The sequence below is a fragment of the Arsenicitalea aurantiaca genome (assembly GCF_003994485.1).
Classification (GTDB): Bacteria; Pseudomonadota; Alphaproteobacteria; order Rhizobiales; family Devosiaceae; genus Arsenicitalea; species Arsenicitalea aurantiaca.
In genome coordinates this window covers 114677-170997 of the sequence record NZ_RZNJ01000004.1, presented here as the reverse complement: position 1 = coordinate 170997, position 56321 = coordinate 114677, and the positions used below count along the sequence as shown (strand labels likewise).

53 protein-coding genes and 1 pseudogene (2 of these 54 running past the window's edge) are annotated in these 56321 nt (G+C 65.0%); 36 read left to right on the top strand and 18 right to left on the bottom strand.

The genetic code is table 11. The features are described from left to right. A protein-coding gene (locus EMQ25_RS12105) for a choline dehydrogenase (protein WP_127188848.1) crosses the window boundary here: on the bottom strand, window positions 1-550 show its beginning. 1073 nt of this gene lie to the left of the window's left edge; 550 of the gene's 1623 nt are visible here — the first part of the coding sequence; the start codon lies at window positions 548-550; its stop codon lies off the left edge, out of view. Between the two features lie 107 nt (window positions 551-657). Then, on the bottom strand, window positions 658-1491 hold the full coding sequence (locus EMQ25_RS12100) for an ABC transporter substrate-binding protein (RefSeq protein ID WP_127188847.1): 834 nt from the start codon (window positions 1489-1491) through the stop codon (window positions 658-660). Window positions 1492-2159: 668 nt separating this feature from the next. Between EMQ25_RS12100 and ilvD the strand changes: the two genes are divergently transcribed. The 8 genes from ilvD (at window position 2160) to EMQ25_RS12060 (ending at window position 9982) form a co-directional block, all read left to right on the top strand. Beyond that, the gene (gene ilvD / locus EMQ25_RS12095; protein WP_127188846.1) at window positions 2160-4004 is read left to right on the top strand and encodes a dihydroxy-acid dehydratase; all 1845 of its coding nucleotides are present in this window, start codon (window positions 2160-2162) and stop codon (window positions 4002-4004) included. A 281-nt stretch (window positions 4005-4285) separates the two neighbouring features. Further along, entirely contained in the window at window positions 4286-5263 is a 978-nt protein-coding gene (locus EMQ25_RS12090; RefSeq protein WP_127188845.1) for a TRAP transporter substrate-binding protein, read from the top strand. A gap of 84 nt (window positions 5264-5347) precedes the next feature. After that, the gene (locus EMQ25_RS12085) at window positions 5348-5902 is read left to right on the top strand and encodes a TRAP transporter small permease (RefSeq protein ID WP_127188844.1); all 555 of its coding nucleotides are present in this window, start codon (window positions 5348-5350) and stop codon (window positions 5900-5902) included. 3 nt (window positions 5903-5905) lie between these two features. Then, window positions 5906-7186 carry a TRAP transporter large permease gene (locus tag EMQ25_RS12080; protein ID WP_127188843.1) on the top strand — a complete coding sequence of 427 codons (1281 nt, stop codon included), beginning with the start codon at window positions 5906-5908 and terminating at the stop codon, window positions 7184-7186. Beyond that, window positions 7183-7947: a FadR/GntR family transcriptional regulator gene (locus EMQ25_RS12075; protein WP_127188842.1), complete on the top strand. Its 765-nt coding sequence runs from the start codon at window positions 7183-7185 to the stop codon at window positions 7945-7947. Before EMQ25_RS12080 ends, EMQ25_RS12075 begins: the two co-directional genes overlap by 4 nt. Before the next feature lie 145 nt (window positions 7948-8092). Beyond that, window positions 8093-8881 (top strand): 5-dehydro-4-deoxy-D-glucuronate isomerase, encoded by a 789-nt coding sequence (kduI, locus tag EMQ25_RS12070; RefSeq protein WP_244606589.1) that lies wholly within the window; start codon window positions 8093-8095, stop codon window positions 8879-8881. Next, window positions 8878-9645 carry a 2-dehydro-3-deoxy-D-gluconate 5-dehydrogenase KduD gene (gene kduD / locus EMQ25_RS12065; protein ID WP_127188840.1) on the top strand — a complete coding sequence of 256 codons (768 nt, stop codon included), beginning with the start codon at window positions 8878-8880 and terminating at the stop codon, window positions 9643-9645. The genes kduI and kduD overlap by 4 nt, the downstream gene beginning before the upstream one ends. Window positions 9646-9655: 10 nt before the next feature. Next, window positions 9656-9982: a cupin domain-containing protein gene (locus EMQ25_RS12060; protein WP_127188839.1), complete on the top strand. Its 327-nt coding sequence runs from the start codon at window positions 9656-9658 to the stop codon at window positions 9980-9982. Between the two features lie 25 nt (window positions 9983-10007). Here the strand turns inward: EMQ25_RS12060 and EMQ25_RS12055 are convergent, their stop codons facing one another. The 5 genes from EMQ25_RS12055 to EMQ25_RS12035 form a co-directional block, all read right to left on the bottom strand. Beyond that, window positions 10008-11237 carry a Gfo/Idh/MocA family oxidoreductase gene (locus EMQ25_RS12055; RefSeq protein WP_127188838.1) on the bottom strand — a complete coding sequence of 410 codons (1230 nt, stop codon included), beginning with the start codon at window positions 11235-11237 and terminating at the stop codon, window positions 10008-10010. Between the two features lie 8 nt (window positions 11238-11245). Beyond that, complete coding sequence (locus tag EMQ25_RS12050) at window positions 11246-12070, bottom strand: sugar phosphate isomerase/epimerase family protein (RefSeq protein ID WP_127188837.1); 825 nt, start codon at window positions 12068-12070, stop codon at window positions 11246-11248. Next, window positions 12067-13236 carry a dihydrodipicolinate synthase family protein gene (locus EMQ25_RS12045; RefSeq protein WP_127188836.1) on the bottom strand — a complete coding sequence of 390 codons (1170 nt, stop codon included), beginning with the start codon at window positions 13234-13236 and terminating at the stop codon, window positions 12067-12069. The genes EMQ25_RS12050 and EMQ25_RS12045 overlap by 4 nt, the downstream gene beginning before the upstream one ends. A 153-nt stretch (window positions 13237-13389) precedes the next feature. Then, a complete protein-coding gene (locus EMQ25_RS12040) occupies window positions 13390-14541 on the bottom strand; it encodes a Gfo/Idh/MocA family protein (RefSeq protein ID WP_127188835.1) in 1152 nt (383 codons plus the stop codon). Between the two features lie 98 nt (window positions 14542-14639). Continuing rightward, window positions 14640-15380 (bottom strand): sulfite exporter TauE/SafE family protein, encoded by a 741-nt coding sequence (locus EMQ25_RS12035; protein WP_127188834.1) that lies wholly within the window; start codon window positions 15378-15380, stop codon window positions 14640-14642. Between the two features lie 187 nt (window positions 15381-15567). Here EMQ25_RS12035 and EMQ25_RS12030 point away from each other — a divergent pair, with 187 nt between their 5' ends. The 11 genes and pseudogenes from EMQ25_RS12030 (at window position 15568) to EMQ25_RS11980 (ending at window position 26491) form a co-directional block, all read left to right on the top strand. Continuing rightward, window positions 15568-16602 carry a Bug family tripartite tricarboxylate transporter substrate binding protein gene (locus EMQ25_RS12030; RefSeq protein WP_127188833.1) on the top strand — a complete coding sequence of 345 codons (1035 nt, stop codon included), beginning with the start codon at window positions 15568-15570 and terminating at the stop codon, window positions 16600-16602. Window positions 16603-16667: 65 nt separating this feature from the next. Further along, window positions 16668-17228, top strand: a complete 561-nt coding sequence (locus EMQ25_RS12025) for a tripartite tricarboxylate transporter TctB family protein (protein WP_127188832.1) — start codon at window positions 16668-16670, stop codon at window positions 17226-17228. Window positions 17229-17240: 12 nt separating this feature from the next. Next, on the top strand, window positions 17241-18764 hold the full coding sequence (locus EMQ25_RS12020; RefSeq protein WP_127188831.1) for a tripartite tricarboxylate transporter permease: 1524 nt from the start codon (window positions 17241-17243) through the stop codon (window positions 18762-18764). Beyond that, window positions 18715-19395: a TetR/AcrR family transcriptional regulator gene (locus EMQ25_RS12015; RefSeq protein WP_127188830.1), complete on the top strand. Its 681-nt coding sequence runs from the start codon at window positions 18715-18717 to the stop codon at window positions 19393-19395. Before EMQ25_RS12020 ends, EMQ25_RS12015 begins: the two co-directional genes overlap by 50 nt. Window positions 19396-19638: 243 nt before the next feature. Beyond that, entirely contained in the window at window positions 19639-20925 is a 1287-nt protein-coding gene (locus EMQ25_RS12010; protein WP_425290236.1) for an ABC transporter substrate-binding protein, read from the top strand. An 83-nt stretch (window positions 20926-21008) separates the two neighbouring features. Continuing rightward, window positions 21009-21872, top strand: a pseudogene (locus tag EMQ25_RS12005) (carbohydrate ABC transporter permease); the annotation flags it as partial. 100 nt (window positions 21873-21972) lie between these two features. After that, window positions 21973-22746, top strand: coding sequence for a carbohydrate ABC transporter permease (locus tag EMQ25_RS12000; protein ID WP_244606588.1), 774 nt, complete (start codon window positions 21973-21975; stop codon window positions 22744-22746). A gap of 17 nt (window positions 22747-22763) precedes the next feature. Further along, entirely contained in the window at window positions 22764-23780 is a 1017-nt protein-coding gene (locus tag EMQ25_RS11995) for a Gfo/Idh/MocA family protein (RefSeq protein ID WP_127188826.1), read from the top strand. Beyond that, on the top strand, window positions 23777-24850 hold the full coding sequence (locus EMQ25_RS11990; protein ID WP_127188825.1) for a Gfo/Idh/MocA family protein: 1074 nt from the start codon (window positions 23777-23779) through the stop codon (window positions 24848-24850). Before EMQ25_RS11995 ends, EMQ25_RS11990 begins: the two co-directional genes overlap by 4 nt. Before the next feature lie 9 nt (window positions 24851-24859). After that, a complete protein-coding gene (locus EMQ25_RS11985) occupies window positions 24860-25939 on the top strand; it encodes an ABC transporter ATP-binding protein (protein WP_127188824.1) in 1080 nt (359 codons plus the stop codon). A 93-nt stretch (window positions 25940-26032) separates the two neighbouring features. After that, window positions 26033-26491, top strand: coding sequence for a Crp/Fnr family transcriptional regulator (locus tag EMQ25_RS11980; protein ID WP_127188823.1), 459 nt, complete (start codon window positions 26033-26035; stop codon window positions 26489-26491). 1 nt (window position 26492) lies between these two features. Here the strand turns inward: EMQ25_RS11980 and EMQ25_RS11975 are convergent, their stop codons facing one another. The 5 genes from EMQ25_RS11975 to dapF all read right to left on the bottom strand — a co-directional run bounded on the left by EMQ25_RS11975 (window position 26493) and on the right by dapF (window position 31188). Further along, on the bottom strand, window positions 26493-26873 hold the full coding sequence (locus tag EMQ25_RS11975) for a DUF3307 domain-containing protein (RefSeq protein ID WP_127188822.1): 381 nt from the start codon (window positions 26871-26873) through the stop codon (window positions 26493-26495). A gap of 111 nt (window positions 26874-26984) precedes the next feature. Then, window positions 26985-27629, bottom strand: a complete 645-nt coding sequence (locus EMQ25_RS11970; RefSeq protein ID WP_127188821.1) for a septation protein A — start codon at window positions 27627-27629, stop codon at window positions 26985-26987. A gap of 111 nt (window positions 27630-27740) precedes the next feature. After that, window positions 27741-29036 (bottom strand): signal recognition particle-docking protein FtsY, encoded by a 1296-nt coding sequence (ftsY, locus tag EMQ25_RS11965; RefSeq protein ID WP_127188820.1) that lies wholly within the window; start codon window positions 29034-29036, stop codon window positions 27741-27743. After that, entirely contained in the window at window positions 29033-30325 is a 1293-nt protein-coding gene (gene mtaB, locus EMQ25_RS11960) for a tRNA (N(6)-L-threonylcarbamoyladenosine(37)-C(2))-methylthiotransferase MtaB (protein WP_280177638.1), read from the bottom strand. The genes ftsY and mtaB overlap by 4 nt, the downstream gene beginning before the upstream one ends. Beyond that, window positions 30322-31188 (bottom strand): diaminopimelate epimerase, encoded by an 867-nt coding sequence (gene dapF / locus EMQ25_RS11955; protein ID WP_425290235.1) that lies wholly within the window; start codon window positions 31186-31188, stop codon window positions 30322-30324. Before dapF ends, mtaB begins: the two co-directional genes overlap by 4 nt. Window positions 31189-31638: 450 nt before the next feature. On the opposite strand from dapF, the gene ffh reads away from it, so the two are divergent. The 9 genes from ffh to EMQ25_RS11905 all read left to right on the top strand — a co-directional run bounded on the left by ffh (window position 31639) and on the right by EMQ25_RS11905 (window position 42234). After that, entirely contained in the window at window positions 31639-33228 is a 1590-nt protein-coding gene (gene ffh, locus EMQ25_RS11945; RefSeq protein WP_127188818.1) for a signal recognition particle protein, read from the top strand. A gap of 32 nt (window positions 33229-33260) precedes the next feature. Next, window positions 33261-33674: a 30S ribosomal protein S16 gene (rpsP, locus tag EMQ25_RS11940; RefSeq protein WP_127188817.1), complete on the top strand. Its 414-nt coding sequence runs from the start codon at window positions 33261-33263 to the stop codon at window positions 33672-33674. A gap of 156 nt (window positions 33675-33830) precedes the next feature. Continuing rightward, a complete protein-coding gene (gene rimM / locus EMQ25_RS11935; protein WP_127188816.1) occupies window positions 33831-34388 on the top strand; it encodes a ribosome maturation factor RimM in 558 nt (185 codons plus the stop codon). Continuing rightward, entirely contained in the window at window positions 34385-35098 is a 714-nt protein-coding gene (gene trmD / locus EMQ25_RS11930) for a tRNA (guanosine(37)-N1)-methyltransferase TrmD (protein WP_127188815.1), read from the top strand. Before rimM ends, trmD begins: the two co-directional genes overlap by 4 nt. A gap of 209 nt (window positions 35099-35307) precedes the next feature. Then, the gene (rplS, locus tag EMQ25_RS11925; RefSeq protein WP_127188814.1) at window positions 35308-35841 is read left to right on the top strand and encodes a 50S ribosomal protein L19; all 534 of its coding nucleotides are present in this window, start codon (window positions 35308-35310) and stop codon (window positions 35839-35841) included. 153 nt (window positions 35842-35994) lie between these two features. Next, window positions 35995-36654: a PadR family transcriptional regulator gene (locus EMQ25_RS11920; RefSeq protein WP_127188813.1), complete on the top strand. Its 660-nt coding sequence runs from the start codon at window positions 35995-35997 to the stop codon at window positions 36652-36654. Between the two features lie 124 nt (window positions 36655-36778). Next, entirely contained in the window at window positions 36779-39625 is a 2847-nt protein-coding gene (locus tag EMQ25_RS11915; protein WP_244606586.1) for an FAD-binding and (Fe-S)-binding domain-containing protein, read from the top strand. Beyond that, window positions 39622-40815: a class I SAM-dependent RNA methyltransferase gene (locus EMQ25_RS11910; protein ID WP_127188811.1), complete on the top strand. Its 1194-nt coding sequence runs from the start codon at window positions 39622-39624 to the stop codon at window positions 40813-40815. The genes EMQ25_RS11915 and EMQ25_RS11910 overlap by 4 nt, the downstream gene beginning before the upstream one ends. 12 nt (window positions 40816-40827) lie before the next feature. Then, complete coding sequence (locus tag EMQ25_RS11905) at window positions 40828-42234, top strand: protein adenylyltransferase SelO (protein ID WP_127188810.1); 1407 nt, start codon at window positions 40828-40830, stop codon at window positions 42232-42234. Between the two features lie 3 nt (window positions 42235-42237). Here the strand turns inward: EMQ25_RS11905 and EMQ25_RS11900 are convergent, their stop codons facing one another. The 5 genes from EMQ25_RS11900 to ccmA are packed head-to-tail and all read right to left on the bottom strand — an operon-like array spanning window position 42238 to window position 45021. After that, entirely contained in the window at window positions 42238-42762 is a 525-nt protein-coding gene (locus EMQ25_RS11900; protein WP_127189191.1) for a DsbE family thiol:disulfide interchange protein, read from the bottom strand. A 14-nt stretch (window positions 42763-42776) separates the two neighbouring features. Continuing rightward, on the bottom strand, window positions 42777-42950 hold the full coding sequence (ccmD, locus tag EMQ25_RS11895) for a heme exporter protein CcmD (RefSeq protein ID WP_127188809.1): 174 nt from the start codon (window positions 42948-42950) through the stop codon (window positions 42777-42779). Continuing rightward, complete coding sequence (locus EMQ25_RS11890; RefSeq protein ID WP_127188808.1) at window positions 42947-43711, bottom strand: heme ABC transporter permease; 765 nt, start codon at window positions 43709-43711, stop codon at window positions 42947-42949. The genes ccmD and EMQ25_RS11890 overlap by 4 nt, the downstream gene beginning before the upstream one ends. Window positions 43712-43741: 30 nt before the next feature. Beyond that, window positions 43742-44389, bottom strand: a complete 648-nt coding sequence (gene ccmB / locus EMQ25_RS11885) for a heme exporter protein CcmB (protein WP_127188807.1) — start codon at window positions 44387-44389, stop codon at window positions 43742-43744. Next, on the bottom strand, window positions 44389-45021 hold the full coding sequence (gene ccmA / locus EMQ25_RS11880; protein WP_127188806.1) for a heme ABC exporter ATP-binding protein CcmA: 633 nt from the start codon (window positions 45019-45021) through the stop codon (window positions 44389-44391). The genes ccmB and ccmA overlap by 1 nt, the downstream gene beginning before the upstream one ends. A gap of 165 nt (window positions 45022-45186) precedes the next feature. Between ccmA and acnA the strand changes: the two genes are divergently transcribed. The 3 genes from acnA (at window position 45187) to EMQ25_RS11865 (ending at window position 49453) form a co-directional block, all read left to right on the top strand. Continuing rightward, window positions 45187-47946, top strand: a complete 2760-nt coding sequence (gene acnA, locus EMQ25_RS11875) for an aconitate hydratase AcnA (protein WP_127188805.1) — start codon at window positions 45187-45189, stop codon at window positions 47944-47946. A 101-nt stretch (window positions 47947-48047) separates the two neighbouring features. Further along, the gene (locus EMQ25_RS11870) at window positions 48048-48779 is read left to right on the top strand and encodes a DUF1223 domain-containing protein (RefSeq protein ID WP_127188804.1); all 732 of its coding nucleotides are present in this window, start codon (window positions 48048-48050) and stop codon (window positions 48777-48779) included. A 287-nt stretch (window positions 48780-49066) separates the two neighbouring features. Continuing rightward, complete coding sequence (locus tag EMQ25_RS11865; protein WP_127188803.1) at window positions 49067-49453, top strand: DUF2794 domain-containing protein; 387 nt, start codon at window positions 49067-49069, stop codon at window positions 49451-49453. Here the strand turns inward: EMQ25_RS11865 and EMQ25_RS11860 are convergent. Further along, a complete protein-coding gene (locus tag EMQ25_RS11860; RefSeq protein ID WP_127188802.1) occupies window positions 49450-50385 on the bottom strand; it encodes a tyrosine recombinase XerC in 936 nt (311 codons plus the stop codon). The genes EMQ25_RS11865 and EMQ25_RS11860 overlap by 4 nt on opposite strands. 112 nt (window positions 50386-50497) lie before the next feature. On the opposite strand from EMQ25_RS11860, the gene EMQ25_RS11855 reads away from it, so the two are divergent. The 5 genes from EMQ25_RS11855 to atpD all read left to right on the top strand — a co-directional run. Further along, the gene (locus EMQ25_RS11855; RefSeq protein ID WP_127188801.1) at window positions 50498-52666 is read left to right on the top strand and encodes a primosomal protein N'; all 2169 of its coding nucleotides are present in this window, start codon (window positions 50498-50500) and stop codon (window positions 52664-52666) included. Between the two features lie 218 nt (window positions 52667-52884). Next, window positions 52885-53445, top strand: coding sequence for a F0F1 ATP synthase subunit delta (locus EMQ25_RS11850; RefSeq protein ID WP_127188800.1), 561 nt, complete (start codon window positions 52885-52887; stop codon window positions 53443-53445). Then, window positions 53445-54980, top strand: coding sequence for a F0F1 ATP synthase subunit alpha (atpA, locus tag EMQ25_RS11845; protein WP_127188799.1), 1536 nt, complete (start codon window positions 53445-53447; stop codon window positions 54978-54980). Before EMQ25_RS11850 ends, atpA begins: the two co-directional genes overlap by 1 nt. A 100-nt stretch (window positions 54981-55080) precedes the next feature. Then, window positions 55081-55968, top strand: a complete 888-nt coding sequence (locus tag EMQ25_RS11840) for a F0F1 ATP synthase subunit gamma (protein WP_127188798.1) — start codon at window positions 55081-55083, stop codon at window positions 55966-55968. A gap of 18 nt (window positions 55969-55986) precedes the next feature. Then, window positions 55987-56321, top strand: partial view of a F0F1 ATP synthase subunit beta gene (gene atpD / locus EMQ25_RS11835; RefSeq protein WP_127188797.1) — the 5' end (the start) only. It continues 1132 nt past the right edge of the window; 335 of the gene's 1467 nt are visible here — the first part of the coding sequence; the start codon lies at window positions 55987-55989; its stop codon lies beyond the right edge, outside the window.

Here is a 56321-nt window from a genome sequence, read left to right as displayed (position 1 = left end):
GGCGGTGGACGCCCTCCTGGCGGAAGCCGTTATAGTCCTCATTATAGGGGAGGCCCCACGCCTCGGCCGCCACGATCATGGCCTCGAAAAGAGGATTGTCGGCAGTCATGCGGATGACCGAAAGCGGGCCGTCGTCCCCGCGATAGGGGCCGGCTCCGTCTTCGAAGCGCTCCATCCTGCGGAAATAGGGGAGGCAGTCCGCATGGCTCCAGCCTGTCAGCCCCTCTGCGGCCCAGCCGTCGAAATCCCGCGGGTTGCCGCGCACGAAGACCATGCCGTTGATCGAGGACGATCCTCCGAGCACCCGGCCGCGCGGATGAGCGATCATCCTGCCTTCGAGCCCCGGCTCGGGGCCGGTTTGCAACTGCCAGGTCCATTTGGGATTGCGCAGGGGGTAGGGCACCGCCGCCGGCATGCGGATGAGGACCGAGCCGTCTCCGGGACCCGATTCAAGAAGGAGAACGCTGACGCCTCGATCCTCGGAAAGCCGCGCGGCGAGGACGGAACCTGCGGAGCCTGCGCCGACGATAATGTAGTCGTAGGCTTTCATCGGACGAAGTCACGAGGCTCGAGGGGCAGGCAATGGCCGCGCGGGGCCGATGGCGCACCGCGCGGCTTTTTGATGATCGGGTACGCCCGACCCGAATGACCAGCGTCTTACTCGATGGGCTCGCCATTGATGGTGGGCTCGGGATAGGCGCTGAGTTCGAGCTGGTACTTTGCGATCAGCTCGTCATAGGTGCCGTTCGAGATCGTCTCGCGCAGGGCGTAGACGAAGGCGTCGCGCAGCACGGTGTCGTCCTTGTTGAAGGCCATGCCCATGAGCGCGCTGCCGATCGGTTCGCCAACCGGCTTGTAGGTGCCCGGCTCGTTGGCCATGAGGGCAGGCACGGATTCAAGGCCTTGGACGGCACCGGCAACGCGTCCGGTCCGGAGGTTGATCAACATCTGCGGCACGTCGCTGTCGGGCGAAACGGTGATCGGCTCGAGGCCGGCGGCCACGCAGAACTCGTTGGAGAAGGTCTCGATGGTTTCGGGATAGCTCGTGGCGCGGATCGTCGAAACCGATTCCCCACAAAGGTCGGTGGGTTCTGTCAGTTCGGTGTTGCTCTCGAGCCCGAAGAACTGGGCGCCCGCGACTAGGTAGTTGATGAAGTCGAAATATTCGCGCCGCGCGGGCCGGTCGTAAAAGCCGCTCATGATCATGTCGGCGCGGCCCGACTGCAGGGCCGGAGTGAGAGACTCGAACGTGCCTTCCTGGTACTCGATCTCTACCCCGAGGATTTCCGCCATTGCGCGGGCGAGCTCGACGTCGAAGCCGGTCAGTTCGCCGGTCTCGGGATCGAAATATTCCATCGGCACATAGGCCGGCTCGAGCGCGATGCGCACGACGCCGGATGCAGCGATGTCCTCTGGCAGTTCCTGCGCCCAGGCGGTGGGCGCGCTCATGAGTGCGACAACGGCGAACGCGCCGATCAGATGGTGTTTCATCGTCTTCCCCTGCTTCCCTTCTCGATTGCATCCGGGAAGGTCGATGCCTGAAATCCGGGACAGCGAGGGGTCAGGAACCGGTGCGCGGCGGCGAAGACTTGCGCCTCTCGATGGTCCTGCTGCGTGCCCGCTCTGCTGGCTCAGCTCTGGGATCGGCCTCCGGTGACGGGTAAATACTCACGCCCGCGCACAAACAAAGTCAACTCTAATTTTGGGGTAGACGCAAATATTGGTGGCAGGTCGATGGTGTTGCCGCATTTTGAGGCGGTCTGGTGTTTCCGAGGGCAGGAAACGCCCCAGCAAGCGGGAGTGATGCCGGCCTCAGGCCCGGCCCGCCCAAGAGGACCGGCAGACCGAAAGTGCGCGGTTCGGCATCGGCGGCCAGGCTTGCCGCGAGCCAGTTCAACAGCCGACGCATGAGCTCTCCCCCATCTGGCGGTTCGGACCTGGTGCACGAACAGATCCGGTGGATAAGAGATCTGGTGCATGAACCATGCCACGTCATCGCTCCACCAGCAGACTTCACATCCGCGTGCGTACCGTACGGTACGGTACGCAATTCGTTTGCGCCCGTCGCGGCGAGCTTGTATGAGAAAGCAGGAGAGGCCCGAGAAGGGCCGCGATCCGTTGCCGGCCCCGGGGGCTGCAGAGAAGTTGTGAGGAGAGACATGCCCGCTTATCGTTCACGCACCACCACCCATGGCCGCAACATGGCCGGCGCACGCGGTCTCTGGCGCGCGACGGGCATGAAGGATGGCGATTTCGGCAAGCCGATCATCGCAGTGGTCAATTCGTTCACCCAGTTCGTGCCGGGGCATGTCCACCTCAAGGATCTCGGCCAGCTCGTGGCGCGCGAGATCGAGGCGGCGGGCGGCGTCGCCAAGGAATTCAACACCATCGCTGTCGATGACGGCATCGCGATGGGCCATGACGGCATGCTCTATTCGCTGCCCAGTCGCGAGATCATCGCGGACAGCGTCGAGTACATGGTCAACGCTCATTGTGCGGACGCCATGGTCTGCATTTCCAATTGCGACAAGATCACGCCGGGCATGCTCAATGCCGCCATGCGGCTCAACATTCCGGTGGTCTTCGTGTCGGGTGGTCCGATGGAAGCGGGCAAGGCCATGCTCAAGGGCAAGCTGCAGGCCCTCGACCTCGTCGATGCCATGGTGATGGCCGCGGACGACCAGTATACCGATGAGGAGGTCCAGGCGGTCGAGGAAGCGGCATGCCCCACCTGCGGATCGTGCTCGGGCATGTTCACCGCCAATTCCATGAACTGCCTGACCGAAGCCCTGGGGCTGTCGCTGCCGGGCAATGGCTCGACGCTGGCAACGCATTCGGATCGCAAGCGCCTCTTCCAGGAAGCGGGTCATCTGATCGTGGATCTGGCACGGCGCTATTACGAGCAGGAGGACGAAAGCGTCCTGCCCCGCTCGATCGCGACCAAGGCCGCCTTCGAGAACGCCATGGCGCTCGACATCGCCATGGGCGGCTCGACCAACACCGTCCTGCATATCCTCGCGGCTGCCCATGAGGGCGAAGTCGATTTCACGATGGACGACATCGATGCGCTGAGCCGCCGGGTCCCTGTGCTCTGCAAGGTCGCGCCCGCCAAGAACGACGTTCACATGGAAGATGTTCACCGCGCCGGTGGGATCATGTCCATTCTCGGCCAGCTGGATCGTGGCAATCTCATCAATCGCGACGTGCCCACCATCCATGCCGCGACCATAGGGGATGCGCTCGACCGGTGGGACATCAGCCGCACCAATTCCGACAGCGTGCGCAATTTCTTCATGGCGGCGCCCGGCGGCGTGCGCACCACCCAGGCTTTCAGCCAGTCCAATCGCTGGACCGAACTCGACCTCGATCGGGTCAAGGGCGTGATCCGTGCGCCTGACCACGCCTTCTCCCAGGATGGCGGGCTTGCCGTGCTCAAGGGCAACATCGCGACCGAGGGCTGCATCGTGAAGACGGCGGGGGTGGACGAATCCATCCTCAAGTTCACCGGCCCGGCGCGGGTCTTCGAGAGCCAGGACGCGTCGGTCAAGGCCATCCTCTCCAACGAGATCAAGGAAGGCGATGTCGTCCTCATCCGCTATGAAGGCCCGCGGGGCGGTCCCGGAATGCAGGAGATGCTCTATCCGACGAGCTATCTGAAGTCCAAGGGGCTCGGCAAGGCCTGCGCGCTCGTCACCGACGGGCGGTTCTCCGGGGGCTCGTCAGGGCTCTCCATCGGGCATTGTTCACCCGAGGCTGCCGAAGGCGGCGCGATCGGGCTCGTGCGCGAAGGCGACCAGATCGAGATCGACATTCCCGGCCGCACCATCAACCTGCTGGTCAGCGATGCCGAACTGGCGCGCCGCCGCGCCGAGCAGGACGCCGCAGGCTGGAAGCCCGCTGCCCCGCGCAAGCGCAAGGTGACCACCGCGCTCAAGGCCTATGCCGCTTTCGCCACCAGCGCCGCCAAGGGCGCGGTGCGTGATCTGGGCGATTTCGACCGCTAAGTGCGCTTTAGCTCATCGCGCGAAGGCCCCGTCTGGCTTAGGCGGGGCCTTTTTCTATGCCCGTTCAGTCATCAGACAAGTGGCCAGTTTTGTCTGTTGACAGGACAAAGTATCTTCCATACCACTTTGGGCTGTGGTGATCGGGGAGGCGCTGCTCAAGCGTGCCGATGCCGCTGGAGGAGGAGCGCGCCGGACGATCCCGGCAAGCTTCAGCACATCATGGTCCGCCAGGAGCGGGCAGGAACGGGCGGTCCCTTCGGGCTGTCCATGGGAGGTTCTACATGCATCATTTTGCCAGACTGGCGGCCGGCACCGCCATTGCCGTGACGATGAGCATCGGCGCAGCCAGCGCGCAGACGGTCCTGCGCTCGTCCGACACGCATCCGGACGGCTATCCGACCGTCGAGGCCGTCAAATATATGGGCGAACTGCTTGAGGAGCGGACGGACGGGCGCATCTCGATCGAGGTGTTCTACGGCGCCCAGCTCGGCGAAGAGGCCGACACCATCGAGCAGACCCGGTTTGGCGTCATCGATATGAACCGCGTCTCCATGGGGCCCTTCAACAACCTCATCGCCGAAACGCGCGTCCCGTCGCTGCCCTACATCTTCCGCTCGGTCGACCACATGCGCACCGTCATGGATGGTGAGATCGGCGAGGAGATCCTCGCGACGTTCGAGGATTACGATCTGATCGGGCTGGCCTTCTACGATGCCGGCGCCCGCTCGTTCTACACGTCCGAGCGCCCGGTACGTTCGATTGCCGACATGGAAGGCCAGCGCTTCCGCGTCATGCAGTCCGACGTGTTCGTGGACATGGTCAGCGCCCTGGGGGCGAACGCCACCCCGCTTCCCTATGGCGAGGTCTATTCGGCCATCCAGACCGGTGTCATCGACGGCGCCGAGAACAATCCCCCGAGCTATGAGAGCTCGGCGCATGCCGAGGTCGCCCGCTACTATACGCTCGATGAACACCTCATCGTGCCCGAAGTCCTCGTCATGGCGAAATCGACCTGGGACCGCTTCTCCGCCGAAGACCAGGAGATCATCCGTCAGGCCGCCAAGGACAGCGTTGCCCGCCAGCGCGAACTCTGGGATGCCGCCGAAGCGGCTGCGCTCGAAACCGTGCTTGCCGCCGGTTCGGAAGTGATCGAGGTCGACAAGCAGCCCTTCATCGACGCCATGGCGCCGGTCTACGAGAAGTATGTCGATACGCCTGAGCTTCAGGATCTCGTCGCCCGCATCCAGGCGACCGAGTAAGCGCAGAGCCGGAGCCCGCCGGGCTCCGGCGTCCCCGCCGCAGGGTCAAGCGGCGTCCCTTCCATCGGCCGGAGCCCCCGCGCGATGAAACGCTTCCTCGTGGCCATCCGCCCTCTCGTCGATCGCATCGCGATGCTCGCACTCTGGATCGCCGGAACGGGCCTCGTCCTGATGACCGCCGTTGTCGCCTACCAGGTCTTCGGACGCTATGTGCTCAATCGTACGCCGACCTGGGCAGAGGCGGGATCGATCGAACTGATGAGCTGGTTCATTTTCCTCGGCGCGGCAGTCGGGGTGCGCGAGCGAACCCATCTGGGGTTCGACGTCCTCCTCTACGTGCTGCCAAAGCGGTTCAAGATCGTGCTGCGCATGATCTCCGACCTTGCCGTGATCGCATTCGGCGCAGGCATGGTGGGGTTCGGGCTGCAATTGGTGATCGGCACCTGGAGCGGCACCAAGCCGACGCTCGGGATACCTGCCGGGATGAGCTATCTGCCGATCGTCGCGGGCGGCTCGCTCGTCGTCCTCTTTACCCTCTATCGGATCCTTGAGCGGCTCTCCGGCCTCAGGCCCGACGACATACTAGATGGCTACACCCATTCCACCGCGGCTGACGACATCAGCGCCACGAAAGCCTGACCGATGGAACTCGTCGTTCTCTTCTCGACCTTCGTTTTCCTGCTGCTGATCGGTACGCCTGTCGCCTTCTGCCTGGGCGTCGCGTCGTTCGCCACCGTTCTCTATATCGGCCTGCCGCCGCTCGTCATCTTCCAGCGGCTCAATGCAGGCGTCTCGATCTTTTCGCTCCTGGCGATCCCGTTCTTCATCTATGCGGGCGACCTCATGGTGCGCGGGGGGATCGCAGCGCGCCTCGTCGCGCTGGCAGGCGGGCTCGTCGGGCACCTTCGGGGCGGGCTCGGCCAGGTGAACATCTCCGCCTCCCTGCTCTTCGGGGGTATTTCTGGCTCGGCGGTTGCCGATGCCTCGGCGATCGGCGGGCTGATGATCCCGCAGATGAAGGCGCGGGGCTATGGGGTCGACTACGCGGTCAACATCACCGTCGTATCCTCGATCATCGCGCTGATGATCCCGCCCAGCCACAACATGATCCTCTATTCGATCTCGGCGGGTGGTCGCATATCGATCGCGGACCTCTTCACCGCCGGGATCGTGCCCGGCCTGCTGCTGACGATAGCGCTGATGACCGTCGCCTATTTCGTCGCGCGTCATCGCGGCTATCCGACCGAAAAGTTCGCCGGCTGGATCGCGGTTCTCCATCTGCTGGTGGGTGCCGTCCCCGGGCTGATGCTGATCGTCATCATCTTCGGGGGCGTGCGGTCGGGCGTCTTCACGGCAACGGAAAGCTCGTGCATCGCCATCCTTTATGCGCTGCTCGTGACGACGCTCGTCTATCGCCAGATGGGGTGGACGCAGTTCGTGGCGGCGACGCTCGGTGCAGTCCGGACGACCGCGATGGTACTGCTCATCATCGGCACGGCTGCGGGCTTCGGCTGGCTCCTCGCCTATCTGCGGGTTCCCGCCTCGATGATCGCCTTCCTGCAGACCGTTTCGGACAATCCGATCATCATCCTGCTGCTCATCAACGTGATGCTGCTGTTCCTCGGCACGTTCATGGACATGAGCCCGCTCATCATCATCACCACGCCCATCTTCCTGCCGGTGGCCGTCGCCTACGGCATTGATCCTGTCCATTTCGGGGTGATCATGATTTTGAACCTCGGGATCGGGCTCTGCACACCACCGGTCGGGGCGGTACTTTTCGTGGGCTGCGCGGTGGCCAAAATACCGATCTGGCAGGCCCTGAGGACCATCTGGCCGTTCTATGGGGCAGGCGTCGCGGTCTTGCTGCTGGTCACCTATATCCCCGCGCTGTCGCTCTGGCTCCCATCGGTGTTCCGATGAGCACGCAATTGCGCGATCAGGTCCGGCGCAAGCCGCGGCTCTCCGAACAGGTGGCACAGACGCTGCGCGACCAGCTGCAGGCCGGCAGCTTCCCCGTCGGCGGCAAACTGCCACCGGAGACCGCGCTGACCGCACGGTTTGGCGTCAGCCGCGCGGTGGTGCGCGAGGCGATCTCGGCGCTCGCGGCCGACGGCCTTGTCGAGCCGCGGCAAGGGGCAGGGGTTTTTGTGCTCGAGCCGGCGCCTCACCCCGGCTGGACGATCGGGGGCGACACCAGCAAGCTTTCGACCGCGCTCTATGTGCTCGAAGTCCGGCTCGCGATCGAGGTGGAATCGGCAGCGCTGGCGGCCATCCGGCGAAGCTCGGCCCAGGAAGCGCAGATCCAGGAGGCGTTCTTCGAGTTCGACCGGCTGCTCGGGCTCGGCGAACCCACCGGCGGCGCAGATTTCGCATTCCACCGCGCCATTGCCGGCGCAACCAACAATCCCTTCTATGTCGAGGTGCTCGATGGGCTGGGCAGCCGCACCATTCCGTGTGACGTGACCTCGCCCTGGGCGACGGAACGCGAACTCGCATTCGATTATCAGGCGGGATTGCAACGCGAGCATGCACGCATTCTGAGCGCCATCTCCGCCCAGGACGAACAGGGTGCGCGCGACGCGATGCGCCGGCATCTGTCTGCGAGCCAGGAGCGCTATGGCGGCCGGCTGGCCGAGCGCACGCAGCGCTTCTCAGGCAGCAACCCTCAGCTCCATCCCTGACCCATCCACTTAAAAGCGCCGCATCCGGGGCACCCGGCAAAGCGGCGAGACGTCTATCCCAGGAGGCCTGTTTCCCGTGTCCGAAACCTCGACAGAAACCGACTACGAAATCCGCTTTGCGATCGATCCGGCGACGGCCGCCGCGATGGACACGAGGGAGTTGCGCGAGAGCTTCCTCATCGAAGACCTGTTCGGCCCCGACATGGTCGGCTGGACCTACACCCATTACGAGCGGCTCGCAGTCGGCAGCGCGGTGCCCGTGAAAGAGGCCTTGCGGCTCGAGGCGATCAAGCCCACGGGCACGGTGAACTTTCTCGACCGGCGCGAACTGATAGCCGTCAATATCGGGGGGAAAGGCACGATCACGGCGGACGGGGAGCTCTTCTCGCTCGAACACCGTGACATGGCCTATCTCGGCATGGGCACGAAAGATGTGGTCTTTGCCTCCGAGAACGGATCGGCGCCCGCCAAGTTCTACCTTCTCAGCGCCCCGGCCCATCAAACCTACAAGAGCATGCTCATCTCCGTTTCGGATGCAAAGCGGCTCGATCTGGGCGCCCCCGAGACCTGCAATGAACGCTCCATCTTCCAGTTCATCCATCCCGATGGCGCCAGGACCTGCCAGCTCGTCGTCGGCATGACCACGTTCGCTGCCGGCTCGGTTTGGAACACCATGCCCTGTCACGTGCATGACCGTCGGGCCGAGGCCTATCTCTATTTCGATCTCGACGAGAAGGCGCGCGTCGTCCATCTGATGGGCGAGCCGGATGAAACCCGCCACCTGATCGTCGCCAATGAGGAGGCGATCCTTTCGCCGGCCTGGTCCATCCATTCGGGCGTCGGCACGGCGCGCTACACGTTCGTCTGGGCGATGGCCGGCGACAATGTCGACTATACCGATGTCGATCCGGTCGCGATCGAGGACCTCAGATGAGTGATCTTTCTGCATTCGACCTCGCCGGCAAACGGATCATCGTTACCGGCGCCAATACGGGCATCGGCCAGGGCATTGCACTCTCGGCGGGTAAGGCGGGGGCGCATGTGGTCGGGGTCGGTCGCTCGGCGATGGACGAAACGGAAGTAAAGTTCGCCGGGCTCTCCGGCAGCTTCACGCCCGTCATGGCCGATCTTGCCGATCACCATGCGGCGCAGGCGATGATCGACGAGGTTTGGGCCGATGCGGGGCCGGTGGACGGGCTCGTCAACAACGCCGGCATCATCCGGCGTGCCGACGCGCTCGATTTCACCGAGGCCGACTGGGATGACGTGCTCGACACCAATCTGAAGTCGATGTTCTTCCTCTGCCAGGCCTTCGCCCGCCACGTTCTGGCCGAGCCCGGGCGAAGCGGCCGCATCGTCAATATCGCCTCGATGCTGAGTTTCCAGGGCGGGATACGGGTCGCGTCCTACACGGCCTCAAAGAGCGGCGTGCTCGGCATAACGCGGCTTCTCGCCTGCGAATGGGCCGGCCGGGGCATCAACGTCAATGCCATTGCGCCAGGCTATATCGAGACCAACAACACCGCAGCCATCCGAGCCGACGCCGAGCGCAGCGCAGCGATCCTCGGTCGAATTCCGGCCGGGCGCTGGGGCGAGGCATCCGACATCGGGGATGCGGCGGTTTTTCTGCTCGCGCCGGCGTCGCACTATATGCATGGCGCGGTCATCCCGGTCGATGGCGGGTGGCTTGCACGATAGGAGGATCGACATGAAGGCTTTTGCAGAGGCCGAAGCGATAGGCTGGACCGAACTCGGCAATGGCAACCGGCGGCGCGTGCTCGTCTCGCGGCCCGAACTGATGCAGGTCGAATTCGGGTTCGATGCGGGTGCGGTGGGTGCCCTCCATTCCCATCCGCACGTTCAGGCGAGCTATGTCGCCGAAGGCCGGTTCGAGGTCACGATCGATGGGGTGACAGAAACGATCGGCACTGGCGGGAGCTTCATCGTTGCGCCCAATCTCGTCCATGGCGTCAAGGCGCTGGAGGCTGGCCGGCTGATCGACTGTTTCACGCCGCGTCGCGACGATTTTCTCTAGGTGCTGTCGGACGCCGGCGGCGGCGTTAGTCGATCCCGCCGAGATCGGCGATGCGGACCGTCTCGCCGGTCCTGGCGCTCTGGAAAGCAGCGATGCCAGTGACGACGGACATCGCGCCGGCTCGTGAACCGGCGCGCTGGCCGAGCGGATCGGCTGCGCCCCTCAGGATCACGTCGCGCATCAGATTGTCCCCGCCATAATGTCCGCCCGGTGCGTGTGGCACCGAGATGCGTTCCACGCCGCCTCCGAAATTGTGCACGAGGAGGATTTCGTCGGCCTTCGGGGTCTCCCAGGGCTGCCGTTCGTACTGGCGGATCTCGATCCGACCCCTCGTCCCGTTAAAGGCGATGTGGTGCCCCTCGATCGGCATGTAGGTGTTGAGCGAATAGGAAACGACGACCTCGTTCTCATAGCGGATGTTCGCCGTCATCGTGTCGGGGATGTCGATGTCTTCCCGGTAGACGCAGGCGTCGCGGACATAGCCGTCGAGATCGGAAGGATCTTCGTAGAGCGTCTCGAGGAACTCGTCCGTCGTGATGTCGAAGAAATAGTCGCAGCGGTCGGCGTGGGGGCAGGTTCGGCAGCGCTCGCCGCGGAACGGGCCGGCGGCACCGTAATTGCGCAATTGTCCGAAAGCCGAGACGCTTTCCGGGTCGGCGCCGACATACCAGTTCAACAGGTCGAAATGGTGCGTCGCCTTGTGCACGAAGAGGCTGCCCGAATTCGCCGCATAGGCATGCCAGCGGCGGAAATAGTCCGCGCCGTGGAGGGTGTCGAGATACCAGTGGAAGTCGATCGAGGTGAGGGTGCCGATCGCCCCGTCGAGGAGGAGCGATTTCAGCCGGTGTGCGGTCGGCGCGAACCGGTAATTGAACGACACGTCGACCCGCCGGCCGGTACGCCGTTCGGCTTGGCGGATCCGGCGGATCTTTTCCAGGGTCGTGGTCATCGGCTTTTCAGTGATGACGTTGCAGCCGGCCTCGAGAGCCGCGATGATGATGTCGTCATGAGTGCTGTCGGGCGTGCAGACGATAACGAGTTCGGGCTTGGCCTCGCGCAGGGTGGTCTCGATATCGGTATAGATCGGCGCATTGGAGCCGATCATGGTGCGTGCGCGCTCGGCCCGTAACGGATTGGTGTCGCAGATGCCGACGAGGTCGACTTCGGGCCGCCAGCCCGCGAGCAGGTCGCGGCCCCACATGGTGGTGCCCCGGTTTCCGGTTCCGACGAGCGCAAAGCGGGTGCGGTCAGCCATTCTTGTCCTCAGCAGACGGAGTTGAACCGTTCGATGCAGGTTCGAAGCACCTCATCGCCCGGGCGATGCCACCAGTCCTCGGCCGAAAAGATCTCGACCTCCTGGGGGCCGTGATAGCCGGCGGCTTCGATGAGCGCCCGGAAGGCCTTGAGGTCGATCACCCCGTCGCCCATCATGCCGCGATCGAGGAGGAGATCGCGGGTGGGCACCAGCCAGTCGCAGATGTGGTGGGCGAGGATGCAGTGCATTTCGCCGGCCCGGGCGATGGCAGCGGCGAGGTTGGGGTCCCACCAGCAGTGATAGACGTCGATCGCCACCCCGACGCCGTCGCCGAGTTCGGCGCACATGTCGAGGGCCTGGTCGATCGTGTTCACGCAGGCCCGGTCGCCCGCATACATGGGGTGGAGCGGTTCGATGGCGATGGGTACGCCCGCGGCGCGCGCATGGGGGAGGATGGCAGCGAGCCCGTCGAGCACGGTCTTGCGCGCACCGGGCAGGTCCCGGCTGCCGGCGGGGAGGCCCCCGACGACCATGACGAGGCAATCGGCGCCGAGCGCCGCCGCTTCATCGATGGCGCGGAAATTGTCCTCGATGGCGGCGCGACGGCCCGCATCGTCGGGGGCGGTGAACATGCCGCCGCGGCAATGGCCGGTGACGCGCAGCCCATTGGAGTGGACGATTCTCGCGGCTTCATCGATGCCGATGGCCGCGATCTGGTCGCGCCAGGGGGAGATGGCGGTGATGCCGGCCCGGAGGCACCCGTCGACCGCCTCGGCAAAGCCCCATTGCTTGCGGGTGGTGGCGAGATTGAGCGAAAGGATGTTGTCGCTCATTTGCCAAGCCCGTTGACGGCGAGGAACGCCTCCATCCGGGCGGTCGCGCGCTCGGGATCGGAGAGGACGCGCGCCCGGTCGGCGAGGCGGAAAAGCTCGGAAAGGTGCTGGAGCGAGCGGGCGCTCTGCTGTCCGCCGACCATGGTGAAATGGTCCTGCAGGCCATTGAGCCAGGCGAGGAAGACGATGCCGGTCTTGTAGAAGCGCGTCGGCGCGGCAAAGATGTGCCGGCTGAGCGGCACGGTGGGCTCGAGGAGCTCGTAGAACTCGTTCTCGCTGCCCCGGCCGAGCGCGGCGAGGGCCGCCGAGGCGGCGGGCGCGATGGCGTCGAAGATGCCGAGCAGCGCATCGGAGTGATGCGTGCCGTCGCCGGCGATCAGCTCGGCATAGTTGAAATCATCGCCGGTATACATGCGCACGCCTTCGGGCAGGCGGGCGCGCATGGCGACCTCCTTTTCCTTGGAGAGGAGCGAGACCTTGATGCCGTCGACCTTGTCGGCATGGGCGGCGATGACGTCGAGGCAGACATCCATGGCCGCCTCGTGAGTCGGGCGGCCCCAATAGCCCTCCAGCGCGGGATCGAACATTTCGCCCAGCCAGTGGATGATGACGGGTTCTTTGACCTGGCTGAGGATGGCGTCGTAGACGCGGACGTAGTCGTCGGGGCTTTTTGCCGAAGCGGCGAGGGCGCGGCTGGCCATCAGGATGATGCGGCCGCCCTCGCCCTCGACGAAGCCCACCTGCTCTTCATAGGCGCCGATGATGGTCTCGATCGTGACGTCCGGCCCGGGGGCCAGGTGGTCGGTGCCCGCGCCGCAGCCGATCAGCGCATCGTCGCGGGTGCGCGCTTCGGCGAGGGCCCGGCGGATCAGCTCCTGCGCTTCGGGCCAGCCCAGCCCCATGCCGCGCTGGGCGGTGTCCATGGCCTCGGCGACGCCCAGCCCCAGATCCCAGAGGCGGTGGCGGAAGGCCAGCGTCTTGTCCCAGTCGATGGCGGGGGTCACCCAGGGGTCGTTGGGCGCGAAGGGGTCGGCGACGACATGGGCTGCGGCATAGGCGATGCGCGGGAAATCGGCCGCCTTGTGCTTTACGAGCGGGATGGGGGTGCCGGTCAGCGTATAGGGGCTGATCGTGCGGTCGGGATTGGGCAGGTCGATACTGGGCATGGGGTGCCTCCGTAAGGCCCCCTCACCCGGCGCTGCGCGCCGACCTCTCCCCGACGGGGAGAGGTGAAGAGGGGCACAATGGCTCGTCTTTCGTTACCTCTCCCCGTCGGGGAGAGGTCGGCCCCGCATGGGGCCGGGTGAGGGGGATCCGGCTCAGATCTCCAGCGCCGGCACGTCGAGCCAGCGGCGTTCGTGCCAGGATTTGAGGCCCAGCTCGGCGAGCTGGACGCCTTTGGCGCCGGCTTCGAGGCCATAGGGCCAGGGGGCGTCCTCGGCGACGTGGCGGAGGAACATTTCCCACTGGGCCTTGAAGCCGTTCTCGGCGGGCCAGTTGTCGGGCACTTCGTCCCAATCCTCGAAGAAATTCATCGTCTGGGGCTGGTCGGGGTTCCAGACCGGCTTGGGCGTGTTGACGCGGTGCTGGGTCCAGCATTTGTGGAGGCCCGCGACGGCCGAGCCATGGGTGCCGTCGACCTGGAAGGTGACGAGATCGTCGCGGCGCACGCGCACCGCCCAGCTCGAATTGATCTGGGCGATGATGCCGCCCTCGAGCTCGAACGTGGCGTAGGCCGCATCGTCGGTGTCGGCGTCATAGGGTTTGCCCGCTTCGTCGACGCGGCGCGGGATGTGGGTGGCGCCGAGACAGGAGACGGCCGTTACCGGGGCGAAGACGTTGTCGAGCACGTAGCGCCAGTGGCAGAGCATGTCGATGATGATGCCGCCGCCATCGGCCTTGCGGTAGTTCCATGAGGGGCGCTGGGCCTTCTGCCAGTCGCCCTCGAAGACCCAGTAGCCGAACTCGCCGCGCACCGAGAGGATCTGGCCGAAAAAACCGGAATCGCGCAGCATTTTGAGCTTCATGAGGCCGGGGAGGAAGAGCTTGTCCTGCACGACGCCATGCTTGAGGCCCGAGGCGCGGGCGGTGCGGGCGAGGTCGACGGCGATGGCGAGATCGTCCGAGGTGGGCTTTTCGCAATAGACGTGCTTGCCGGCGGCGAGGGCCTTCTCGATCAGCCCGGCGCGCACGAGCGTGGCGCCGGCATCAAAGAAGATCTCGTCATCGGGATTGGCGAGCGCGGCGTCGAGATCGTCGGTGAAGCGGGCGACGCCGTGCTTTCTGGCGATTGCCTCGACCTTGTCGCGGTTGCGCCCGACGAGGATCGGGTCGACCACCAGCCGGTCGCCATTGGCGAGCGCGATGCCGCCCTGGTCGCGGATGGCGAGGATGGAGCGCACCAGATGCTGGTTGTAGCCCATGCGCCCGGTGATGCCGTGCATGATGATGCCGATGCGGCGTTCAGCCATGAAACAAAATCCTCCCCCGCGCCCCGTATGCCGGGGTCGATGCGTGTAACTGTATGGTTACTTAATGCATCAAGAGCGCGCGGCGTCAAGCGCCGGCGTCAGATGCCGGCGACGAGCTTGAGCCCGATCAGCCCGAGGAAGACGAGGATCATGCGGTCGAACGCCTTTCGGCTCAGCCTGCCGGCGAAAGTCTGCCCGATCGGCATGACGAGCAGGATGGGCACGAGCGCGAAGAGGCCCTGCAGCAGCCATTCCGCCCTGATGGCGCCGAGCAGGAAAAGGCTGGGCAATTGCACGACGGCGAGGACGAGAAACATGGAGGAGACGGCAAACACATAGGTCGGGCGCTCGAACCCCATCGCATGGATGAAGGTAACCCCGATTGGAGCGGAAATGCCGGTTGCCCCATGCAACACCCCGGCACCGAGACCCATCGGCAGTCCGAGAAGGAGGCTCCTTGCGCGCTGTACGACCAGATGCGGGTTCATAAGCCGAAAGGCCACGTAGAAGAGGAGGATGAGCCCGAGGCCGAGCAGCAGGGCGCGCTCGGGTGCCGTCGTCAGGATGATCGAACCGGCGACGACGCCAAGCCCGCTGCCAACGAGGAAGCGGGGCAGGAAACGAAGACTTTCATCGTGACGCATGTGCCGAAAGCTCCAGGTCTGCCAGGCATTGGTAACGATGATCGGGATGATCATCAGGACCACTGCGTGCTGCAGACCGAATACCGCAGCAAGGGCAGGAAGGGCGATCATCGGCAGGCCCATGCCTGTCGCGCCCTTGACGAACGCCCCGGCAGCCAGAGCGGCAGTCAGTACGGCATAATCGGCAAAATCCATGATGCGTCTCCGGCAGGGCTGTGGATTGGTAGTGGAGCGCGCGGCAGTTGTCAGCCCCGTCAATCAACGCCCTCCCTCACTCCGGAACCGACTGGTTACTTATTGGCTTGACAGCCCACATGACCTGCGCCCACTCTTTGGCGTGCAGGGATGAGCCGCAAAGGCCTCCTGCCAAGGGAGGATAATCATGAGACATTCGCGACTGGCGCTGGCACTCGGCGCTTCCGGCCTCGTTCTGGCATCCGGACTTGCCCATGCTCAGGAGTGGCAACCCGACCGGCCGATCAACCTGATCGTGCCGTGGGGCGCGGGCGGGTCGACCGACCAGATCACACGCGTCACGGCCCCGATTCTCGCCGAGGCGCTCGGCGTCGAGGTGGTCGTGGTCAACCAGCCCGGCGCCTCGGGCGCCATCGGCACCCAGGAGGTGCTGAACGCCCCGCGCGACGGCTATACCTGGACCGCCAACGCCATCGCCAACAACGCCACCTATTCAGTGTCGGGCCTGCTCGAGGACACCGACATCGACGACTGGCACATCTATCTTTCGGTCGCGAACGTGCCGGTGGTGTCCGTTCCGGCCGACAGCGAGTTCGAGGATTTCGGTCAGTTGCTGGAAGCGCTGCGGGACCGCGGCGCGTCGATCTCCATCGCGACGGCCGGGATCACCTCCTCGGGCGGCACGGCGATCGCGACGATCTCCGATGCAGGTGGGTTCGACTACAACATGATCACATATGATGGCGGCGGACCGGCGGCAATCGCCACGGCGTCGGGCGAGGCAATGGTCACGACGCAGCTGGCTGTGGAGCAGACCGAACTCATCCGCGGGGGCCGGCTGAAGGCGCTCGCCGTGCTCTCTGACCAGGAGCTCGTGCTCGAGGGCGTCGATCCGATCCCGCCGATCACCAATTGGCTGCCCGAGATCGATACCGCCCCCGACTATTTCGGCATCTTCCTGCCGCGCGGGGTTCCCGATGAGGTGGTCGCTACCCTTGATCGCATCTGGGAGGAGGAGGTCATGACCTCCGACGCCATCCGGGAATATGCCGAGACCTATGGCGCGGTCTTCGACCCGTCCTTTGGCGAGGAGGCCCGTTCGCGGGCAATGCCGGTGGTGATCATGGAGGCCTGTTCCTCGGTGGAACGCGGCGAGGCGGTCAACGATCCTTCGACCATCGGCATCGATTGCGAGACGATGACCGAGACCCGCGCCCAATAAGGTAAGCCCAATCCGGCCGCCGGGCGCATGCGTTCGGCGGCCTCTTTTCGTCCGAGGAGGCTGGCATGGATGATCGGGAGGCGGGCCCGGCTGGGCCCGATATGGTCGGGCAGGACGCGGAGGATGGGGCTCGCATGGTGAGGGCGGATCTTCTTGCCGGCCTCTTTTTCGTCGTCTTGGGCGTCGCGATCCTCTATGCCTCATGGACCATGCCGCGCCTCGAGGCACGGCGCATCCATCCGATGACGATCCCCGGCCTCGTGCCGGGCCTTCTGAGCGTTGCGCTCGTAATCTGCGGCGGGGTGCTGGCGTTTCGCTCGTCGCGAGCCCACGCGCCCGGCGGCTGGCGGGCCCTCGGCTCCATCTTCACATCCGAGGCGGCATTGCGTGCCGGAGCGGTCGCGGGGCTCGCGCTCATCTACACTCTCGGGCTTGTCGGTCTTGTTCCCTTCTGGGCAGCGACGGCGATCTTCGTTGCAGCTTTCATCCTCGTCTTCGAGGTCTGGCTGGCCGAACCGCGGCGCCCGCTCCTCGAGAGCCTGCCCTGGGCGGTGGGGCTGGCCATCGTTACTGCGATCGTCGTCACGCTCGTTTTCGAGCGGGCGTTCCTCGTCCGCCTGCCCTAGAAAGGCTGATCCATGTTTGACGGCCTCGGGCTTCTTTTCGGCGGCATCACACACTTCCTCAACCCGGTCTCGCTGTTCAATATCGCCTGGGCTACCCTTCTGGGCATCATCATCGGCGCATTGCCCGGTCTCACCGCCACGATGGGCGTCGCTCTTCTCGTGACCCTCACCTACAAGATGTCGCCCGATCAGGCGATCCTGTGCCTCATGTGTCTTTACTCAGGGGCGATCTATGGCGGCAGCCGAACGGCGATCCTCCTCGCCATTCCCGGCACGCCTGCCTCGGCGGCGACGACGCTTGATGGGCATCCGCTGGCGCTGCAGGGCAAGGCGGGGCTGGCCATGGGGCTCGCGACGACATCCTCTGCCCTTGGCACAGTGGTCGGCATCTTTTTTCTGGCGCTGATCGCGCCGCTCCTCGCCGAGGCGGCGCTGCGCTTTGGCACCTATGAGTTCTTCTGGCTCGCGCTTTTCGGCGTCGTCATTTCGGGCCAGCTGACGGCGATGGACGATCCCTTGAAGGGCTATATCGCCGGGATACTGGGCCTTCTCATCGCGATGATCGGCATGGAGACCCTCCACGCGCACCAGCGCTTCACCTTCGGCATCGCGGCGCTGGGCGGCGGGGTCGATCTCATTCCGGCAATGGTCGGGGCGTTCGGGTTCGCGGAAATCCTCGGGGTGATGAAGCGCCGGGCACAGGCGCGGGTCGTGACCGCAGGCGACCGGGTCGTCCCGCGCTTCGGAGAGGTCCTCAAATACTGGAAGACGACGCTGCGCTCGGGCGTCATCGGCACGTTTGTCGGCATCGTGCCGGGCGTCGGGGAAGATGTCGGGGCCTGGGCGTCCTATGCGGCGGCCAAGCGGGCGAGCAAGGAGCGCAAGCTCTTTGGTCGCGGCAGTCAGGAAGGGTTGATCGCGGCCGAAACCGGAAATTCCGCAGTCGTACCGGGGGCGATGATCCCAACCCTCACGCTTGCCCTGCCCGGCTCTGCGGCGGCTGCGGTGCTCATTGCCGCAATGTTCATCCACGGCATCCGGCCCGGCCCGCTGCTCATGACGGAGAACCCGCAGTTTCTCTATCAGATCGTGGCGATCCTTCTGTTCTCCACCTTGGCGATCCTCGTCTTCGGCCTCTCGCTGACCCGGCCGCTGCTGACGGTGCTCATGGTGCCGCGCGAGCGGCTGATGCCGATCGTCTACGTCCTCTGCGTTGTCGGGTCCTTTGCCATCACGCAGCGCATGTTCGACGTCTACGTCATGGTCGCCTTCGGGCTCATCGGCTTCCTGTTGCGCGAAATGAAGTACCCCATGGCCCCGCTGGTGCTCGGCATCATCCTGGGCGATCTGCTCGATCTCAATCTGCGGCGCGGGCTGCTGCTCACCAATGGCGATCCCAGCCCCTTCTTTACGCGCCCGATCAGCGCTGTTATCTGCTTGACGATCGTCTTCACCATCCTGATGTCCATTCCGGCGGTATCGTCCCGTGTCAGAGCCCTCTTCGTCCGAAACACCGGCCGGGCGGGCTCCGTCTGACGGCGAGCGGCGCGGTCGCAACGCGGCGCGCACCAAGGCGGAAATCCTTGCGGCCGGCCGCGCCGAATTCAGCGCGCGCGGCTTCGAGGGTGCGCGCGTCGATGCGATCGCCGAGCGGGCAGGGGCCAACAAGCGGCTGCTCTACCACTATTTCGGCAATAAGGAGGAGCTCTACTGCGCGGTGCTCCTCGATGCCTACCAGGAGATCCGGAGGGGCGAGCGTGCGCTCAGCCTTGATCGATACGGCCCCGTCGAAGCGATGGACCGGTTGGTGCGCTTCACCTTTCGCCATTTCCTCGCCAATCCCTGGTTCACCCGGCTGCTGACGACGGAAAACCTCGAAAATGCGCGCTTCCTGAAAACGCTCCCCGACATTCCGGCGCTGCATTCGCCGCTCGTTGGCCAGATCGAGACGATCATCGCCCGGGGTGCCGAAAAAGGTCTGTTCAGGCGGGATGCCGATCCAATCCAGCTCTACATTTCGGTTGCGGCGCTGGGCTATTTCTACGTTTCCAACATGAAGACGCTGTCGGTGATCTTCGCGCGCGATCTCGAGGACATCGCCATGGTGCAGGAACGCGAAGCCCATGCCGTCGAAATGGTGCTCGACTATTTAAAGACGGGTGCCTGAACTCCACCACAATGTGGTATGGAAGACGCAAGCCACCAAATCTCGAAAATGCGAACACGAGCCTGCTTGACAGCAGGCTAGCGCTTTGGCGTCATGTAACCAGATGGTGACTTATGGCTCAGCGGACGCAAGATCCGCGGGCCCTCAGGTCCCCAGGGGAGGATGCTCGGCAGGCTTGCGCCCGCCCGGCATGGGCTATCGCGGGGCGCTCCTGCGCCCGCGCACGACCAAAGGGAGGAGACCATGGTCATGACCAACAGACGTTCATTCCTCATCGGCAGTGCCGCGCTTGCGGCGCTTGGCGCCACCGGCGTCCGTCCGGCTTTCGCACAGGCCGATCGGCTCCGCCTCCTGTGGTGGGGCAGCCAGGATCGTGCCGATCGCACTTTTGCGGTGGCCGACCTCTTCGAAGCGGCAAACTCGGGCATGACGGTCGATGGCGAGTTCCTTGGCTGGGGTGATTACTGGCCGCGCGTGGCCACCCAGACCGCAGGCGGCAATGCCCCTGACGTCATCCAGATGGATTATCGTTATCTCTTCGAATATGCGCGGCGCGGCGCACTCGCCCCTCTCGAGGGCTATCGCGGCGAAGCGTTGCACGTCGATGATTTCGATCAGGCCCAGATCGAGGGCGGCAGCGTCGATGGTTCGCTCTACGGCATTAGCCTCGGGGCCAATTCATCGGCCTTGATGCTGAACGTCGCTGCTTTCGAGGAAGTCGGCATGGACCTTCCCGGGCCCGATACGACCTGGGAAGAGTTCGCGGCGGCCATGACGGAATTCTCCCAGGCGACGCCGCGTCAGAACTATGCCGGAACGGCAGATGGCTCTGGTGTGGAGCCGCTCTTTGAGAACTGGCTGCGTCAGCGCGGCAAGGCGCTCTACACGGCAGACGAGCAGCTCGGCTTCGATGCCGCGGACGTGACCGAGTGGTTCCAGATGTGGGCCGACATGCGCGCCGCTGGCGCGACGGTGCCGCCCGACGTGCAGGCGCTCGACCAGTATACGATCGAGACGGGCATGGTGAGCCTGGGGCGCGCCGCGACGTCCTTTGCCCATTCCAACCAGCTCGTGGGGTATCAGGCGATCAATCCCGAGCCCATCACGCTCAGCAACTATCCCCGCGTCGGCGCAGATGGTTCGGGCGGCCATTACCGCAAGCCGTCGATGTTCTTTTCGGTGGCCTCCCAGGCCGCCAATCCCGAAGGCGCAGTGGCGTTCATCGATTTCTTCGTCAACAATCCCGAGGCGGCAGCCGTGCTTGGTGTCGAGCGTGGGGTGCCGGAATCCGCGGCGGTGCGCGATGCGCTGACCCCGACGCTGGACGAGCTGGGCCAGCGCGCCGTCGCCTATGTCGCGGGCCTCGGTGATCTCGCCGGGGCGCTGCCACCGCCGCCACCGGCCGGTGCGGGCGAGGTCGACTTCGCGCTTCGTCGCGTGTCGGAGGAAATCGCTTTCGGCGCGACGACGCCCGAAGCCGCCGGCCCGGCCTTCATCGACGAAGCCGCCGGCATCCTGGCCCGGGGCTGACGATGACGGCGCGCGCGGACGCTTCGATCGACATCGCTGCCGGGCGCGCCAACCGCTCCGTGCTCTCCCGCTTCTGGGAGCGCAACGGGGCGGGCTATATGTTTCTTGTGCCTTGGCTCATCGGCTTTTTCGGCCTGACGCTCGGGCCTGCGCTGATTTCGCTCTATCTCTCCTTTACCAATTTCGACCTGCTGCGCGAGCCCGTCTGGGTGGGCACGGCCAACTATGTGCGCATGGTCACGGCGGACCCGAAATTCGCTGCGTCCATGCGCGTGACATTCTCCTTCGTCCTGTTCTCGGTACCGTTGAAACTCTGCTTCGCCCTGCTGGTGGCCGTTGCGCTCAATCGCGGCATGCGGGGCCTGCCGCTCTACCGGGCGGTCTTCTATCTGCCCTCGTTGCTGGGCGCGTCGGTGGCGATCGCCGTGCTCTGGCGGCAGCTTTTCGCCGCCGATGGGCTCGTCAACATGTTCCTCGCCAATTTCGGGATTGTCGGGCCGAGCTGGATCTCCAACCCCAACTATTCGCTCTGGACGCTGATCGTGCTCAGCGTCTGGCAGTTCGGGTCCCCGATGATCATCTTCCTTGCGGGCCTGCGCCAGATCCCTGCCGACATGTATGAGGCCGCGAGCCTCGATGGCGCCTCGCGCTGGCGCCAATTCTACAAGATCACCCTGCCGCTGCTGACCCCGGTCATCTTCTTTAACGCGGTCGTCCAGACCATCGAGGCGTTCAAGGCCTTTACCCCCGCCTTCATCATTTCGGGCGGCACCGGCGGGCCGATCAACTCCACGCTTTTCTACACGCTCTATCTCTACCAGGAGGCCTTTGCCTATTTCCGCATGGGCTACGCCTCAGCGCTCGCCTGGGTGCTCGTGGTCATCGTTGCGCTCTTTACCGGCTTTGCCTTCCTGACCTCGAAGTTCTGGGTGCATTATGACGACTGAACCGCATCGCCTGAGCGTGGTGCGGGGCGGGGAGAACCGCCTCGCGCGTCGCATCCTCTCGATCAGCATTCATGCCGTCCTGATCGCCTGCTCGATCCTGATGCTCTACCCGCTCATCTGGATGCTCGCCGCATCGGTGCGCCCACAGACCGAGATCTTCCAGTCCGGCTCGATCATCCCATCGGCGATCGACTTTTCATCCTATGTGCGCGGGTGGTTCGGCTTGCGCATCAGCTTTGGCACGTTCTTCTGGAATTCGTTCGTCATCGCGACGCTCTCGATTGTAGGGAATCTGATCGCGTGCTCGCTTGCCGCCTTTGCCTTCGCGCGGCTCGATTTCGCAGGGCGGCGGTTCTGGTTCGCGCTCATGCTGGGCACGCTGATGCTGCCCTATCACGTGACCCTCATCCCCCAATACGTGCTCTTTCTCAATCTGGGCTGGGTCAACACCATCCTGCCGCTCGTGGTGCCGAAATTCCTCGCAGCGGACGCGTTCTTCATCTTCCTCATGGTGCAGTTCTTCCGCGGCATACCGCGCGAACTCGATGAGGCGGCGATGATGGACGGGTGCGGCCCCTGGCGCATCTACTGGAAGATCATGCTGCCGCTCTCGATGCCCGTGCTCGCAACCGCGGCGATCTTCACTTTCATCTGGACCTGGGACGATTTCTTCGGGCCGCTCATCTACCTCAACGACATGCGCTCCTACACTGTCCAGTTGGGGCTCCGCAGCTTTGTGGATTCGAGCGCGCAGAGCGACTGGGGCGGGCTCTTCGCCATGTCGACGCTCAGCCTCGTACCGGTCTTCTTTTTCTTCCTTTTCTTCCAGCGTCTCCTCATCGAGGGCATCGCCACTACCGGCATGAAGCGCTGAGCCTCGGGAACATCAGCATGAGCATCAGTTTCGGCGTCATCGGCATCAATCACGGTCATGTCTTCGGGCAGGTGGACTGCCTGTTGAGGGCCGGCGCACGCTTTACCGCCTTCCACGCGCCCGAAGACGATCTGGCCGAGGCTTTTTCCGCCCGCTACCCCGAAGCCCGTCGCGTTGCCGATCCGCGCGCCATCCTCGAGGATCCGGCGCTTGCCCTCGTCGTTTCGGCCGCGATCCCCGGGGACCGGGCTGCAATCGGGCTCTCGGCGATGCGCGCGGGCAAGGATTTCATGGTCGACAAGCCGGGCATGACGAGCCTTGATCAGCTCGCCGAGCTGCGTGCGGTCCAGGCCGAGACCGGCCGGATCTATTCGGTCTGCTACTCGGAGCATTTCGAGACCCGCTCGACCGTGCGCGCGGGCGAACTCGTTGCAGAGGGCGCGATCGGCGAGGTGCTCCATACGGTTGGGCTCGGGCCACATTCGCTCAGCAATGGCAAACGCGCGCCGTGGTTCTTCGAACGCCAGCGCTATGGCGGGATCCTGACCGATATTGCCTCGCACCAGTGCGAGCAGTTCCTCTTCTTTTCGGGCACGATCGAAGCGGAAGTGATTTCGGCGACCGTTGCCAATCGTGCGCATCCCGAGCATCCGGGCCTGCAGGATATCGGCGACATCCATCTGCGCACGCCGCGCACGACGGGCTATGTCCGCGTGGACTGGTTTACTCCCAAGGGTCTGCCCATTTGGGGCGACGGACGGCTCACCATTCTGGGGACCGATGGCTATATCGAGCTTCGGAAATATATCGACGTCACAGGGCGGGAGGGGATCGATCACCTGATCCTCGTCAATCACGAGGGCATATCGCGCATCGATTGCTCGGATACCGAGCTGCCCTACGGCCGGCAATTGCTTGCCGACATCGAGAACCGGACCGAAACCGCGATGAGCCAGGCCCATTGCTTCAAGGCCATGGAGCTCGCGCTCACGGCCCAGCAGATGGCCGAAGCCGGCACCGAGTGGCAGCAATGAGCCGCCTGCGCGTCGCCGTCATCGGCTGCGGCATCGGGCGCAGTCACATCACCGAGGGCTATCTCAGCAACGCGTCGCTCTTCGAGGCTGCCGCGCTCTGCGATCTCGATCCCAGGCGCATGGATGATCTGGGGGATGCCTTCGGGATTGCGAGGCGCGAGACCTCTCTCGATGTTCTCCTTGCCGATGATGGCATCGACGTCATCGACATCTGTACTCCGCCCTCGGTGCATTACGAACAGATCCTCAAGAGCCTTGCGGCCGGCAAGCATGTCGTTTGCGAGAAGCCGCTCGTCGGATCGCTCGCCGATCTCGATGCGGTGATGGCTGCCGAGGCGGAGGCGGCCGGGCGGCTGATGCCCATCTTTCAGTACCGGTTCGGAGACGGCATCGCACGGGTCAAGGCCATCCTCGAGGCGGGGATTGCCGGAAAACCCTATGTCGGCACCGCCGAAACCTTCTGGCGGCGCGGCGCGGACTATTATGCAGTGCCATGGCGCGGCAAATGGAAAACCGAGCTGGGCGGCGTCTTGATGGGGCACGCAATCCACATCCATGACCTGATGAATTATCTGATGGGTCCAATCGCTGGCGTTTTCGGCCGGGTTGCGACCCGCGTGAACCCTATCGAGGTGGAAGACTGCGTCAGCGCGTCCTGCCTCATGGAAAGCGGCGCGCTCGTCTCACTGACCGCGACGCTCGGCAATCAGGACGAGATCAGCAGGCTCCGGCTCTGCTTTGAAAACGTGACCTTCGAAAGCGATCACGCGCCCTATTCGCCGGGCGCAAAGCCATGGACGATCATTCCGGCCAATGAGGCGGTAGCAGCGCAGATCGACGCCCTCCTCGCGGACTGGCAGCCGGTGGCGCCCCGGTTCGAAACCCAGATGCGGCTCTTTCACGAAGCCATCGCAACCGGCGGCCCCTTGCCGGTAACGAGTGCGGATGCGCGGCGCGCGCTCGAACTGGTCACGGCCTTCTATCACTCTGCCGAAACGCGCAGCGAGGTCACCCTGCCCATCGGCCCCGACCATCCCAAATATCGCAGCTGGCTGCCTGCGGGCGCCTGAGGAGAGAGCATGGCGACCAGCGTCACCCTCACCAAGATCGTCAAGCGCTATGGCGAGGTCGAAGTCATCCACGGGGTGGATCTCGAAATCGTGCCCGGCCAGTTCGTCGTCTTCGTCGGGCCCTCGGGCTGCGGCAAATCTACCTTGCTGCGGATGATTGCCGGGCTCGAGCCGATCAGTGGCGGGGACATGTTGATCGACGGGGAGCGGATGAACCAGGTGCCCGCGGCGCGGCGCGGCATTGCGATGGTCTTCCAGTCCTATGCCCTTTATCCGCATATGTCGGTCTACAAGAACCTCGCCTTCGGGCTCGAGACGGCAGGCCTGAAGGACGCCGAGATCAGGCCGCGCGTGATGCGCGCAGCGGAGATCCTGCGGATCGTTCCGCTACTCGAGCGCAAGCCGAAGCAGCTTTCAGGCGGGCAGCGCCAGCGCGTCGCCATCGGGCGCGCCATCGTGCGGGAGCCGCGGATCTTCCTGTTCGACGAGCCGCTCTCCAATCTCGATGCCGAATTGCGGGTGCAGATGCGCGTGGAGATCGCAAAGCTCCATCGCGAGCTGGGCAACACCATGATCTACGTCACGCACGACCAGGTGGAGGCCATGACGATGGCCGATACGATCGTCGTGCTCAATGGCGGCCATGTCGAGCAGGTCGGTGCCCCGCTCGATCTCTACAACGCACCGCGCAACAAATTCGTGGCCGGCTTCATCGGCAGCCCGAAGATGAACTTCCTCGAAGCGCGCCTCGAAGCTGTGGATGGTGTCGGCAGCGCCCTCAGTGTCGCGGGCACCCGGATGATCCTGCCGCGGGCCGTGCGGGCGACGCCGGGCAGTTCGGTGCAGTTCGGGGTCCGTCCCGAGCACATCTCCCTTTCTGAGGCGGACGGGCTCAGGCTTGCGGATTTAAGGGTCGATCTCGTCGAGCAGCTCGGTGGCGCAACGATGATCTACGGCACTACGGCTGACGGGCAGACGCTGACCGTGTCGCTCGATGGCCAGCAGGATGTCGCGCGGGGGAGTACGGTCACCGCGCACGTCGATCCACGGCGGGTGCACATCTTCCTCGAAGACGGGGCAGCGGGCTGAGCGCAAGGCCGTCTCACCGGGGCTCACGGCCACTCTTTTTCGCGACAGCGAAATAGGGCAGGATGGCCTCGCGCGGGCAGCGGAGCGGGGCACATGGCGGACATTCTCGATTTTTGCAAAGGCATGCCGGTCGAAGATTTCGAGAGCGGCACGACGCTTCTGGCCGAGGGGCAGCAATCGGGGCGCATCTTCGTGCTGATCGAGGGGCAGGTGGAAGTCATGCGCCGCGGCACCCAGGTCAGCTATGTCGATGAGCCGGGCTCGATCTTCGGGGAGATGGCGGTGCTCCTCGACATGGCTCACAGCGCAACGGTCAAGGCGCTGGGCCCGGTCCGCGCGCACATCATCGACGATGCGCTGGCATTCATGGGCAGCCGCCCAGAGATCGCCCTGCACGTCGCGGCCCTGCTTGCGCGGCGGCTCTATTATACGACGTCCTATCTCGTGGATCTGCAGCAGCAGGCCGCCGGCAAGCGAGAGGATCTCGATCTCGTCGACAAGATCCTCGCGCAACTGGTCGACAAGTCCGGCAAGCGTCGCCGCAAGGGCTGAACTATCGAAGGATCAGGACGACCATCGCCAGCATGCCCACATAGGTGAGCTGGTGAAGGAACTGGTCGAGCCCGTGCAGCGCCCAGTAGCGGCGTGGCGTTTCGGCATGTCCTGCGGACCCGCCATAGCGGGCCTTCAGATAATCGAGCCCGTAATGGAGGACGAATTCGAGGGCGAGGAGACCAATGAGGGCCATCGGTGGCAAACCAGCCCAGACGAGAACAAGCGCCGATCCGACGAGGTGGACCGCTGCATGCGCATAGCCGCCTGGATGGCCGAGATCGCCTTTGCCGGCGAGCATGATCGGGGTCTGTAACAGATAGTCGGCGACGAAATGCTTGAGCTGCAGTCCAGCCAGCAGGAGGAGGATCAGCTCTGGCATGGTCGCCCTTTCCAGCTGGCGCGCCCAGAGACTGAATCATCAGAGGCGCGCGCTGGCAAGCCGTTTCGACGACCGAGAAAGCGGGGCTGAAGCCGACCGCAAAAGTCCCGGTCAGCGGGCGTTGGGTGCGTCCGTCAGGGTCAGCTTCGGCTCTTCGGCATCGGGCGCGTAGCGGGTGAGAAGCGGCAGCTGGAACATCGAAAAGACGATGGTCAGCGGCATGATCGCCCAAACCTTGAAGGCAACCCAGAAATCGGTCGAAAAGCCGCGCCACACGACTTCGTTGAGGATCGCGAGGACGAAGAAGAACAGGCCCCAGCGCAACGTCAGAGCGGTCCACCCTTCCGGCTTCAGCTTGTAGACGTCGCCGAACACGTATTTGAGCAGCGACTGCCCAAAGAGTAGCCCGCCGAGGAGCACCGCGCCGAACATGGTGTTGACGATGGTCGGCTTCATCTTGATGAACGTATCGTCCTGCAGCCAGAGCGTCAGGCCGCCAAAGACCAGAACGACGACACCGGTGACGAGCGGCATCACGGCGATCCGTTTCAGCAGGAGCCAGGAGCCGAGCAGCGAAACCACCATCGCGCCCATGAACCAGGCGGTGGCGACGAAAATGTCGGCGCGTGCATTGGCAATGAAGAACACCACGAGCGGCCCGAGTTCGAGGCCGAGCTTGGTCAATTGCGGACGGAGCTCTGACCAGCTCGGCTCGGCTGCGGCTGGCTCGGAGCCCTTGGCGGTGTGTTCGGTCATCGGCTCGTCTTTTCTTTCTGTTCGCGCCAATATGGGCACCTGCCGGGCTCGAGGCAAGCCGAGCCCGGCCTTTGCAGTGCTAACGGTGCAGCATGGTCCAAATGCGGCCGATCATTCGGCCCGACCGGCGATGGCGCGCGCAAAGTCATCGGCCTTGAAAGGTTCGAGGTCATCGACGCCTTCGCCCACCCCGATGAAATGCACCGGGAGGCCATGTTTGCGGGCGATCGACACGAGGATGCCGCCACGTGCGGTGCCGTCGAGCTTGGTCATGACAAGCCCTGAGACGCCGGCGCGGCGCCCAAAGATTTCGACCTGGCTCAGCGCGTTCTGGCCCGTTGTCGCATCGAGCGTCAGCAGGGTCGCATGTGGGGCGGTGGGGTCGACCTTCTTGATGACGCGGACGATCTTTTCGAGCTCGCTCATCAGTTCGTCGCGGTTCTGCAGGCGGCCCGCCGTGTCGATGATCAAGACGTCCGATCCTTCGGCCCGCGCCCGCGTCACCGCTTCGAAGGCGAGGCCGGAAGCGTCCGCGCCCGTCGGCTTGGCAACGACAGGCGCGCCTGTCCTCCGCCCCCAGACCTGCAATTGCTCGATGGCGGCCGCGCGGAAGGTGTCGCCCGCCGCGAGCATCACCGACTTGCCCTCTGCAGAAAGCTTTTGGGCGAGCTTGCCGATGGTGGTCGTCTTGCCCGACCCGTTGACCCCGACCATCAGGATGACGAACGGCTTGTGAGCCGGGTCGATATCGAGCGGCCGGGCGACGGGTGCGAGGACGCGCGCGACCTCTCCCGCAAGCACGGCGCGGACTTCGGCCGTCGTCACGTCTCGATCGAAGCGATCCCGGCGCAGCGCGTCCGTGACGCTGGTTGCGGTTTCAACGCCGAAATCGGCCTGGATCAGCACATCCTCGAGCTCTTCGAGCATGGCTTCGTCGAGCCGCTTCTTGGTGAAGACGGCGGTGATGCCGCCGGTTAGCTGATCGGAGGATCGCTTGAGGCCAGTGGCGAGACGCTGAAACCAGTTCTGCCGCGGTGCCGCATCGGCAGCCACCGACAGGGGGGAAGGGGCAGGTATGGGGGGGACCGGCTCGGGTGGGGTTTCGAGCGCATCCTCGACCTCTTCCACGAACTCGACCGTCGTTTCGGGTGGACCGGCGAGCCCATGCGGCTCTTCGTCCATATCGGTCGAGTTGCCTGGCGCCGTGCTCGCATCAGGCGGAGGTGCGCGATCTTCAGTCGGTGCGGAAAGGGGGGGCGTGTCGAGCGGCGGCGGCGGGGGCGGATCGGCGGGACGATCAGCCGTCTGCGGCGCTTCTGCCTCAGGCGGGGCGGGAGAAGGGTCGGCGGGCTTCGGCTTTGCGCCAAAGAGGCGCTCCATGAAGCCGATCTTGCGGTTTTCTGTCATGCCGCGTTCCTTTCGGCGTTCGCGGCGCCCGCGTCAATGGCTTCGCCGACGAGGCCGTCAGGCGCGAGCCCAGTGATACGGGTCCGGACGATCCGGCCCGGCTCGGCACCGGAGAGGGTTACGGGCACGAACTGCTCGGTGCGGCCCAGCCCCTCGCGCTCGACGAGGACGGATTCGATCGCACCCAGCCGGCTTTCGCAGAGCGCGCGGAATTGTGTCTCCCCGGCCTCGCGCAGGCGCGCGGCGCGGGCCTTGGCGACGCCCCGGTCGACCTGCGGCATGCGGGCGGCGGGCGTGCCGGAGCGGGGGGAATAGGGAAAGACGTGAAGATAGGTGAGCCTGCCCTCGGCGACGATCGAGAGCGAATTTTCGAACATGGCGTCGGTTTCGGTCGGGAAGCCCGCGATGATGTCGGCGCCCAGCACCATTTCGGGGCGGATGGCGCGGATCTTCTCGACGAACTCCAGCGTGTCGGCGCGCAGATGGCGGCGCTTCATCCGCTTCAAAATCATGTCGTCGCCCGATTGCAGCGAGAGGTGGAGGTGCGGCATCAGGCGGCGGTCGGAGGCGAAAGCCTCGAACAGCGGGGCGTCCGCCTCGATGGAATCGATCGAGGAGATGCGCAGCCGCGGCAGGTCCGGCACGTGCCGCAGGATCGCCTGGACGAGCTTGCCGAGACTGGGCGCCCCGGGCAGGTCGGGGCCATAGGAGGTGATGTCGACACCTGTCAGCACCACTTCGCCATAGCCATTGTCGACGAGCTTCCGGATCTGCTCGACCACCAGCCCCATGGGCACCGAGCGCGAGGGGCCGCGCCCGAAAGGGATGATGCAGAAGGTGCAGCGATGATCGCAACCGTTCTGCACCTGAACGAAGGCGCGGGCACGCCCGTCCATCCCCTCGATGAGGTGGCCGGCGGTTTCCCGCACGCTCATGATGTCGTTGACCTGCACCTTATCGTTGAGGGGGGCGCCAAAGACCATGGGCGCGTAGCTCTCGGCCCGCAGCTTGTCGGCATTGCCGATGACGAGGTCGACTTCGGCCATGTCGCCGAAACTGCGCGCCTCGGTCTGGGCGGCACAGCCGGTGACGATGATGCGCCGGTCGGGATTGTCCCGATGGGCCTTGCGCACGGCCTGCTTGGCCTGGCGCACGGCTTCGGCGGTCACCGCGCAGGTGTTGATGATGATGGCATTGTCGAGCCCGGCCTTGGTGGCCTCGGCCCTCATCACCTCGGTCTCATGGGCGTTGAGGCGGCACCCAAATGTCAGGGTCTCGATGCCGGTCAACGAACGGCCTCCGGGACAGCAAGGAGGTGCTCGGGAATTTCGCCGGGCCCATCGAGGGTCCAGGCTCCGGTCATGATGATGTGGTCGTCGGCACGCCACTCGATCTGCAGGGGGCCGCCGGGTAGTTCCACGGTCACGTTTCTGCCGGTGAGGCCCTTGCGTGCGGCCGCGACACCCACCGCACATGCGGCAGTGCCGCAGGCGAGGGTCAGGCCAGCGCCCCGCTCCCAAACCCGTACGCGGATGCGCTCGGGTGAGAGGATTTGCGCCAGCGAGATGTTCGCACGCTCGGGGAAAATCGGATGGTTCTCGAGGAGCGGGCCGAAGCGCTCAAGATCATGGGCGTCGAGATCATCGACCCAGAAGATGGCGTGCGGATTGCCGACATTGACGACCGACGGCGTGTGGAGCACCGGCGCATCGATGGGCCCGATCTGAAGTTCGATGCCGGTGGTGTCGGCAAACGGCTCCGAAAGCGGGATGTCGGACCAGCCAAAGCGCGGCCGGCCCATGTCTACACTCGCAGATCCCCCGTCGACCTCGGCGCTCAGCAACCCCGCATTGGTCTGGATGACCACGTGATCGCGCCCCATCTCGTCTGCGAGAAGACCCGCAACGCAGCGACTGGCATTGCCGCAGGCGTCGACCTCGCCACCTTCGGCGTTATGGATGCGCATGAAGATGTCTGCCCCATCGGCACGCGGGCGTTCGAGCACGATCAACTGGTCGCAGCCGATACCTGTTTGCCGGTCAGCAATTGCGCGCACCGTAGCGGGCGCAAGACGCAGTCCGCTCTGTCGACCGTCGATGACGACGAAGTCGTTGCCCAGACCGTTCATCTTGAGAAACGGGGTGCCGCTCACTTTGAGCCTCTCGGGAGTTGGTTAGCCTCTATATGGCGCAGAATGGGCGCGATTTCCAGCTTGGCACGCCGGCGAGCTCTGCATGGCAGTCCTGAAGCGAGCAGGAACCCCTCATCCGGCCCTGCGGGCTACCTTCTCCAATAAGGGGGAAGGAAGGCGCGTTTGGCGTGGCTTAAGTTCTTCCCTCTCCTCTCGTGTCGGTGCGAGACGGGTGAGGAGCTTGCGGCGCCGAAACCTTGACTCCACCCCCCGTTTGCCCTATCGCACCGGCTCGATCCATCAGGACGACACCATTTCCGCCGACCGGGACCCGCAAAGGTCTAAAGAGATCCCGGAGGTCAACACCCGCCAGCGCGATGCGCCCGCGGGTGTGGTTTGCGTTTGGCGTTGGCAGCGATGGTCCCCATATCGCCTCGAGGCCCAATGGCCCGAGAAGCGAGAGGACGAGCGATGTTTGAAAGCCTGAGCGACCGGCTTGGCAAGATATTCGATGGGCTGCGCGGGCGCGGTGCGCTGAGCGAAGCCGACGTTGGCGAGGCGCTGCGCGAAGTTCGCCGGGCGCTGCTCGAGGCGGACGTGTCGCTCGAAGTGGTGCGCGCGTTCGTCGAACAGGTCCGCGAGCGTGCCATCGGTGCAGAAGTCACGCGCTCGGTCACCCCGGGCCAGCAGGTCGTGAAGATCGTCCATGACGAACTCGTGCGGGTTCTGGGCGAGGCGGCGGTGGCGATCGACCTCAATGCCGCGCCACCCGTTACCATCATGATGGTGGGCCTGCAGGGGTCGGGCAAGACCACGACCACCGCCAAGATCGCCAAGCGGCTGAGCGAGAAGCAGGGCAAGAAGGTCCTGATGGCCTCGCTCGACACGCGCCGGCCCGCAGCAATGGATCAGTTGCGGATCCTCGGCGAGCAGATCTCGGTCGCAACCCTGCCGATCGTTGCGGGCGAGACGCCCGTCGAGATTGCACGGCGCGCCGCACGCGAGGGGCGGCTGGGGGGCTTCGACGTCCTCATCCTCGACACTGCCGGCCGCACCCATATCGATGAAGAGCTGATGGCCGAGACGGCCGAGATCAAGCAGCTTGCCGATCCGCATGAGGTGTTGCTCGTCGTCGACGCCCTGACCGGTCAGGACGCGGTGAACCTCGCGCGCTCGTTCGATACGCGGGTCGACATCACCGGCATCGTGATGACGCGCGTTGATGGTGACGGTCGCGGCGGCGCCGCGCTTTCGATGCGCGCGGCGACCGGCAAGCCGATCAAGCTCATCGGCGTCGGCGAGCGCATGGATGCGCTCGAGGATTTCCATCCCTCGCGCATCGCCGACCGCATCCTTGGCATGGGCGACATCGTCAGCCTCGTGGAAAAGGCGGCCCAGACGGTCTCTGCGCAGGATGCGCAGCAGATGGCCAAGAAGTTCAAGAAGGGCCAGTTCGACCTCGAGGATCTGCGCAATCAGTTGCAGCAGATGAAGAAGATGGGCGGCATGGGCGGGCTGATGGCGCTGATGCCGGGCGTCGGACAGCTGAAGAAAGCCATGGCCGGCGCCAATGTCGACGAGAAGGTGTTCGACCGCCAGATCGCCATCATCGGATCGATGACCAAGAAGGAGCGGGCCAATCCGGACCTGCTCAACGCCTCGCGCCGCAAGCGCATCGCGGCGGGCGCGGGCGTCGAGGTTTCCGAGATCAACAAGCTGATGAAGCAGCACCGCCAGATGGCGGACATGATGAAGAAGGTTTCCAAGGGCGGCATGGGCAGCCTTGCGGGCATGTTCGGGGGCAAGATGGGCGGCATGCTGCCCCCGGGCGGCATGCCCGACGTTTCCAAGATGGACCCGGCCCAGCTCGAGCAGATGGCGCGCGCGGCCGGGATCGATCCCGCAGCGCTGGGCCAGGCAATGCCCAAGGACATGACCGAAAAGCTGCCGACCGATGTCGGCAAGCTCCTCAATTCCGCCCCCGGCCTTCCCGGTCTGGGCGGCGCCCCGCGTTTCCCCGGCCTTCCCGGACTCGGCGGGTTCAACCCCAAGAAGAAATAAGCCTTTTCGACAGACACTTCAGGAGAATTCAGATGTCGCTCAAACTTCGCCTTGCCCGTGCCGGTGCCAAGAAGCGCCCCTATTATCACATCGTCGTCGCCGATGCCCGCGCACCGCGCGATGGCCGCTTCATCGAGCGCGTCGGGACCTATGATCCGATGCTCGCCGACAAGGACAAGCGCGTGACCATCGTCACCGAACGTGCCCAGCATTGGCTGTCGGTCGGTGCCCAGCCCACGGACCGCGTGCTGCGCTTCTTTGACGCCGCCGGCATTCTGAACCGCGCACCGCGCAGCAACCCCACCAAGGGTGAGCCCGGCGCAAAGGCCAAGGAGCGTGCCGAAACGCGTGCCCAGGCCGAAGCCGATCGCAAGGCTGCCGAAGAGGAAGCCAAGAACGCACCGGCCGCCGAAGAGGCTCCCGCCGAGGAAGCCGCCAGCGAGTAATCGCTTTTCATCGCGAGATTTAGACCCCGGTCGCTGTTGGCGGCCGGGGCTTTTTGTTCTGGGCTTGATTGGCACTCTCGCTGGACCGGCCCCCTTGCTTGCCCGTGCTGCGACGGCGGGATAAAGAGCGCTGGAATGGCAGAGGATGCGCGGGCGATGACAGAGCCGGGAAACATGATCGTGCTCGGGCGCATCGGGGCGGCGCACGGGATCAAGGGCGAGATACGGATCCAGTCCTTTACCGAGGATCCGCTGGCGATCGCCAGCTATGGACCGCTCGCGACAAGCCGGCGTGGGCTTACGATCACGATCCGTTCGGCGCGCGTTGCGGGCAATGTTGTGGTCTGCAGGATCGAGGGGGTAGCCGACCGCAATGCTGCAGAGACCTTGAACGGCCTCGACCTCATGATCGACCGGAGCCTTTTGCCACCGCTCGAGGCGGAGGACGACTTCTATCATGCCGATCTGGTCGGGCTTGCGGTGCGGGGTTCGGACGGAACGGTGCTCGGCTCGGTGATCGCTGTGCAGAATTTCGGGGCTGACGATCTTCTGGAGATCAGACAAACAGGCGGCGGTACGCGGCTGCTGCCTTTCACGCGCGCGGTCGTGCCCCAGATCGATCTCGCTTCTGGCTATCTCGTCGTCGAGCCTCCGGCAGAAGTCGAAGGCGAACTGGCTGACGGTGCGGACGATGAAGGTGCTGAGGCGCCATGAGTTTTCGCGCCGACGTCATAACGCTTTTTCCCGAACTCTTTCCCGGCCCGCTTGGTGCGTCGATCCTGGGGCGGGCGCTGGCGGAAGGGCGATGGCAGCTTGCGGCCACCCAGTTGCGCGATTTTGCCACCGATCGGCACCGGACGGTGGACGACACGCCATCGGGCGGCGGGCCGGGCATGGTGTTGAAGCCCGATATCCTCGCGCGCGCCATCGATGCGATCGCCCCTGAAGGGGATCTGCGCCCCAAGCTCCTGATGAGCCCGCGCGGCCGGCCCCTCGACCAGCAGCGGGTTCGCGAACTCGCAGCCGGCCCGGGCGCGCTCATCGTCTGCGGGCGCTTTGAGGGGGTCGACCAAAGGGTCATCGAGGCGCGCGGGCTCGAGGAGGTTTCGATCGGGGATTACGTGCTCGCAGGCGGAGAGGTCGCTGCGATGGTGCTGCTCGAAGCGGTGGTGCGCCTGATCCCTGGAGTGCTCGGCGCCGCTGAAAGCAGCCATGAGGAAAGCTTCGAGGGCGACCTGCTCGAATATCCGCAGTACACCCGGCCTGCTCTCTTTGAGGGACTTGCGATACCGGAGGTGCTCGTCTCGGGCGATCACGGCAAGATCGCCCGCTGGCGCCAGCAGGAGGCAGAGGCGCTGACCGCACGCCGCCGCCCGGATCTGCTGGCGCGCAGCCGCAAAAAGGCTATCGGCAAGGCAAAATGACTCGATTGGCCGGATTGGCCAATCATCGCTTCGGATGGCAGGGCTCTGGACGTCCGTCCGAATATGCACTATAGGCCCGCTCCGAAGCATGCCCCGCACACTCGGGCCCGCATCCAAAGACAAGAACAAACCTCCGTCAAACCAAGACCGGATGCCCGGGACTTCCCGGAACGGCATCCCATTGAAAAGATCAGAACGGATTTTTCGATATGAACATCATCGAACAGCTCAATAAGGAGCAGCTCGACGCTCTCGTCTCCAAGCGCGAGACCCCCGAATTCACCCATGGCGATACCGTCAAGGTGTGGGTGAAGGTGCGTGAAGGCGAAAAAGAGCGCCTGCAGGCCTATGAGGGCGTGGTTATCGCGCGCTCGGGCAGCGGACTCATGGAGAGCTTCACGGTGCGCAAGATCTCGTATGGCGAGGGTGTGGAGCGCGTGTTCCCGATCCACTCGCCAAACGTTGCGAGCATCGAAGTGCTCCGTCGCGGCAAGGTCCGCCGCGCCAAGCTCTATTATCTGCGCGATCGTCGCGGCAAGTCGGCTCGCATTTTCGAATCGACCAATGCCCGCACCAAGAAGATCGAGGCCACCGAGCGCGAGGCCGCCCAGCAGGCCAAGGCCGCCCGGGAAGCCGAGAAGGTCGCCGCCGCCGAGGCCCTGGCTGCAGAGCATGCCGCCAAGGAAGCCGAGGCAGCCGCCGCCGCGGAGGCAGCAGCGAACGCCGAGACCACGGCCGAATAGTCCTTACCTATCGGTGCGCCTTTGAACCCGGCCCTGGTGGCCGGGTTTTTTCATGGGCAATCGGCAGAGGCGCTTTTTTCTGCGATATATCTTGAACCCCGGGAAATCGAGCCCGATGTATCTGACAGTGTCAAGATACATCGGAGAGATATCATGTGGCAGAACAGGGATGGTGAGCCCAACTGGCGCCGGTTCGAGGCCATGGCCCGCAAGGGACTGGGGCGGCTCGACGGCATGGGCGATAATTTTCGTATCGGACGCATGCTTGCCTCCGGCGACCTCAGGCTTGTGGCGCTCTACCTGATCGATCAGCAGCCGCGACACGGCTATGATCTGATCAAGGCCATCGAGGAGCGTTCGCACGGGTTCTATGTTCCGAGCCCCGGCGTCGTCTATCCGGCGCTGACGTTCCTCGAAGAAGCCGGCTATGTCACCTCTGCCCAGGATGGCAGCCGCAAGGCCTACACCATCACCGAGGCGGGCCGGGCCCATCTCGCCGACAATGGCGAGGCGATCGAAAAGACGCTCGATTTCCTTGGCAAGGCCGGGGATCGCGTGGCGCAGATCCGACGCAAGATGCGTGAAGTCGATGAGGGCTTCGGCTTTGGCGGCGATCGGCACAGTCGCTCTGACCGCGACTATCCGGGGGTCCTGCCCGAGGTCAACGAAGCGCGCCGGGCGCTGAAGACGGCGCTTTCGCACGCCCTGCGCAAGGACGAGGCGGCACAGCGTCGTGCCGCGGAGATCCTGCTGCGAGCCGCCCGGGAGATCGAGGAGATCGGTGGTCGTCCGGAGGCCGATTTCGACATCTGAAAAGTCCGTTCCCGCGCGCTCGTTCGCGGGGACGGCTTGCCGCACCCTTCCGAGCGCTCTCCCCATGATCGCCGGGGGATGCTAAGGATGCCCGACTGAGCAGGAGTGGCAGGACGTGAACAGCATGGCCCCGATTGGGGCGAATGGACCGGCGGCGGCCGCAGGAATGGTGACCCGCCTTGCAGGCGTGATCGCTCCCGAAAAGCTCCTTGCCGATCCGCTGATGACCTACGCCTATTCGGGCGATGCCAGTGCCTACCGCATGGTGCCGGCGCTGGTCGCGATCGTCGATACCGAAGCGCAGGTCGCATCCCTTCTTGCTGCCGCGCGCGCGGAAGGTCTCCCGGTCACGTTCCGGGCGGCCGGCACTTCGCTATGCGGTCAGGCCGTTACCGATGGCGTGCTCGCGGTGCTCGGGGACGGCTTCCGCACAATGGACGTCAGCCCCGACGCTACCCGGATCACCCTCGGGCCGTCGGTTATCGTTGCCCATGCCAATCGGGCCCTCAAACCGTTCGACCGCAAGATCGGCCCTGATCCGGCGAGCATGTCTACCTGCAAGGTTGGGGGCGTCGTCGCCAACAATTCATCGGGCATGTGCTGCGGGGTGGCACAGAACACCTATCACACCATGGCGCGGCTCCGGGTGATGCTGGCGGACGGCACGGTGCTCGATTCAGGGGACGCGCAATCGCGCGCGGATTTCGCGAAGGCGCGGCCTGACCTTCTCGAGGGTCTGAAGGAACTCCATCGCGAGGTGATGGGGGATGCCGAGCTCAGGGCGCTGATCGAGCGCAAGTACCGCATCAAGAACACCGTGGGCTACGCGCTCAACGCGCTGACCGATTTCCACGACCCGATCGATATCCTCATCCATCTGATCGTGGGCTCCGAGGGCACGCTCGGTTTCGTCTCCGAGGTGACCTACAATACGGTCGACGACCATCCCTTCAAGGCGACGGCGCTCGTGCCCTATCCGGATGCCCACGCCTGCGCGCGCGGGATCATCCGCGCGGGCAAGTCCGGCGTGTCGGCGGCCGAGTTCATCGAGCGCCGGGCGCTGGCGACGGTCGAGCACAAGCCCGCCATGATCCCGCTGGTGCCTCTGCTCACCCCCACCTCGCCGGCCGTTCTTGTCGAAGTCGCTGCCCCCGATGCCGCCGCACTCGACATGCGCATCAGGCTCGTCTCGGACGCGCTGGCTGCCGAGGGCGCACTTTCCCACCCAGCCTTCTTCACCGATCCCGACCAGCAGAACGCGCTTTGGGACATCAGGCGCGGGTTCGGTGCGGTGATGGGCGCCATCAGGCCCAAGGGCACCGCGATGCTGAGTGAAGACGTCGCTGCGCCCATCGAGCGGCTGGCCGATTTCGTCACTGATCTGCGCACCCTCCTCGACCGGCATGGCTATGAAGATGCGATCATCTTCGGGCACGCGCTGGCGGGGAACCTGCATTTCCAGCTCAACGAGGATTTCTCTACAGAAGCCGCCGTCACCCGGCTCGACGCCTTCTCGCGCGATCTTTCGCACCTCGTTTCAATCGAGCACCAGGGCTCGATGAAAGCCGAGCACGGCACCGGCCGCGCCATCGCGGCGTTCGTCGAGGCGGAATGGGGTCCGAAGGCCTATCGGCTGATGCACCGCATCAAGGCGCTGTTTGATCCCGAGAACATGCTCAATCCCGGCGTGCTGCTCAACGCCGACGAATTCATTCACATCCGTAATCTGAAGACGATGACCGAGGCCGATCCCATCGTCGATCTCTGCATCGAATGCGGATTGTGCGAGCCTGCCTGCCCCTCTACCCAGATGACGCTGACCCCGCGCCAGCGGATTTCGGTGGCGCGCGAGCGGGCAAGGCTCGAAGTCTCGGGCGACAATCCCGAGCGTCTCGCCGCCATCGAAAAGGGGTTCGGCTACAACGAGCTCGAAACCTGCGCCGCCTGCAATCTCTGCTCGCTCCGCTGTCCGGTCGGCATCGAGACCGGCACCATGGTGCTGGGCGAGCGCGCGCGCCGTCGCACCGCCGGGCAGAAGCGGCTGGCGCGCGTCGCGGCCAGCACCACCGGCATCATCGAGCGCAGCATGCAGTTCGGGTTCGGCGCCGCCGATCTCTCGCGCAGCGTCCTCGGCAACCGCGCGACCGACGCCATCGCCCATGGCCTGCGCAAGGGTTCGGGCGATCGCGTGCCGCGCGTCAGCCGCGCTCTGCGCCATGGCCCCGGCGCCCCGCGCGATGCCGGGCGCACCCCGCTCTCCTCGCCTATGGGCAAGGTCGTCTATTTCCCCTCCTGCGCCACGCGCATGTTCGGGGCGCCCGAAACCGAGTTCGGCCTGCTGCCCACGCCCGAAGCCATGGTGGCGCTGCTGCGCCGCGCGGGCTTTGATCCGGTGGTCCCGAAAAACCTCACCGGGCTCTGCTGTGGCCAGCCCTTCCTCTCCAAGGGTTTTCCCGAGGAGGCCAGGAAGGTCGGTGGCCGGCTCGATCGCACCATCGATACGCTCTCGGAAGGCGGCAAGCTGGTGGTCTTCACCGATGCCTCCACCTGCGCCAAGCACATGGACGGCCATGACGGTCCGGTGAAAGTCGTCGACAGCCCGGAATTCCTCCTCGCCGAAATCCTTCCCCGGCTGACCATCACCGAGCCGCTGGACATCGTCGCGGTCCACCACAATTGCTCGGCCCAGCGGCTGGGCGAACAGCGCGCCATCGAGGCGCTCGCCGCCGCTGCCGCCAAGCGTATCGCGGTTCTGAGCTCGGTCACCTGCTGCGGCTATGCCGGCGACAAGGGCCTGGTGACCCCCGAGCTTAACGCCCATGCAACGCGGTTTGTCCGCAACGACATCCCTGCCGACTGCCGGCTCGGCGTTTCGACCGTATCGACCTGCGCGTCGGGCCTCACCGAACATGCGGCGATCCCGTTCGTGTCGCTTGCAAGCCTCCTCGAACGCGTCAGCCGCCCGCAATGATCAGAGCGGAGATCGTCGCGCTCGGGCGGCGCGGCGAGGGCGTGGCGGAGATCGATGGCAGCCGGGTCTATGTGCCGTTCGCCCTCCCCGGTGAGCAGGTCGCGATCGAACGAGCCGGCGAGCGCGGCCGGCTCGTCGAGGTTCTGAGCCCGAGCCCGGATCGGGTCGTGCCGTTCTGCCCCTATTTCGGCACGTGTGGGGGGTGTTCGCTCCAGCATCTGGCGCCCGATAATACGGCAGGTTTCAAGCGCGACCTCGTTGCGACCGCGCTTGCGCGCGCCGGCGTCGACGCGGAAGTGGCAGACACACTCGTCGTTCATGGCAAGGGTCGCCGCCGTGTGACGCTGCATGCGCGGGGCGGGGCTGTGGGCTATATGCGGGTCCGCAGCCATGAATTGGTCGACATCGCCGCCTGTCCGGTCCTCGTGCCGGGCTTGCGCACACGCGCTCCCGCCATTGCGAGGGCGTGCGCGGCGGCTTTCGGCGATTGCGACGTCAGCCTCACCAGTGCCGCCAACGGCATCGACGTGGCAGTCGAGACCGTCTCCCGAACGACCAGGCGGGCCAACATCGCCTTCGATCCACGCCTGCGGGTGACGCGCATCACGCTCAACGGGGAAATGCTGCTGCAGTGGACGCAGCCTGAAATCCGGATCGGCGAAGCGAGCGTGCCCTTGCCGCCCGCAAGTTTCCTGCAGGCGACCGAAGCCGGCGAGGACGCGCTGGGGCGCACGGCGCTCACGGCCCTTTCGGGATGTTCGGAAGTTGCCGATCTCTTCTGCGGGCTCGGGCCTTTTGCGCTGCGGCTGGCGCCCTCTATGCGTGTGACCGCTCTTGACGCCGACCGGGCGGCGATCGACGCGCTTGAAATGGCGGTGCGCAACCGGTCCGGGCTGAAGCCCGTGACGATCGGCAGGCGCGATCTCTTCTCGGAGCCGTTGACCCTGCATGAGCTCGTTCGCTTCGACGGAATCGTCATCGATCCGCCGCGGGCGGGTGCGCAGGCGCAAATGGAGGAACTCGCCCGCTCGCAGGTTTCGACCATTGTTTCGGTCGCCTGCGATCCGGGCACTTTCGCCCGAGATGCGGCAATCCTTGTTGCAGGGGGCTATCGGCTCGGAACGATCACCCCCATCGACCAGTTCGCCTTCTCGCACCATGTCGAAATGGTAGGCGTCTTCAGGAAATAGGAATTTCGGGTCATGCAGCACCGCCCCTCCAAGAGCCATGCCAGCCTGGGCGGAAGTTTCTTTGATCCGGTTGCGCCCGCCGCCTTTCCCGAGCGCATCCTGCGTTACAGGAACCAGCGCTGGGCCCGTCGTGTCGGGCTCGACGGTCTCGACACCGAGGCGTGGCGCGACCATTTCGGCAGTTTCACCCCGCTTCCGGGGAGCCTCGAGAAGCCGCTGGCGCTCCGCTATCACGGCCACCAGTTCCAGTCCTACAATCCCGATCTCGGCGATGGGCGTGGTTTCCTCTTTGCCCAGTTGCGCGACCTTGAGGATGGCCGCCTGCTCGATCTGGGCACCAAGGGGAGCGGCCGCACACCGTGGTCGCGCGGGGCCGACGGGCGGCTGACGCTGAAGGGCGGAGTGCGCGAGGTGCTCGCGACCGAAATGCTCGAAGCTCTGGGCGTCGACACCTCAAAGAGTTTCTCGCTGATCGAAACGGGGGAAGAGCTCGAGCGCGGGGACGAGCCGTCCCCGACAAGAGCGTCGGTCCTCATCAGGCTCAGCCATTCCCACATCCGCATCGGCACGTTCCAGCGGCTCGCCTATCTGCGCGAGCACGACAACCTTGCCATCCTGCTCGACTATGCCATCCGCACCTATATGCCCGAAGCGTGGCGCGACAGCAGGAAGGATCGCGCCGTCGCCTTCATGGAAGCGGTCGCGGCTCGCGTCGCGCTTACCGGTGCGCGCTGGATGGCGGCCGGCTTCGTGCATGGCGTGCTCAATACCGACAATATCAACATCACCGGCGAAAGCTTCGACTATGGTCCGTGGCGGTTCCTGCCGGTCTACGAGCCCGGTTTCACCGCGGCCTATTTCGATCAGTCCGGGCTCTATGCCTTCGGCCGCCAGCCCGATGCGCTGGCCTGGAACCTGACCCGGCTTGCCGAATGCCTTCTGCCCCTCACCGACACCGAACCGCTCGAGGAGGCGCTCAACAGCTTCTGGCCTCGCTTCCAGGGCGCGATGGCCGAGGCCGTGCTCGACCGGCTGGGCCTGGCCCCTTCCGGGCCCGAAGCCGATGCGAGCCTTGTGACCGCGCTCTTCACGTTTCTCTTCGAAACCCGCGCCCCCTACGAACAGGTCTTCTTCGATTGGTATGGCGGTGAGGCGAGTGCGGGACGTGCCGCCCGGAGCCCGTCGGCCGAGCATTACGCGAGCCCGAGCTTCTCCCCGGTTCGCCTGCAGATGGGCCTGCGTGCGATGCGGGAGGACATTGATCTCGCCAAGCCCTATTTCCAGCGGGCGCGTCCCCGGACGATGCTGATCGAGGAGGTCGAGGCCATCTGGGCACCAATATCCGAAGCCGATGACTGGTCCGTTTTCCAGCGGGTGCTCGGGGAAATTGCCGAGATGCGCGACGCCTACGGGCGGTGAGGCTCAGCGCGCCGCGCCGCCTCTGGCCAGGGCCGGCTTGATCTCTTCCTCGATGGCGCGCGCCGAAAGCGGGCCGACATGCTTGAAGACGATGACGCCGTCGGCATCGAGGACGAAGGTTTCAGGAACCCCGTATACTCCCCATTCAATCGATGCCCGCCCATCGCCATCGGCGCCGACCGCGTCGTAGGGATTGCCCAGTTCGGCGAGGAAGCGCGCGGCGTTTTCCGGAGCGTCCTTCTGGTTGATCCCGTAAAGGGCTACACCGGTCTCGGCCTTGAGGTCGACGAGCAATGGGTGCTCGTCGCGACAGGGGATGCACCAGCTAGCGAAGACGTTGACGATGCTCGGTTCACCCCCGAGCGTCTCGGTGGAAAATCCGGGCACGTCGAGGCCCGGAACCGCGGCCAGGGCGAATTGCGGTGCGGGACGGTTGATCAGAACCGACGGTATATAGCCGGGGTCGCGGCTGATATTGGTCGCGAAGATGGCGAGCAGCCCGACGAGGAGAACGAGCGGGGTCGCCATGAGGAGTATCCGGCTCACGCGCTGTCTCCGGACGATCGGCGTCTAATGCCCCGTGCCTCGAGGTCGGCGAGCCTCCCCCTGGCGCGCCGGTCGCCGAGTATGGCAAGGCCGATGAGCGTCCCCATGGCGATGAAGACACCGAGATAGGCCCAGACGATGAATGCGGCGTGCTGCCCGAGCTCGATCATGCGCCGGGGCTCCGGGCCGCGTGCTGACGCTCGAGGCTGTCGGCGCGCCGATTGAGGATTTCGGTGCGCATCGAGACGATGTGCAGCGTCAGGAACAGGAAGGTGAAAGCCAGGGTCATGATCAGAAGCGGGGTCAGGATCGAGCCGGGCATGCGTGGCCCGCCGGCGACGAACACGCTCGCGGGCTGGTGCAGGGTGTGCCACCAGTCGACCGAGAACTTGACGATGGGGATGTTGACCGCACCCACGAGGGTGAAGACGGCGATGACGCGCCCGGCCCGCAATTGATCATCGAAGGCACGCCAGAGCGCAATGATGCCGAGATAAAGGAGCAGCAGGATGAGCGTCGAGGTCATGCGCCCGTCCCACTCCCAGAACGTGCCCCAGGTCGGGCGGCCCCAGAGCGCGCCTGTGAAAAGGGCAAGCGCGGTAAAGACAGCACCGAGCGGTGCGGCGGCCTTGGCCGAAACATCGGCGAGAGGATGGCGCCAGACGAGGGTGCCGAGTGCGGCGACCGCCATTACCGCGTAGGTGAACTGGGCCAGCCAGGCATTGGGCACGTGCACGTACATGATGCGCACGGTATCGCCCATCTGGTAGTCGGGTGGCGACGCATAGAGCGCGAACCAGACGCCGACGACGAACAGAACCGCGGTAATGCCCGCCAGCGGCCAGACCATCGGCCCGCTCCAGTTCATGAACGCGCCGGGGTGGGCGAGGCGGGAAAACCAGTTGGCCTTCCTTGTGGTGTCGAGGCTCATCGGACGGTCACCATCATCATGGCCTGTCACTTAGTCGTCGGCCAGCCGCAAGGCAAGCGCTGCACAAAAAGGTGCGGCGGCAACGCTGACGAGCGCAAGGGCAGCCAGAAACAATGGTGCCGGGCCGCCCACAGTGATCGTCCCCACCCCGAAAATCAGCACCGGAATGCAGAGCGGCAGGATCAGTACCGGCGCAATGAGCCCGCCGCGCCGCAGCGAAACGGTAACCGCGGCGCCGATCGTGCCGAATGCGACAAGGGCAGGGGTCCCGATCAGGAGCGAAACGAGCGTTGCGAGGAAAGGCCCCATCTCCATCCCGAGAAGGATTGCGAGCACCGGGGTTGCGACAATCAGCGGCAGGGCGGTGAGGGCGAAATGGGCGACGAGCTTGGCGAGCACGATCATCTCGAGCGGGATCGCCGCATGTCGGAACGCGAGTAGCGAACCGTCCTCGTCATCGGCGCGAAAAATGCGATCGAGCCCGAGCAGCATCGAAAGAAAGGCAGCGATCCAGACAATGCCCGGGGCGAGCCGGGCGAGGGTTTCGCGGTCGGGCCCGATTGCGAAGGGCACGATCACCCCGATCATGACGAAGAAGAGGACGAGGGTGAGCATTTCCCCGCCCCTGCGCGTGGCGAGACGGATGTCGCGGAGAAGGATTGCAATGAGCGCGGCCATCAGTCGGCCTTCCCCACGGCGAGCGTGCGCGGTGGCCGGGACAAGGCCAGATCGTGGTGGGTTGCCGCGATCATCATCCCTCCGGCGTCCAGATGCGCGTCGATCAGCCGACCGACCAGCGCTTCGCCCGCCGTGTCGAGCGCAGCGGTCGGCTCGTCAAGAAGCCAGATCGGCCGCGGGCTGACGAGGAGCCTCCCAAGCGCGAGCCGCCGTGTCTGTCCGGCCGAGAGGTGACCGGCTTGGAGCCGCGGAATGGCGCCGAGCCCCACCGTTTCGAGGGCCGCCTCCACCGCGCCGTTTCCGCCGTTTATCGCCGCCCAGAAAGCGAGGTTCTCCTGCACCGTAAGCCTCGCCTTGATCCCCGGCAGATGTCCGATCAGATGAAGGTCTGTGCCCGGCCGGGCCTCGGGGTCGCGCCCCTCTATCGTGATGGTGCCGGCTTCGGGCGTCACGATCCCGGCCAGGGCGTGCAGCAAGGTGGTCTTGCCCGCCCCGTTCGGGCCGCGCAGGAGAAGCGCCTCGCCAGCCGAGAGCGAAACGTTAAGCCCGGTGAACAGCAGCCGTTCGCCGCGTCGGCATGCGAGGCCGGAAACGGTAAGCGTGCGGGCCGGTAGGGGCGGGGTGAGGTTCATGGCTCACTGGTATTGAACCCAAGTCGGCACTGGCAAGCACCAATTTGTTTCTCTATAAGCGCAGCCAGATTGGAATGCTTCCAGCAAGGAAGCCGCCCTCGCCGTCCTCGCGGGCCATGGCCCCGAAAGGCAGTGGCGTCGCGCAGCAAAAGGACAGGCGGACCCGTGACAGCAGCATCGCTCGACAGCTTCAAGTCCCGCTCGACCCTCACGGTCGGCAGCAAGACCTACACCTATTTCTCGCTGGTGGAGGCTGAAAAGAACGGGCTCGAGGGCGTTTCGCGCCTGCCCCATGCGATGAAGGTGGTCCTCGAAAACCTCCTGCGTTTCGAAGATGGCCGGACCGTCCACAAGGCCGACATCCTCGCGGTCGCCGAGTGGCTGAAGACGCGCAAATCCGATCATGAGATCTCTTATCGGCCCGCACGCGTTCTCATGCAGGACTTTACGGGCGTCCCGGCAGTGGTGGATCTCGCTGCCATGCGCGACGCGACGGCCAAGCTCGGCGCGAACCCCCAGAAGATCAATCCTCTGGTGCCGGTCGATCTGGTCATCGACCATTCGGTGATGGTGGACAGCTTCGGCACCCCGATCGCCTTCCAGCGCAATGTCGAGCTCGAATACGAGCGCAATGGCGAGCGCTACGAGTTCCTGCGCTGGGGCCAGAAGGCGTTCGACAATTTCCGCGTTGTTCCCCCCGGCACGGGCATCTGCCACCAGGTGAACCTCGAATATCTCGCCCAGACCGTCTGGACGCGCGAAGAGAACGGCGAGACCATCGCCTATCCCGATACGCTGGTCGGCACCGACAGCCACACCACCATGGTGAACGGCCTTGCGGTCCTCGGCTGGGGCGTCGGCGGCATCGAGGCCGAGGCGGCCATGCTCGGCCAGCCCATCACCATGCTGATCCCCGAAGTGGTCGGCTTCAAGATGACCGGCCGGATCAACGAGGGCATCACCGCGACCGATCTCGTGCTCACCGTCACCGAGATGCTGCGCAAGAAGGGCGTGGTCGGCAAGTTCGTCGAGTTCTACGGGCCCGGGCTCGATCACCTCACCCTCGAGGACCAGGCGACGATCGCCAACATGGCGCCCGAATACGGCGCAACCTGCGGCTTCTTCCCCATCGATTCCGACACGCTGACCTATCTGCGCACCTCAGGCCGCGATCCGGAGCGGGTTGCGCTGGTCGAAGCCTATGCGCGCGCCCAGGGCATGTACCGGGAGACGGGTTCGGCTGATCCGGTCTTCACCGACACGCTCGAACTCGACCTCACGACCGTCGTGCCATCGCTCTCGGGCCCGAAGCGGCCCCAGGATCGGGTCGCGCTCAGCGACGCCGCGGTCAAGTTCGCCGAAGCCCTCACGGAGCTCAATGGTGGGCGGCGGGATCGCACCAAGCTGCCGACCACCAAGGAAGAATCGCGCTATGTCGACGAAGGGGCGACCGGCGTCGACGACATTCCCGAGGAAGCGCGCTTCCCGGTCAAGGGTTCGGACTATGGGCTCACCGACGGCGATGTGGTGATCGCCGCGATCACGTCCTGCACCAACACGTCCAACCCGAGCGTTCTGGTTGCGGCCGGGCTCGTTGCGCGCAAGGCTCGCGCCCTCGGTCTCTCGCCCAAGCCCTGGGTCAAGACCTCGCTTGCCCCCGGTTCGCAGGTGGTAACGGATTATCTGACCTCGGCCGGGCTCCAGGACGATCTGGACGCCATCGGGTTCAATCTCGTCGGCTATGGCTGCACCACCTGCATCGGCAATTCGGGGCCGCTCCCCGAGGCGATCTCCGAATGCATCAACGCCAATGATCTCGTTGCCTGCTCGGTGCTCTCGGGCAATCGCAATTTCGAGGGACGCGTCAATCCCGACGTGCGCGCGAACTATCTCGCTTCGCCCCCGCTCGTGGTCGCCTATGCCCTCGCCGGTTCGCTGCATGTGGATCTGACCACCGAGCCGCTCGGCACCGGCAGCAATGGCCAGCCGGTCTATCTCAAGGACATCTGGCCCTCCAATCACGAGATCGCCGAGATCGTGCGCGCCCATGTGACGCCCGAGATGTTCAAGGGCCGCTATTCGGACGTCTTCAAGGGTGACGCCAACTGGCAGGGCATCGCCGTCGAAGGCGGCGAAACCTATGGCTGGAACTCGAGCTCGACCTATGTGCAGAACCCGCCCTATTTCGAGGGGCTCGAGATGGAGCCGGCCGCGGTCGAGGACATCCGTGACGCACGCGTGCTTGGGCTCTTCCTCGATTCCATCACGACCGACCACATCTCGCCTGCCGGCTCGTTCAAGGCCGACACGCCGGCCGGCAAATATCTGGCCGAGCGCCAGGTGGCACCGCGTGACTTCAATTCCTACGGTGCGCGTCGCGGCAATCACGAGGTGATGATGCGCGGCACCTTCGCCAACATCCGGATCAAGAACCAGATGGTACCTGGCGTCGAGGGCGGTTTCACCAAGGGACCGAACGGCCAGCAGATGCCGATCTACGACGCGGCGATGTCCTACCAGAAGTCGGGCACCCCCCTCGTCATCTTCGCGGGCAAGGAATACGGCACGGGATCCTCGCGCGACTGGGCAGCCAAGGGCACGCGGCTTCTGGGCGTCCGCGCGGTTGTGGCGCAGAGCTTCGAGCGCATCCATCGCTCCAACCTCATCGGCATGGGCGTGCTTCCGCTCCAGTTCAAGGATGGCGAAAGCTGGCAGACGCTCGGGCTCGACGGCACCGAAACGGTCTCAATCGAGGGGCTCGAGACCCTGACGCCACGTTCGATGGTCACGATCAAGATCGTACGGCATGACGGGCGGATCGAGGAGGTCGAGGCGCTTTGCCGGATCGATACTGTCAACGAGCTCGACTACTACCGGCATGGCGGGATCCTGCACTACGTGCTGCGCAATCTCGTCGCCGCCTGACCTAGGCTCGCGGTGGCGGCGGGGCACGAAAGCGTACCCCCGCCGCCATCGCGCCGAATTGACTTGGCCGGCACCGATTGCTCGGCCTAGAACTTCAGCCCATGTCCTACCCCCTGCTCGCGGGCGCAGCCCTTCTGTTCGGTCTTTTCTCGGCCATGCCCGCCATGGCCCAGGAGGTGCGCGAAAAGCCCCGCGCCGTGGTCGAGCTCTTCACGAGCCAGGGCTGTTCCTCCTGCCCTCCGGCGGACAAGATTCTCGAGGAATTGAGCGGGCGGAGCGACATCGTCGCGCTCGCCTATCATGTCGATTACTGGGACTATATCGGCTGGGTCGACACGTTTGGGGATGCTGCCCATTCGGACCATCAGCGCGCTTATGCGGCGAGCTGGGGGTCGGGTCGCATCTACACCCCGCAAATGGTCGTCAACGGTGCTCAGGGCGTCGTCGGGTCGCGCCGGCCGGACGTGCAGCGCGCGGTTGCTGGGCAGCCCCTGCCGCTGCCGGTCTCGCTACGGCCTCAGGGACAGGTTCTCGAGATCGGGATCGATGGCCAGGCAGGCCTCGGCGACGCCGTCGTCTATCTCGTCACCTTCATTGCCCATGCCAAGGTCGATATCGAGCGGGGCGAGAATGGGGGCAAGGCAGTGGACTACGTGCAAGTGGTCACCGGGCGGCGCGCTCTCGGCATGTGGGAAGCAGGCTCAGGCGCTCATCTGAAGCTGCCGCTTGGCGAAGTCGCGACGCGACCAGGTGAGGGCGCTGCGATCATCGTCCAGCAGGAACGGAGCGGCCTGCCGGGCCCCATCCTCGGCGCGGCCATGCTCACCCTCTAGCTCACGCAGACAGAAAAACTCCCGCCCTCCAGGGGAGAGCGGGAGAAAGATGACTGTGCATGAAGGGCGGCTGGCACCCGGGCGTCATGGATTGGGGGCTCGGTCGGCCTGGATGCCAGCCACTGGAGGCAATGATCACTGTCTAGCGGTCCATTCGGGCGCAAGATGGGAGACATCATGTCAAAATCGAGAAATCGACGCATTGTTGAAGGCCGGGCGCAGCGCATCGTTAGGTGCTTGCGTTGCTCGATGATTGTCGCAAATATGACATGAAACGGGGATGCGTAATGGCGGACACTCCATCGCAGCACCGCCCTGGACAGGTTGTGGCCTTCGGGCCCGGCCTGCGGACCGGCGGGACGCAGGCACGGGCGCAGGCCACGGTCAGTTTCGACCGCAATGAGCTGACCACCATACTTAATCTCTATGGGCGTAAGGTCGCCAATGGCGAGTGGCGCGACTACGCCATGGATTTCCTGCGGGAGCGGGCCCTGTTCTCGATCTACAAGCGCAATTCGGAGCGCCCGCTTTTCGTTATCGAAAAGAACCCTCGGCTCCGCAACCGGCAGGGCCAGTACATGGTCACCAACCAGGATGGCCGCATCGTGCGGCGCGGCCATGACCTTGCCACCGTTCTTCGGGTCCTCGACCCGCAGCTCGAGATCGTCCGCTAGCCCTCAGCCCTTGGATGCGCGGTGCGGTAGCTTTCAAGAAGCCTCTCGGTGTCCACCGCAGTATAAATCTGCGTCGTCGACAATGATGCATGGCCCAGCAATTCCTGGATCGCGCGCAGGTCCCCTCCGCGACCCAGCAGATGAGTGGCGAAGGAATGGCGCAGCGCGTGCGGGCTCGCCGTTGGTGGAAGGCCGAATGCGCCGCGCAACTGAGCCACCCGCAGCTGGATGAGCCTCGGGGACAGTGCTCCACCCCGCACGCCGCGAAACAGCGTCTCCCGCGGGCCGATGGAGAACGGGCAGAGCCGCAGATAGGCTTCGATCGCCTGGCGTACCGGAGCGATCAGCGGCACGAGCCGGGTCTTGCCGCCCTTGCCCGTCACTCGCATCACTTCGCCTTCGAGGTCAGCACGGGAAAGGCTCAGGGCCTCCGCGATGCGTAGCCCCGCCCCGTAGCAGAGTGAAAGCACCGCCATATCGCGCGCGGCAACCCAGGGCCGGTCCTCGAGTTCGGCCGTCCCCGCCACTGCCGCGCGGGCTTCGGCCACCGTCAGCGCCTTGGGAAGGCTCCGCGCTTGCCGGGGCGTCCGAATGGCGTTGAGCGCTTCGGTGGTCACGATCCCCTCGCGTTCGAGATATCCGAAGAAGGATTTGAGGCCCGAAAGCGATCGGGCGAGCGAGCGCGAGCCGGCATTTTCCGCACGCCGCCGCGCCATGAAGGCGCGAATGTCCGCGGCTCGCATGCCCTTCAGGGTATCCCGGGTTACGGGGCCGCCCGTGTGTTCGGCAAGAAAGGCGAGAAACTGCGCGACGTCCCGGCCATAGGCTTCGAGCGTATTGGGCGCGAGACGCCGCACAGCGGAGAGCTCGCGCTGCCAGAGCCCCAGCCGGGCGCGCAGATCGTCGTCGACAAGGAAGGCGGTGTCGGTCATCGGGCGATCTTGGTGGAGGGGCGTTGAAATTTCGTCATCGCGGCGCCATGCGGTCCGGTCGTGTGGGAATCACTTGCCTATCAAGCGGCGGAAATGCGAACAGAGCAAGTACATGCATTCGCAATCCGACATTGTGGCCGTAATGGTGGGGGTGGCCGTGGAAGGCCCCTATTCCTATCGTGTGCCGCAAGGCATGTCCGTTACCCGCGGCAGCATCGTGGCCGTGCCGCTCGGCCCGCGGCTGACCTTAGGGGTCGTCTGGGGTCCGCCGGCGGACATGATCGCGCACAATCGGCTGAAGGACATCGCCCGAGCCTATGACCTGCCAGCGCTCAGCGCCGAGCTCTGCGAACTCGTCGATTGGGTGAGTCGCTACACCCTGGCTCCACCGGGGCTCGTTCTGCGCTCGGTCTTGCGATCGTCCGAAGCGCTGGAGCCGGAGCGGCCGGTCGTCGCCTACCGGCTCAGCGGGCATGCACCCTCGCGGATGACCGATGCGCGCGCGCGCGTTCTCGAAACCCTGGCTGACGGCATGGCCTGGGCCAAGGCCGCCATCATCGGCGCCAGCGGGGTATCGGCGTCGGTCATCGAGGGCTTGGAGAAATCGGGCGCGCTCGAGCGGCTCAGCCTGCCCGCGCCGCCGGTCGTCGATCCGCCTGATCCGGACGCAACTGCGCCGCGCCTCGGCGCAGAGCAGGCCGCGGCGCTTGCAGCAATTCGCAACGCCGACGCAGGCGGCTTCGGGGTCGTCCTCCTCGACGGGGTCACCGGCGGCGGCAAGACCGAGGTCTTCTTCGAAGTCGTGGCCGATACGCTCCGCGCCGGGCGGCAGGCGCTGATCCTCCTCCCCGAGATCGCGCTGACCCACACGTTCCTCGAACGGTTCACGAGGCGCTTCGGCACGCGACCCGCCGAATGGCATTCCGAGATGACCCCGCTGCAGCGGGCGCGGATGTGGCGCGGGGTGCTCGAGGGCACGGTGCGCGCAGTCGTGGGCGCCCGATCTTCGCTCTTCCTGCCGTTCCGAGAACTCGGCCTCGTCGTTCTCGACGAGGAACATGACGGCGCCTACAAGCAGTCCGATGGCGCAAACTATCATGCCCGCGACATGGCCATCGTGCGTGCGCGGCTCGCAGGGGCGCGGGCGCTTCTCTCCTCGGCCACGCCGTCGGTCGAAAGTCGCAACAATGCCGATACTGGACGGTATCTGCATGTGCGGCTCGAGAACCGGTTCGCATCGGCACAACTGCCCGACATCACCGCCATCGACATGCGCGAGACCCCGCCGGAAAAGGGAAGCTGGATCGCACCCCCGGTCGCGCGCGAAGTCTTTGCCGCGCTCGACCGGGGCGAGCAGGCGCTCCTCTTTCTCAACCGGCGCGGCTATGCGCCACTCACCCTCTGCAAGGCGTGCGGGCACCAGTATCAATGCCCCGATTGCTCGGCCTGGATGGTGGAACATCGTTTCCGCGGCGTCCTCATGTGCCATCATTGCGGCCATGAACAGCGCCGCCCAGAGGCTTGCGGCGCTTGCGGCGCGAGCGAGAGCCTCGTTGCGGTCGGGCCGGGGATCGAGCGGGTCGCGGAGGAGGCGGCGGCCCGCTTTCCGGAGGCGCGAACGGTCATCGTCTCTTCGGACATGGGCTCCAACGCCCAATTGCGGCAGCGCTTCTCGGAGATCGCAAAGGGAGAGTACGACCTCATCATCGGCACCCAGCTCGTCTCGAAGGGACATCATTTCGAGAAGCTGACCTTTGTGGGGGTGCTGGATGCAGATCTGGGTCTCGCCCATGGGGATCCACGCGCCGCCGAAAAGACCTTCCAGGTGCTCACCCAGGTCACCGGACGGGCGGGGCGCGCCACAAGGGCCGGCAAGGCCATGCTCCAGACCTATCATCCAAACCATCCGGTCATGGAGGCGATGGTCTCGGGCGACCGGGAGGCCTTCTATGCCCATGAGATCGTAGCGCGGGAGGCCGGGGGCCTGCCGCCATTCGGGCGCCTCGCAGCGCTCATCGTCTCGGCGACCGAGCAGCCTGTCGCAATGGCCCATGCCAAGGCACTCCTCGCCGCAGCGCCGCTTGCGGACGGGCTGAGGCTTTTCGGCCCGGCCGATGCGCCGATCGCCATGGTGCGCGGGCGACACCGGGTCAGGCTCCTCGCACAAAGCCCGCGCAATTTCGATCTCTCGGGCTATGTACGGTTCTGGCTCGGGCTCGCGCCGCGCCCCTCGGGCAATTTGCGGGTGCAGGTCGATATCGACCCGATGAGTTTTTTCTGAACCGCGGTCCGGACGCGCCTGCGACACTTTCACCGCCGCTCTTTGCGTGCCGCGAGCCTTGCAAGCCCGGCAAAGGTCGTGTTAGTGGGGGCGCGGTTTGAAGGGGCCCGGCAACGCCCCTTTATTTCGAGATCAATCTCATAGCGTCCGCAACCACGGCAAGCCTTTTGGTTCGCAAGTGATTTCGGGGTTGCCCACAGGATGAGGGTGTAGCGGCATTGGCAGCGCAGAATTCAGTGCTTGTGGACATCGCCAGACCCTATGCGTCGGCGCTGTTCGACCTCGCGAAAAGCGAGAACAAGGTTGAGGCCGTGGAGGCCGGGCTCGTCGAGATCGATGGGCTGAGATCCCAGAGCGCCGATTTCGCCCGCCTCATCGAAAGCCCTGTGATCGGGGCTGACGCGAAGGCTTCAGCCGTCGAGGCGATCCTTTCGAAGGCCGCGCTGGACAAGACCGTCGCCGATTTCGTTCGGGTGGTGGCCCGCAATGGCCGGCTGTTCGTCCTGCCCACCATGATTGCAAGCTTTCGCGCTCTGGCTGCAGAAGCCCGCGGCGAAGCGACTGCCGAGGTGACCTCGGCCGCCCCGCTCAGCGCCGCGCAGGTGAGCGATCTCGCCGAAACGCTCAAGAGCAAGATCGGCAAGACCGTCTCGCTCATCCAACATGTCGATCCCAGCCTCATCGGCGGCCTCGTGGTCAAGGTCGGGAGCCAGATGATCGACACCTCGCTTAAAACGAAATTGACCGCGATGAAGATCGCCATGAAAGAGGTCGGCTAATGGACATCAAGGCTGCGGAAATTTCCGCCATCCTCAAGGAGCAGATCAAGAATTTCGGCCAGGAAGCCGAAGTTTCAGAGGTCGGTCAGGTGCTCTCGGTCGGTGACGGCATCGCGCGCGTCTATGGGCTGGACAAGTGCCAGGCGGGCGAACTCGTCGAGTTTCCCGGCGGCATCAAGGGCATGGCGCTCAACCTCGAGAGCGACAATGTCGGCGTCGTGATCTTCGGGTCGGACCGCGACATTAAGGAAGGCGACGTCGTAAAGCGCACCGGCGCTATCGTGGACACCCCCGTCGGCAAGGGCCTCTTGGGCCGTGTCGTTGACGGGCTGGGCAATCCGATCGACGGCAAGGGTCCGATCGAATACACCGAGCGTCGCCGCGTCGACGTCAAGGCGCCGGGCATTCTGCCGCGCAAGTCGGTGCACGAGCCCATGTCGACCGGCCTCAAGGCCATCGACGCGATGATCCCCATCGGCCGCGGCCAGCGCGAGCTCGTGATCGGCGATCGTCAGACCGGCAAGACCGCGATCATTCTCGATACCTTCCTCAACCAGAAGCCGGCCCACCAGGCCAACGCGTCCGAGACCGACAAGCTCTATTGCATCTACGTTGCAGTGGGCCAGAAGCGTTCGACGGTGGCCCAGTTCGTCAAGCAGCTCGAAGAGAGCGGCGCGCTGGAATATTCGATTGTCATCGCGGCAACCGCCTCGGACCCGGCTCCGCTTCAGTACATCGCGCCCTTCACCGGCTGCGCGATCGGGGAATATTTCCGCGACAATGGCATGCATGCCGTGATCGCCTATGACGATCTGACCAAGCAGGCCGTGGCTTACCGCCAGATGAGCCTTCTGCTGCGTCGTCCTCCCGGGCGCGAAGCCTATCCCGGCGACGTGTTCTACCTGCACTCCCGCCTGCTCGAGCGCGCGGCAAAGCTCAACGAAGATCACGGGCTCGGCTCGCTCACCGCGCTGCCGGTCATCGAGACCCAGGCCAATGACGTGTCGGCCTACATTCCGACCAACGTGATCTCGATCACCGACGGGCAGATCTTCCTTGAGACCAACCTGTTCTTCCAGGGCATCCGTCCTGCGGTGAACGTCGGTCTTTCGGTGAGCCGCGTGGGTGGTTCGGCCCAGATCAAGGCGATGAAGCAGGTTGCCGGCTCGCTGAAGGGCGAACTCAGCCAGTATCGTGAAATGGCGGCCTTCGCTCAGTTCGGTTCTGACCTCGATGCGTCCACGCAGCGCCTGCTCAATCGTGGCGCACGTTTGACCGAACTGCTGAAGCAGCCGCAGTTCTCGCCTCTCAAGACCGAGGAACAGGTCGCGGTGCTTTATGCCGGCATCAACGGCTATCTCGACAATCTGCCCGTCAACAAGGTGGGCGATTTCGAGCGTGGTCTGCTCGGCGCGCTGCGCGGCAAGCATGCCGACCTGCTCCAGAAGATCGCCACCGAAAAGGCCCTCTCGGATGAAATCCGCGAAGGTCTCAAGGCTGCGGTCGAGGGCTTCAAGAAGACCTACGTCGCCTGATCGGGTCATCTGCCGGCCCGGTGCCAGCAGCCTCACCCAGTCATTTCCCGCGTGAGGGCGCGCCAGTCGCGCCCCGCATGCCCAGAGGAGCAACAGGCGCATGGCGTCGCTAAAGGACCTCAAGAACCGGATCTCCTCGGTCAAGTCGACCCAGAAGATCACCAAGGCCATGCAGATGGTCGCCGCCGCGAAGCTGCGGCGCGCGCAGGACGCCGCCCAGGCCGCCCGCCCCTATGCCGAGCGCATGGAGCAGGTGCTGGCGGGTCTGTCCAAGGCCTATGAGGGTCGTGCAGGCGCGCCGACGCTGCTCGCGGGGACCGGCAAGGACGACGTGCATCTGCTCGTCGTCGCGACCGGCGAACGTGGCCTTGCCGGCGGCTTCAACTCCTCGATCGCCCGGCTCGCGCGCGACCACGCACAGCGGCTGCTCGGGCAGGGCAAGACGGTGAAGATCCTCACCGTCGGCCGCAAGGGCAACGACATCCTGAAGCGTAGCTTCAAGGACAATATCGTCGAGTACATCACGCTGCGCGACGTCAAGCAGATCGGCTACGCCAATGCTGCCGAGATCGGGCGCAAAGTGCTCGAGATGTATGGCGCGGGCGAGTTCGACGTGGCGACGCTCTTTTTCTCGAGCTTCCGCTCCGTGATCAGCCAGGTGCCCACGGCACTGCAGTTGATCCCGGCCAAGCTCGGTGGCGGCGAGGGCGAGCCGGCAGCGGCAGCGCCGGTTGTCGACTACGAATACGAGCCGAGCGAAGAGGCGATCCTCGAGAGCCTCCTGCCCACCAACATCTCGGTGCAGGTCTTCCGGGCCCTGCTCGAAAACAACGCTTCCTTCTACGGCGCGCAGATGACCGCGATGGACAATGCCACGCGCAATGCCGGCGAGATGATCACCAAGCTGCAGCTGAGCTACAACCGCCAGCGGCAGGCCCAGATCACCAAGGAACTGATCGAAATCATTTCGGGCGCCGAAGCGCTCTAGCAAAGACGAGGAAACACTATGGCGAAGGCAGCAGCGCAGACTGTAGCTACGGAAGGACCGAAGGGCCGCGTCTCGCAGGTCATCGGCGCCGTCGTCGACGTGACGTTCGAGGGGCACCTGCCCGCGATCCTGAACGCCCTGGAAACCGACAATAACGGCACGCGCCTCGTGCTCGAGGTCGCCCAGCACCTGGGTGAAAACGCCGTGCGCGCGATCGCCATGGACACCACCGAAGGCCTCGTGCGCGGCGCCGCAGTGGTCGACACCGGCCGGTCGATCTCGGTCCCGGTCGGGGATGCGACCCTCGGGCGCATCATGAACGTCATCGGCGAGCCCATCGACGAGGCCGGCCC

What these genes read in the sequence shown, in the direction of transcription:
- EMQ25_RS11910 (WP_127188811.1), top strand. Translation starts at nt 39,622, where the DNA reads ATGATCAGAGCGGAGATCGTCGCGCTCGGGCGGCGCGGCGAGGGCGTG.
- ilvD (WP_127188846.1), top strand. Translation starts at nt 2,160, where the DNA reads ATGCCCGCTTATCGTTCACGCACCACCACCCATGGCCGCAACATGGCC.
- rplS (WP_127188814.1), top strand. Translation starts at nt 35,308, where the DNA reads ATGAACATCATCGAACAGCTCAATAAGGAGCAGCTCGACGCTCTCGTC.
- EMQ25_RS11840 (WP_127188798.1), top strand. Translation starts at nt 55,081, where the DNA reads ATGGCGTCGCTAAAGGACCTCAAGAACCGGATCTCCTCGGTCAAGTCG.
- EMQ25_RS12020 (WP_127188831.1), top strand. Translation starts at nt 17,241, where the DNA reads ATGTTTGACGGCCTCGGGCTTCTTTTCGGCGGCATCACACACTTCCTC.
- EMQ25_RS12040 (WP_127188835.1), bottom strand. Translation starts at nt 14,541, where the DNA reads ATGGCTGAACGCCGCATCGGCATCATCATGCACGGCATCACCGGGCGC.
- rpsP (WP_127188817.1), top strand. Translation starts at nt 33,261, where the DNA reads ATGTCGCTCAAACTTCGCCTTGCCCGTGCCGGTGCCAAGAAGCGCCCC.
- trmD (WP_127188815.1), top strand. Translation starts at nt 34,385, where the DNA reads ATGAGTTTTCGCGCCGACGTCATAACGCTTTTTCCCGAACTCTTTCCC.
- EMQ25_RS12085 (WP_127188844.1), top strand. Translation starts at nt 5,348, where the DNA reads ATGAAACGCTTCCTCGTGGCCATCCGCCCTCTCGTCGATCGCATCGCG.
- EMQ25_RS11855 (WP_127188801.1), top strand. Translation starts at nt 50,498, where the DNA reads ATGCATTCGCAATCCGACATTGTGGCCGTAATGGTGGGGGTGGCCGTG.
- EMQ25_RS11870 (WP_127188804.1), top strand. Translation starts at nt 48,048, where the DNA reads ATGTCCTACCCCCTGCTCGCGGGCGCAGCCCTTCTGTTCGGTCTTTTC.
- EMQ25_RS12055 (WP_127188838.1), bottom strand. Translation starts at nt 11,237, where the DNA reads ATGGCTGACCGCACCCGCTTTGCGCTCGTCGGAACCGGAAACCGGGGC.
- EMQ25_RS11890 (WP_127188808.1), bottom strand. Translation starts at nt 43,711, where the DNA reads ATGAGCCTCGACACCACAAGGAAGGCCAACTGGTTTTCCCGCCTCGCC.
- ccmA (WP_127188806.1), bottom strand. Translation starts at nt 45,021, where the DNA reads ATGAACCTCACCCCGCCCCTACCGGCCCGCACGCTTACCGTTTCCGGC.
- EMQ25_RS12050 (WP_127188837.1), bottom strand. Translation starts at nt 12,070, where the DNA reads ATGAGCGACAACATCCTTTCGCTCAATCTCGCCACCACCCGCAAGCAA.
- EMQ25_RS12080 (WP_127188843.1), top strand. Translation starts at nt 5,906, where the DNA reads ATGGAACTCGTCGTTCTCTTCTCGACCTTCGTTTTCCTGCTGCTGATC.
- EMQ25_RS11905 (WP_127188810.1), top strand. Translation starts at nt 40,828, where the DNA reads ATGCAGCACCGCCCCTCCAAGAGCCATGCCAGCCTGGGCGGAAGTTTC.
- EMQ25_RS12090 (WP_127188845.1), top strand. Translation starts at nt 4,286, where the DNA reads ATGCATCATTTTGCCAGACTGGCGGCCGGCACCGCCATTGCCGTGACG.
- ftsY (WP_127188820.1), bottom strand. Translation starts at nt 29,036, where the DNA reads ATGACAGAAAACCGCAAGATCGGCTTCATGGAGCGCCTCTTTGGCGCA.
- EMQ25_RS12100 (WP_127188847.1), bottom strand. Translation starts at nt 1,491, where the DNA reads ATGAAACACCATCTGATCGGCGCGTTCGCCGTTGTCGCACTCATGAGC.
- EMQ25_RS11990 (WP_127188825.1), top strand. Translation starts at nt 23,777, where the DNA reads ATGAGCCGCCTGCGCGTCGCCGTCATCGGCTGCGGCATCGGGCGCAGT.
- EMQ25_RS11865 (WP_127188803.1), top strand. Translation starts at nt 49,067, where the DNA reads ATGGCGGACACTCCATCGCAGCACCGCCCTGGACAGGTTGTGGCCTTC.
- atpA (WP_127188799.1), top strand. Translation starts at nt 53,445, where the DNA reads ATGGACATCAAGGCTGCGGAAATTTCCGCCATCCTCAAGGAGCAGATC.
- EMQ25_RS11995 (WP_127188826.1), top strand. Translation starts at nt 22,764, where the DNA reads ATGAGCATCAGTTTCGGCGTCATCGGCATCAATCACGGTCATGTCTTC.
- ccmB (WP_127188807.1), bottom strand. Translation starts at nt 44,389, where the DNA reads ATGGCCGCGCTCATTGCAATCCTTCTCCGCGACATCCGTCTCGCCACG.
- EMQ25_RS12045 (WP_127188836.1), bottom strand. Translation starts at nt 13,236, where the DNA reads ATGCCCAGTATCGACCTGCCCAATCCCGACCGCACGATCAGCCCCTAT.
- EMQ25_RS12000 (WP_244606588.1), top strand. Translation starts at nt 21,973, where the DNA reads ATGCTCTACCCGCTCATCTGGATGCTCGCCGCATCGGTGCGCCCACAG.
- EMQ25_RS11975 (WP_127188822.1), bottom strand. Translation starts at nt 26,873, where the DNA reads ATGCCAGAGCTGATCCTCCTCCTGCTGGCTGGACTGCAGCTCAAGCAT.
- EMQ25_RS11985 (WP_127188824.1), top strand. Translation starts at nt 24,860, where the DNA reads ATGGCGACCAGCGTCACCCTCACCAAGATCGTCAAGCGCTATGGCGAG.
- EMQ25_RS12075 (WP_127188842.1), top strand. Translation starts at nt 7,183, where the DNA reads ATGAGCACGCAATTGCGCGATCAGGTCCGGCGCAAGCCGCGGCTCTCC.
- EMQ25_RS11920 (WP_127188813.1), top strand. Translation starts at nt 35,995, where the DNA reads ATGTGGCAGAACAGGGATGGTGAGCCCAACTGGCGCCGGTTCGAGGCC.
- EMQ25_RS11860 (WP_127188802.1), bottom strand. Translation starts at nt 50,385, where the DNA reads ATGACCGACACCGCCTTCCTTGTCGACGACGATCTGCGCGCCCGGCTG.
- EMQ25_RS12035 (WP_127188834.1), bottom strand. Translation starts at nt 15,380, where the DNA reads ATGGATTTTGCCGATTATGCCGTACTGACTGCCGCTCTGGCTGCCGGG.
- EMQ25_RS12030 (WP_127188833.1), top strand. Translation starts at nt 15,568, where the DNA reads ATGAGACATTCGCGACTGGCGCTGGCACTCGGCGCTTCCGGCCTCGTT.
- kduI (WP_244606589.1), top strand. Translation starts at nt 8,093, where the DNA reads ATGGACACGAGGGAGTTGCGCGAGAGCTTCCTCATCGAAGACCTGTTC.
- EMQ25_RS12010 (WP_425290236.1), top strand. Translation starts at nt 19,639, where the DNA reads ATGGTCATGACCAACAGACGTTCATTCCTCATCGGCAGTGCCGCGCTT.
- rimM (WP_127188816.1), top strand. Translation starts at nt 33,831, where the DNA reads ATGACAGAGCCGGGAAACATGATCGTGCTCGGGCGCATCGGGGCGGCG.
- EMQ25_RS11915 (WP_244606586.1), top strand. Translation starts at nt 36,779, where the DNA reads ATGGCCCCGATTGGGGCGAATGGACCGGCGGCGGCCGCAGGAATGGTG.
- kduD (WP_127188840.1), top strand. Translation starts at nt 8,878, where the DNA reads ATGAGTGATCTTTCTGCATTCGACCTCGCCGGCAAACGGATCATCGTT.
- EMQ25_RS11980 (WP_127188823.1), top strand. Translation starts at nt 26,033, where the DNA reads ATGGCGGACATTCTCGATTTTTGCAAAGGCATGCCGGTCGAAGATTTC.
- EMQ25_RS12025 (WP_127188832.1), top strand. Translation starts at nt 16,668, where the DNA reads ATGGATGATCGGGAGGCGGGCCCGGCTGGGCCCGATATGGTCGGGCAG.
- ccmD (WP_127188809.1), bottom strand. Translation starts at nt 42,950, where the DNA reads ATGATCGAGCTCGGGCAGCACGCCGCATTCATCGTCTGGGCCTATCTC.
- EMQ25_RS12060 (WP_127188839.1), top strand. Translation starts at nt 9,656, where the DNA reads ATGAAGGCTTTTGCAGAGGCCGAAGCGATAGGCTGGACCGAACTCGGC.
- EMQ25_RS11900 (WP_127189191.1), bottom strand. Translation starts at nt 42,762, where the DNA reads ATGGCGACCCCGCTCGTTCTCCTCGTCGGGCTGCTCGCCATCTTCGCG.
- EMQ25_RS11970 (WP_127188821.1), bottom strand. Translation starts at nt 27,629, where the DNA reads ATGACCGAACACACCGCCAAGGGCTCCGAGCCAGCCGCAGCCGAGCCG.
- ffh (WP_127188818.1), top strand. Translation starts at nt 31,639, where the DNA reads ATGTTTGAAAGCCTGAGCGACCGGCTTGGCAAGATATTCGATGGGCTG.